Annotated in this window: 62 protein-coding genes (2 of these 62 running past the window's edge); 40 read left to right on the top strand and 22 right to left on the bottom strand. The window is 42.5% G+C overall.

Translation table 11 applies throughout. The features are described 5' to 3' along the window. Positions 1-129 carry the 5' portion of a sugar-binding transcriptional regulator gene (locus tag L4C54_RS13175; protein ID WP_428800566.1) on the bottom strand. Its footprint begins 846 nt before the window's first position, so 129 of the gene's 975 nt are visible here — the first part of the coding sequence; it begins with the start codon at positions 127-129; its stop codon lies beyond the left edge, outside the window. Between the two features lie 591 nt (positions 130-720). On the opposite strand from L4C54_RS13175, the gene rpiB reads away from it, so the two are divergent. The 14 genes from rpiB (at position 721) to L4C54_RS13105 (ending at position 14742) form a co-directional block, all read left to right on the top strand. Then, complete coding sequence (rpiB, locus tag L4C54_RS13170) at positions 721-1167, top strand: ribose 5-phosphate isomerase B (RefSeq protein WP_428800565.1); 447 nt, start codon at positions 721-723, stop codon at positions 1165-1167. 55 nt (positions 1168-1222) lie between these two features. Then, on the top strand, positions 1223-2206 hold the full coding sequence (locus tag L4C54_RS13165; RefSeq protein ID WP_428800564.1) for a TRAP transporter substrate-binding protein: 984 nt from the start codon (positions 1223-1225) through the stop codon (positions 2204-2206). Between the two features lie 66 nt (positions 2207-2272). Further along, complete coding sequence (locus L4C54_RS13160; RefSeq protein ID WP_428800563.1) at positions 2273-2848, top strand: TRAP transporter small permease; 576 nt, start codon at positions 2273-2275, stop codon at positions 2846-2848. Next, the gene (locus L4C54_RS13155; RefSeq protein ID WP_428800562.1) at positions 2845-4128 is read left to right on the top strand and encodes a TRAP transporter large permease; all 1284 of its coding nucleotides are present in this window, start codon (positions 2845-2847) and stop codon (positions 4126-4128) included. Before L4C54_RS13160 ends, L4C54_RS13155 begins: the two co-directional genes overlap by 4 nt. An 18-nt stretch (positions 4129-4146) precedes the next feature. Continuing rightward, positions 4147-5154 (top strand): 4-hydroxythreonine-4-phosphate dehydrogenase PdxA, encoded by a 1008-nt coding sequence (locus L4C54_RS13150; protein WP_428808555.1) that lies wholly within the window; start codon positions 4147-4149, stop codon positions 5152-5154. A 35-nt stretch (positions 5155-5189) separates the two neighbouring features. Next, on the top strand, positions 5190-6191 hold the full coding sequence (locus L4C54_RS13145; protein WP_428808554.1) for a dihydroxyacetone kinase subunit DhaK: 1002 nt from the start codon (positions 5190-5192) through the stop codon (positions 6189-6191). A gap of 2 nt (positions 6192-6193) precedes the next feature. Continuing rightward, positions 6194-6826 (top strand): dihydroxyacetone kinase subunit DhaL, encoded by a 633-nt coding sequence (gene dhaL, locus L4C54_RS13140; protein WP_428800559.1) that lies wholly within the window; start codon positions 6194-6196, stop codon positions 6824-6826. Then, positions 6823-7599, top strand: coding sequence for a triose-phosphate isomerase (locus L4C54_RS13135; protein WP_428808553.1), 777 nt, complete (start codon positions 6823-6825; stop codon positions 7597-7599). Before dhaL ends, L4C54_RS13135 begins: the two co-directional genes overlap by 4 nt. Before the next feature lie 131 nt (positions 7600-7730). Further along, positions 7731-8576, top strand: a complete 846-nt coding sequence (locus L4C54_RS13130) for a sugar phosphate isomerase/epimerase family protein (RefSeq protein ID WP_428808552.1) — start codon at positions 7731-7733, stop codon at positions 8574-8576. Positions 8577-8658: 82 nt separating this feature from the next. Next, positions 8659-9768, top strand: a complete 1110-nt coding sequence (gene ribBA / locus L4C54_RS13125) for a bifunctional 3,4-dihydroxy-2-butanone-4-phosphate synthase/GTP cyclohydrolase II (RefSeq protein ID WP_428808551.1) — start codon at positions 8659-8661, stop codon at positions 9766-9768. 242 nt (positions 9769-10010) lie between these two features. Beyond that, positions 10011-11240, top strand: coding sequence for a M20/M25/M40 family metallo-hydrolase (locus L4C54_RS13120; RefSeq protein ID WP_428808550.1), 1230 nt, complete (start codon positions 10011-10013; stop codon positions 11238-11240). Between the two features lie 457 nt (positions 11241-11697). Then, a complete protein-coding gene (locus L4C54_RS13115; RefSeq protein ID WP_428808549.1) occupies positions 11698-12960 on the top strand; it encodes a Rid family hydrolase in 1263 nt (420 codons plus the stop codon). A gap of 353 nt (positions 12961-13313) precedes the next feature. Next, positions 13314-13808, top strand: coding sequence for a hypothetical protein (locus L4C54_RS13110; protein ID WP_428808548.1), 495 nt, complete (start codon positions 13314-13316; stop codon positions 13806-13808). Positions 13809-14064: 256 nt separating this feature from the next. Beyond that, on the top strand, positions 14065-14742 hold the full coding sequence (locus L4C54_RS13105; RefSeq protein WP_428808547.1) for a hypothetical protein: 678 nt from the start codon (positions 14065-14067) through the stop codon (positions 14740-14742). A gap of 183 nt (positions 14743-14925) precedes the next feature. Here L4C54_RS13105 and L4C54_RS13100 read toward each other — a convergent pair whose 3' ends face one another. Further along, the gene (locus tag L4C54_RS13100) at positions 14926-16641 is read right to left on the bottom strand and encodes an RluA family pseudouridine synthase (protein WP_428808546.1); all 1716 of its coding nucleotides are present in this window, start codon (positions 16639-16641) and stop codon (positions 14926-14928) included. A 350-nt stretch (positions 16642-16991) separates the two neighbouring features. Further along, positions 16992-17486, bottom strand: coding sequence for a hypothetical protein (locus L4C54_RS13095; RefSeq protein ID WP_428808545.1), 495 nt, complete (start codon positions 17484-17486; stop codon positions 16992-16994). A 232-nt stretch (positions 17487-17718) separates the two neighbouring features. On the opposite strand from L4C54_RS13095, the gene L4C54_RS13090 reads away from it, so the two are divergent. Beyond that, positions 17719-20079, top strand: a complete 2361-nt coding sequence (locus L4C54_RS13090) for a Lon protease family protein (protein ID WP_428800549.1) — start codon at positions 17719-17721, stop codon at positions 20077-20079. A gap of 61 nt (positions 20080-20140) precedes the next feature. Here the strand turns inward: L4C54_RS13090 and L4C54_RS13085 are convergent, their stop codons facing one another. After that, complete coding sequence (locus L4C54_RS13085; RefSeq protein ID WP_428808544.1) at positions 20141-20668, bottom strand: L,D-transpeptidase family protein; 528 nt, start codon at positions 20666-20668, stop codon at positions 20141-20143. Positions 20669-20965: 297 nt separating this feature from the next. Between L4C54_RS13085 and L4C54_RS13080 the strand changes: the two genes are divergently transcribed. From L4C54_RS13080 to L4C54_RS13065, 4 genes are all read left to right on the top strand, one after another. Further along, the gene (locus L4C54_RS13080; protein WP_428808543.1) at positions 20966-23086 is read left to right on the top strand and encodes a diguanylate cyclase domain-containing protein; all 2121 of its coding nucleotides are present in this window, start codon (positions 20966-20968) and stop codon (positions 23084-23086) included. Positions 23087-23260: 174 nt separating this feature from the next. Then, positions 23261-23734, top strand: a complete 474-nt coding sequence (locus tag L4C54_RS13075) for a GNAT family N-acetyltransferase (RefSeq protein ID WP_428808542.1) — start codon at positions 23261-23263, stop codon at positions 23732-23734. Positions 23735-23776: 42 nt separating this feature from the next. Then, positions 23777-24328 carry a GNAT family N-acetyltransferase gene (locus tag L4C54_RS13070; RefSeq protein ID WP_428808541.1) on the top strand — a complete coding sequence of 184 codons (552 nt, stop codon included), beginning with the start codon at positions 23777-23779 and terminating at the stop codon, positions 24326-24328. 63 nt (positions 24329-24391) lie between these two features. Next, positions 24392-24760, top strand: coding sequence for a DUF3465 domain-containing protein (locus L4C54_RS13065; protein WP_428808584.1), 369 nt, complete (start codon positions 24392-24394; stop codon positions 24758-24760). 32 nt (positions 24761-24792) lie between these two features. On the opposite strand, the gene L4C54_RS13060 is transcribed toward L4C54_RS13065, so the two are convergent. From L4C54_RS13060 to L4C54_RS13035, 6 genes are read right to left on the bottom strand one after another with little or no spacing between them, the layout of a single operon-like run. Further along, on the bottom strand, positions 24793-26451 hold the full coding sequence (locus L4C54_RS13060; protein ID WP_428808540.1) for a BatD family protein: 1659 nt from the start codon (positions 26449-26451) through the stop codon (positions 24793-24795). Positions 26452-26453: 2 nt separating this feature from the next. Next, positions 26454-28295 (bottom strand): VWA domain-containing protein, encoded by a 1842-nt coding sequence (locus L4C54_RS13055; RefSeq protein ID WP_428808539.1) that lies wholly within the window; start codon positions 28293-28295, stop codon positions 26454-26456. Then, a complete protein-coding gene (locus L4C54_RS13050; protein ID WP_428808538.1) occupies positions 28288-29256 on the bottom strand; it encodes a vWA domain-containing protein in 969 nt (322 codons plus the stop codon). Before L4C54_RS13050 ends, L4C54_RS13055 begins: the two co-directional genes overlap by 8 nt. Beyond that, on the bottom strand, positions 29249-29728 hold the full coding sequence (locus L4C54_RS13045; protein ID WP_428800541.1) for a DUF4381 domain-containing protein: 480 nt from the start codon (positions 29726-29728) through the stop codon (positions 29249-29251). The genes L4C54_RS13050 and L4C54_RS13045 overlap by 8 nt, the downstream gene beginning before the upstream one ends. Then, positions 29729-30667, bottom strand: coding sequence for a DUF58 domain-containing protein (locus L4C54_RS13040; protein ID WP_428800540.1), 939 nt, complete (start codon positions 30665-30667; stop codon positions 29729-29731). 14 nt (positions 30668-30681) lie between these two features. Continuing rightward, positions 30682-31638 carry an AAA family ATPase gene (locus tag L4C54_RS13035; RefSeq protein ID WP_428808537.1) on the bottom strand — a complete coding sequence of 319 codons (957 nt, stop codon included), beginning with the start codon at positions 31636-31638 and terminating at the stop codon, positions 30682-30684. 367 nt (positions 31639-32005) lie between these two features. Here L4C54_RS13035 and L4C54_RS13030 point away from each other — a divergent pair, with 367 nt between their 5' ends. Next, positions 32006-32206, top strand: a complete 201-nt coding sequence (locus tag L4C54_RS13030; protein WP_428800538.1) for a restriction endonuclease subunit S — start codon at positions 32006-32008, stop codon at positions 32204-32206. Positions 32207-32316: 110 nt separating this feature from the next. On the opposite strand, the gene L4C54_RS13025 is transcribed toward L4C54_RS13030, so the two are convergent. From L4C54_RS13025 to L4C54_RS12995, 7 genes are all read right to left on the bottom strand, one after another. Beyond that, the gene (locus L4C54_RS13025; RefSeq protein ID WP_428808536.1) at positions 32317-33357 is read right to left on the bottom strand and encodes a phage integrase; all 1041 of its coding nucleotides are present in this window, start codon (positions 33355-33357) and stop codon (positions 32317-32319) included. A gap of 135 nt (positions 33358-33492) precedes the next feature. Further along, positions 33493-34185, bottom strand: coding sequence for a hypothetical protein (locus L4C54_RS13020; protein ID WP_428808535.1), 693 nt, complete (start codon positions 34183-34185; stop codon positions 33493-33495). 33 nt (positions 34186-34218) lie between these two features. Further along, on the bottom strand, positions 34219-35151 hold the full coding sequence (locus L4C54_RS13015; RefSeq protein ID WP_428808534.1) for a hypothetical protein: 933 nt from the start codon (positions 35149-35151) through the stop codon (positions 34219-34221). A 178-nt stretch (positions 35152-35329) separates the two neighbouring features. Then, positions 35330-36058, bottom strand: coding sequence for a hypothetical protein (locus tag L4C54_RS13010; protein ID WP_428808533.1), 729 nt, complete (start codon positions 36056-36058; stop codon positions 35330-35332). 137 nt (positions 36059-36195) lie between these two features. Beyond that, on the bottom strand, positions 36196-36885 hold the full coding sequence (locus L4C54_RS13005; protein WP_428808532.1) for a hypothetical protein: 690 nt from the start codon (positions 36883-36885) through the stop codon (positions 36196-36198). Further along, positions 36882-37637: a WYL domain-containing protein gene (locus L4C54_RS13000; RefSeq protein ID WP_428808531.1), complete on the bottom strand. Its 756-nt coding sequence runs from the start codon at positions 37635-37637 to the stop codon at positions 36882-36884. Before L4C54_RS13000 ends, L4C54_RS13005 begins: the two co-directional genes overlap by 4 nt. Positions 37638-37664: 27 nt before the next feature. After that, positions 37665-38330 carry a phage repressor protein CI gene (locus L4C54_RS12995; protein ID WP_428808530.1) on the bottom strand — a complete coding sequence of 222 codons (666 nt, stop codon included), beginning with the start codon at positions 38328-38330 and terminating at the stop codon, positions 37665-37667. A 146-nt stretch (positions 38331-38476) separates the two neighbouring features. Between L4C54_RS12995 and L4C54_RS12990 the strand changes: the two genes are divergently transcribed. Next, a complete protein-coding gene (locus L4C54_RS12990) occupies positions 38477-38689 on the top strand; it encodes a hypothetical protein (protein WP_428800531.1) in 213 nt (70 codons plus the stop codon). Positions 38690-38798: 109 nt separating this feature from the next. Further along, the gene (locus tag L4C54_RS12985; RefSeq protein ID WP_428808529.1) at positions 38799-39338 is read left to right on the top strand and encodes a phage regulatory CII family protein; all 540 of its coding nucleotides are present in this window, start codon (positions 38799-38801) and stop codon (positions 39336-39338) included. Positions 39339-39351: 13 nt separating this feature from the next. Here the strand turns inward: L4C54_RS12985 and L4C54_RS12980 are convergent, their stop codons facing one another. Next, positions 39352-39816, bottom strand: coding sequence for a hypothetical protein (locus L4C54_RS12980; protein ID WP_428808528.1), 465 nt, complete (start codon positions 39814-39816; stop codon positions 39352-39354). 204 nt (positions 39817-40020) lie between these two features. Here L4C54_RS12980 and L4C54_RS12975 point away from each other — a divergent pair, with 204 nt between their 5' ends. From L4C54_RS12975 to L4C54_RS12940, 8 genes are all read left to right on the top strand, one after another. Then, positions 40021-40296 carry a hypothetical protein gene (locus tag L4C54_RS12975; RefSeq protein ID WP_428808527.1) on the top strand — a complete coding sequence of 92 codons (276 nt, stop codon included), beginning with the start codon at positions 40021-40023 and terminating at the stop codon, positions 40294-40296. Positions 40297-40392: 96 nt separating this feature from the next. Further along, positions 40393-40782, top strand: a complete 390-nt coding sequence (locus L4C54_RS12970; protein ID WP_428808588.1) for a hypothetical protein — start codon at positions 40393-40395, stop codon at positions 40780-40782. Continuing rightward, the gene (locus L4C54_RS12965) at positions 40779-41003 is read left to right on the top strand and encodes a hypothetical protein (protein ID WP_428808526.1); all 225 of its coding nucleotides are present in this window, start codon (positions 40779-40781) and stop codon (positions 41001-41003) included. The genes L4C54_RS12970 and L4C54_RS12965 overlap by 4 nt, the downstream gene beginning before the upstream one ends. Further along, positions 41000-41185 carry a hypothetical protein gene (locus L4C54_RS12960; RefSeq protein WP_428808525.1) on the top strand — a complete coding sequence of 62 codons (186 nt, stop codon included), beginning with the start codon at positions 41000-41002 and terminating at the stop codon, positions 41183-41185. The genes L4C54_RS12965 and L4C54_RS12960 overlap by 4 nt, the downstream gene beginning before the upstream one ends. Beyond that, entirely contained in the window at positions 41185-43848 is a 2664-nt protein-coding gene (locus L4C54_RS12955) for a replication endonuclease (protein ID WP_428808524.1), read from the top strand. Before L4C54_RS12960 ends, L4C54_RS12955 begins: the two co-directional genes overlap by 1 nt. A 263-nt stretch (positions 43849-44111) precedes the next feature. Continuing rightward, a complete protein-coding gene (locus tag L4C54_RS12950) occupies positions 44112-44330 on the top strand; it encodes a hypothetical protein (protein ID WP_428808523.1) in 219 nt (72 codons plus the stop codon). Between the two features lie 36 nt (positions 44331-44366). Next, entirely contained in the window at positions 44367-44624 is a 258-nt protein-coding gene (locus tag L4C54_RS12945; protein WP_428808522.1) for a hypothetical protein, read from the top strand. A 44-nt stretch (positions 44625-44668) separates the two neighbouring features. Beyond that, entirely contained in the window at positions 44669-45583 is a 915-nt protein-coding gene (locus L4C54_RS12940; protein ID WP_428808521.1) for a hypothetical protein, read from the top strand. A 20-nt stretch (positions 45584-45603) separates the two neighbouring features. Here the strand turns inward: L4C54_RS12940 and L4C54_RS12935 are convergent, their stop codons facing one another. Then, positions 45604-45855 (bottom strand): Ogr/Delta-like zinc finger protein, encoded by a 252-nt coding sequence (locus L4C54_RS12935; protein WP_428808520.1) that lies wholly within the window; start codon positions 45853-45855, stop codon positions 45604-45606. Positions 45856-46074: 219 nt separating this feature from the next. On the opposite strand from L4C54_RS12935, the gene L4C54_RS12930 reads away from it, so the two are divergent. Continuing rightward, entirely contained in the window at positions 46075-46296 is a 222-nt protein-coding gene (locus L4C54_RS12930) for a hypothetical protein (RefSeq protein ID WP_428808519.1), read from the top strand. A gap of 69 nt (positions 46297-46365) precedes the next feature. Here the strand turns inward: L4C54_RS12930 and L4C54_RS12925 are convergent, their stop codons facing one another. From L4C54_RS12925 to L4C54_RS12915, 3 genes are all read right to left on the bottom strand, one after another. Beyond that, complete coding sequence (locus tag L4C54_RS12925; RefSeq protein WP_428808518.1) at positions 46366-48219, bottom strand: acyltransferase family protein; 1854 nt, start codon at positions 48217-48219, stop codon at positions 46366-46368. A gap of 84 nt (positions 48220-48303) precedes the next feature. After that, positions 48304-49338, bottom strand: a complete 1035-nt coding sequence (locus L4C54_RS12920; RefSeq protein ID WP_428808517.1) for a phage portal protein — start codon at positions 49336-49338, stop codon at positions 48304-48306. A gap of 37 nt (positions 49339-49375) precedes the next feature. Beyond that, positions 49376-51172, bottom strand: a complete 1797-nt coding sequence (locus L4C54_RS12915) for a terminase large subunit domain-containing protein (RefSeq protein ID WP_428800519.1) — start codon at positions 51170-51172, stop codon at positions 49376-49378. 192 nt (positions 51173-51364) lie between these two features. Between L4C54_RS12915 and L4C54_RS12910 the strand changes: the two genes are divergently transcribed. The 9 genes from L4C54_RS12910 to L4C54_RS12870 form a co-directional block, all read left to right on the top strand. Next, a complete protein-coding gene (locus tag L4C54_RS12910) occupies positions 51365-52243 on the top strand; it encodes a GPO family capsid scaffolding protein (protein WP_428800518.1) in 879 nt (292 codons plus the stop codon). After that, positions 52244-53248: a phage major capsid protein, P2 family gene (locus L4C54_RS12905; RefSeq protein ID WP_428800517.1), complete on the top strand. Its 1005-nt coding sequence runs from the start codon at positions 52244-52246 to the stop codon at positions 53246-53248. Positions 53249-53257: 9 nt separating this feature from the next. Then, positions 53258-53995, top strand: coding sequence for a phage terminase small subunit (gene gpM, locus L4C54_RS12900; protein ID WP_428800516.1), 738 nt, complete (start codon positions 53258-53260; stop codon positions 53993-53995). A 137-nt stretch (positions 53996-54132) separates the two neighbouring features. Then, positions 54133-54594 (top strand): head completion/stabilization protein, encoded by a 462-nt coding sequence (locus L4C54_RS12895; RefSeq protein WP_428800515.1) that lies wholly within the window; start codon positions 54133-54135, stop codon positions 54592-54594. After that, positions 54591-55124 carry a phage tail protein gene (locus tag L4C54_RS12890; RefSeq protein ID WP_428800514.1) on the top strand — a complete coding sequence of 178 codons (534 nt, stop codon included), beginning with the start codon at positions 54591-54593 and terminating at the stop codon, positions 55122-55124. Before L4C54_RS12895 ends, L4C54_RS12890 begins: the two co-directional genes overlap by 4 nt. Beyond that, positions 55111-55767, top strand: a complete 657-nt coding sequence (locus tag L4C54_RS12885; protein WP_428808516.1) for a phage virion morphogenesis protein — start codon at positions 55111-55113, stop codon at positions 55765-55767. The genes L4C54_RS12890 and L4C54_RS12885 overlap by 14 nt, the downstream gene beginning before the upstream one ends. Before the next feature lie 33 nt (positions 55768-55800). Continuing rightward, positions 55801-56913 carry a DUF2586 domain-containing protein gene (locus L4C54_RS12880; protein WP_428808515.1) on the top strand — a complete coding sequence of 371 codons (1113 nt, stop codon included), beginning with the start codon at positions 55801-55803 and terminating at the stop codon, positions 56911-56913. Beyond that, on the top strand, positions 56913-57371 hold the full coding sequence (locus L4C54_RS12875) for a phage protein (protein ID WP_428808514.1): 459 nt from the start codon (positions 56913-56915) through the stop codon (positions 57369-57371). The genes L4C54_RS12880 and L4C54_RS12875 overlap by 1 nt, the downstream gene beginning before the upstream one ends. A 39-nt stretch (positions 57372-57410) precedes the next feature. Then, positions 57411-57455, top strand: partial view of a TraR/DksA C4-type zinc finger protein gene (locus tag L4C54_RS12870; protein ID WP_428808513.1) — the beginning only. The gene runs 171 nt beyond the window's last position; 45 of the gene's 216 nt are visible here — the first part of the coding sequence; the start codon lies at positions 57411-57413; its stop codon lies off the right edge, out of view.

The following is a 57455-nucleotide window of genomic DNA, read 5'->3' as shown; positions in this document are numbered from 1 at the left end:
AATCTTTACGCGAGACAAACCAAACCTTTTAGATATCTCTTCTTGAGTTGCGCCATCTTGGTAGTAGGCCACTGATATCTCAGTCAATAGGTTGGTTTCTTCCGTTTGCTCTATGTTCGTTACTTCCATACATATCCTAAAGAGTCATTGGTCATAGGTATTGGTTTTAAATCGTTGAGTATATTAAGCGATAAAGACATTGATTTCATTCTCTCCGTAGATCGCCTTTCGCATTAATTACATTTATACCGAGTGATTGAGGATTTTCCCATAATTCTGCGCAAAAACTTAACCAACTGTTCTTATGTTCATTGATGAAAACATTTGAACGTAGTGTTTCTATATGAATCCTCTATCAGATTATGACAAGTCCATTTGATTATATGTTATTTCATAATCTAGACATACTAACAAAATACTTACCAATGAAAGATATGGCAAATATGTAACTAAGTGTTAATAGGGTTTTTGGTGAGTTATAACTTGTTGTTATATAGAGGTTTTATTGGGTATGTTTTCTTTGTGTTTGATTCCCCCCTTACTAGTTCGCTCTTCTTGATAACTTTATATATAAAGCAGATCTGATCACGTAAATGTTAATGTTTTGCTAAATTCAAGTGATCGAAATCTCATTTGTGTAATGAGAATATGTCATGTTCAAAAGAATAAGTGCAATATCATTTGTAACTTGTGGTGCTCAAATGAACGTTGGAAGAAGATATGATAGCGATTGGATGTGATGATGCAGCAGTAGATTTAAAAGAGTGCTTAAAAGAGCATTTAACTGCAAAAGGAATTGAGTACGTTGATTATGGCGTGAACCCAGAAAAAGCCGAGCTTTACCCTGACATCGCAAAAACAGTCAGTGTAGCGGTAGCAGAAGGGAAGCACGCTAGAGGCATTATTTTATGCGGCACTGGAATAGGTGTGTCGATTGTGGCCAATAAGGTACCAGGTATTCGCGCGGCGCTTTGTCACGATACCTTTTCAGCGGAACGAGCAAGAAAAAGTAATGATGCGCAAATCATTACGATGGGATCTCGCGTAATCGGTCAAGAGTTAGCTAAAACCATTCTTGATACGTGGTTAGATGCCGAGTTCACCGATGGACCATCAACCCCGAAGGTAAATAGAATCAAGGAGATAGAGAAAGAGTTTATTGCATAACGTGGATTATTACCCCCAATAACAAACTGATTAATGGAATAACGTGGATAAAACAATGAAAAATAAAACAATTACATATACAACAATCGCATTAACCTCGCTGATGTCGTCTGCTGTTTTAGCGAAAGATTTAAAAGTGGCGACTAGCGCACAACTTGGATCACTTCAATACAACACTACTCAGTACTTCACTGAATACGCAAACGAAGAGTTTAAGAAAGCTGGTATCGACTACAGCATGAAATTCTTTGGTGCTGCGCAACTAGGTAAAGATAAAGACGTTCAACAGAAACTGAAGTTAGGCACCGTTGATTTGGCGTTGTTAACATCGACATTGCCGACACACGTTTCAGAAATGGCGCTTTTTGAATTGCCGTTCTTAGTATCTGACCGTGAGCACGTAGCTAAAATCGAAGAGAAAGTATTTTGGCCATACATTGCTCCTGCGGCTGAAAAGAAAGGCTACCAAGTCATTGGTTTCTGGGAAAATGGTTTCCGTAACATCACAAATGCTAAACGCCCAATCAATACTCCTGAAGATCTACAAGGCCTGAAAATTCGTACGCCAAACAGTTCATGGCGCGTGAAAATGTTTAAAAACTGGGGTGCTAACCCAACGCCAATGAGCTTTAGTGAAGTCTTCATTGGTCTGCAAACCGGTGTTATCGACGGTCAAGAAAACCCGTACACCAACATCTATGCTGCGAAGCTTCATGAAGTACAAGGTTACGTCAGTGTAACAAACCACGTGTACACACCAGCGTACCTAACTGCCGGCTCTCGCCATTACGGAAAACTGCCACAAGAAGTTCGCACAATCATTGAAGATGCTTCAAAAAATGCTCAGCAATGGGGTTACAAAGAGGCGTCAAGACTGGAAGGCGAGCTTAGAGATAAGTTAGTTGCAGGTGGTATGGAACTGAACGTTGCTGACCGTAAAGCGTTCGTTGATGCAAGCCAACCTATCTACGATGACTTTGTAGAGAATGTAAATAATGGTCTAGCCATGCTAACCATCGCGATGGAAACCGCTGAGTAAACCATCGTCCTCACAGCTTGCTAGACAGAGCAAGCTGTGATTTTTTCTGTAATTTTGCGAGGGGTTATGATGTCTTTTCTTGCTGGCATAAATACCATTTCAAATATGTTAGAAAAAGTCCTTATCGCTATATCTATGACGATACTGCTTTCTCTTAGCGCCATCATTATTGTGGCGGTTTTTTCTCGTTTTAGCGGCGCTTCTTTGTATTGGTATGATGAAGTTTCTGCAATTCTATTGGCTTGGCTAACCTTCTACGGTTCGGCGCTGTGTGCGTTAAAGCGTGCACATATGGGCTTTGGCGGCTTAGTCGCAAAAATGACCCCAGTGGCTAGAAAATCTATTTTCATACTCAGCGAAGTCATCGTTATTGGTTTCTTTGTTGTGATTGCATGGGCTAGCTATTACATCCTTCAAATCTTTGGTGATGAAACCCTCACCAGTCTTGATTTTATTACTTTAGCATTCGCTCAATCTGCACTCCCGATTGGTGCTGTTTTATTTGTAATCGCGCAGTTGTGTTCGCTCCCTCAAGCTTGGGCTTTGGTCTGTAAAGGTTCGACTCGTGAAGAAGAAGAGATTGAAGAAGCGATACGTGATGCCAAGGAAGAGATGAAAGAAGTTATGGAGGCTGTGAAATGAGTGCATTAATCGTTTTAGCTTGTTTGATCGGATTGGTGATGATCAATGTACCAATCGGTGTTGCTATTGGTGCTGTCGCCGTTGTCGGAATGGTACTTACTTCAGACATGGATGCTATCTACAACGCGGCCTTAGCCATGTTTGAAGGCGGGTCTAAATTTACTCTATTGTCGATTCCACTGTTTGTTTTTGCGGGTGCATTAATGAATACGGGTGGTATTTCGCTTCGCCTTATCAATTTCGTAAACTCGATTGTTGGTTTCGTACGCGGTGGCCTGTCTATGGTTAACGTCGGCGTTTCAATGATCTTTGCTGAGATTTCAGGCTCGGCTGTGGCTGATGTTGCGGCGCTAGGCTCAATCTTGATTCCTGCGATGAAAAAACGTGGTTATTCAGGTAGCTTTTCTGCTGCGGTAACGTCGTCATCTGCATCCCTTGCCGTCATCATTCCTCCTTCTTTGCCTCTAATTATTTACGGTGCGATGGCCGATGTCTCTATTTCTCAACTATTTGTTGCAGGTATTTTGTCAGGACTGTTAGGCGCTGCAGGTATGTTTGGCGTGTGCTACTACTACGCGGTGAAATACGATCTACCTCGTGAAGAGTCGTTTAGTTTGCGCAAATTATGGTCTTCTTTTAAAGATGCTTTTTGGGCTCTGACACTTCCAGTTGCGATTCTTGGCGGCATTATGTCTGGCTTTATGACGGCAACAGAAGCAGCGGGTATTGCGGTTCTTCTAGCGCTGGTTATCAGTGTCTTCATTTACCGAGAAATGGATCTGAAGCTGTTCTACAAAGCAGCGCTTGAAGGCGTTACAGGTACATCGGTTGTCATGTTACTAGTTGCGACTTCTGCAGTGCTGGGTTTGTTCCTTACCGAGCAAGAAGTACCGCAGGCGATGGCAGCAGGTATCTTAAGTATTTCTGAAAACAAATACGTTGTACTGATGATGCTAAATATCATGCTACTTATTGTCGGTATCTTCCTACACGGCGCAGCAGCAATCATCTTAACGGTACCTATTGTTCTTCCACTTATTCATGAGCTAGGCATCGACCCAATTCACTTCGGCATCATGTTGGCGCTTAACATCTCTATTGGTCAACAAACACCGCCAGTAGCGAGCGTATTAATCACGGCATGTTCTATTGCGAAACGTGATATCTGGCAAGTAACCAAAGTCAATGTTCTCTTTATTGGTGTGTTGTTCGTAGTACTTCTACTAGCGACATATGTTCCAGCGCTGTCTGTTGGATTCGTAGATTATGTATACAACTAACGTACAAGGATTTTAATAATGACTAAACCAACTATTGCTCTCGTATTAGGCGACCCTTCAGGCATCGGCCCAGAGGTTGCAGCAAAAGTACTAAATCAACAGTCGAGTCGTGAACTTAGCAATATTCTGATCATTGCCGATGAGTACGAGCTACGAAAAGGGATGGACATCGCACAGGTATCGTTTGAATACGATGTGGTAGAGCGATTTGAAGACGCGAATTTTGAGTCAGGCAAGCCGGTACTGCTGAAGTTCACAAGCTCTCATGCGGCACCTATCGAATATGGCGTGGCAACAGAGCAGGGTGGAACGTACGTACTTGAAACTTTAAAGATCGCCGTCGACTTAACTCTAGCGCACAAAACACACGGTATTTGCTTTGCACCATTGAATAAGCAAGCGATGCATATAGCTGGGCTTCAACACCGTGACGAGCTTTCATGGTTTGCTGAACTCACAGGCTTTAAAGGGTTTGGCTGCGAAATTAACGTTGTTGATGACATTTGGGCTGGGCGTGTAACGTCTCATATCCCATTTAAAAACGTGGTCGATAATCTAACCGTTAATACGGTATTAGAAACCATTGAGCTGATGAACAATACATTGAAATCTGCTGGGTTTGAAGAGCCTAAAATTGCGGTTCAAGCACTTAACCCACATGGTGGTGAAGGCGGCTTGTTTGGTGACGAAGAGATCGTAACTATTTCTCCTGCAATTGAAAAAGCAAAGCAAAAAGGGATTCAAGCGTGTGGTCCATTCCCTGGTGACACGACTATGTGGGCGGTTGAAAAACAGAACTTAAACGCGATTGTTTCTATGTATCACGACCAAGGCGCCATTGCTTTAAAAATGATGGGCTTTGACCGCGGTGTAACGGTTCAAGGCGGTATTCCAATTCCTATAGCGACAGCGAACCATGGTTCAGCATTTGATATCTACGGAAAGAATATCGCTTCTATTCCGGCAATGGAAAATGCACTGAAACTGACCGTTAAGATGGCAACTAGCTATCAGAAGAACGCTTAACTAACTGAATAGACGAAATATTAATGGTGAACCCAATGAGAAAGCCTAAGAAGTTAATTAATGATCCAATGAATGTCGCGAAAGAGCAATTTGAAGGCATGCTAGCGGCAATGAGCGGAAAACTGGAAGGTCTACCGGGCATTACTGCTGCCATTCGTACTGATTACCCAAGTAACAAGGTAGCGATATTAACGGGCGGTGGCAGTGGTCACGAACCATTGTTCGCAGGTTATGTCGGTAAAGGTTTGGCTGATGCTGCAGCGTTAGGCGATATATTTGCTGCGCCGCCCCCGAACGTTATTTTACAAACGACTGAAGCGGTCAATAACGATAAAGGCGTTATCTATATCTACGGTAACTACGCTGGCGATAACATGAACTTCGACATTGCGGCTGAGCTTGCCGATGATGACGATATCAAAACGCACACCATTCGTGTTTGGGATGATGTTGCTTCTGCGCCTATCGAGAAGATTCAAGAGCGACGCGGTACAGCAGGCGACCTATATGTTCTTAAAATTGCGGGAGCTGCTTCAGAAAAATACGACGACTTCGACAAAATCGTCGAGGTGACAGAGCGAGCACGTGATTACACTCGCTCAATGGGTGTTGCCCTTTCTGCTGGGTCTGTACCTCAAACTAATACCTTCAACTTTGAGCTGCCTGATGACGAACTTGAAATCGGCATGGGTCTTCATGGCGAGCCGGGCGTATCCAGAGAGAAAATGCAATCGGCTGATGCAGTTGTAGAGAAGTTGGTGGAGCAATTGTGTCTAGATTTACCGTATCAAACGAACGATGAAGTGTGTTTGCTGGTGAATAACCTTGGCGCTTCAACGTATATGGAACTGCTAATAGCGACGCGTCAAGCTCACAAATTACTGGCTGAGAAAGGCATAAAAATTCACGACACTCTTGTCGGAAATTACTGCACCTCTCAAGAGATGTCTGGTTACTCATTAACGCTTCTCAAGCTTGATGACGAGCTAAAAGAATTGTACGACTTACCGTGTGAATCACTTGCATTAAGGAAATAGAAATGGACGCATTAACAGCAAAAAATATGATGACTCATGTAGCCCATAAAATGGTGGCAAGTGAGCCGGTATTAACCAAATTTGACCAAACAATTGGCGATGGCGATCACGGCATTGGCATGGAGCGTGGTTTCAAGGCCGTAGCCGAGTTATTGGAAAGTGATTATGAGCCGCAAGACGTAAGTAAATTATTGTTGAAAATAGGCTCAACCATGATGGCTACGATGGGCGGTGCTTCAGGCGCTATCTTCGGTACGCTGTTTCGTTCTGGTGCAAAGGCGATTAAAGGCGCTACGGTTCTAGACACACCTACATTGGCGACTTTCTTAGCAGCAGGTCTGCACGCTGTTTATGAGCGTGGTGGTGCCAAACCGGGTGACAAGACCATGATTGATGCACTTGTTGCAGCGGTTAAAGAGTCTGAGAAGCACACTGGTGATCTTAGCGATACATTGCCTGCCATCGTTAAAGCCGCGCACCAAGGCGTTGAAGCAACTAAGGATATGATTGCAACGACAGGTAAAGCGAAAACATTGGGTGAGCGTTCATTAGGTCACCCAGATCCAGGTGCGGTATCCATGGCGTTTATCCTTGAATTTATGTGTGAATTTGCGACTGAGCAGGTAGCCGCATGAAAAAACTCTGGGTAGGCACCAGTTGGAAGATGAATAAAGACAGTGAATCTGCGCAGGCTTGGGCAAGCGCAGTTTTACCGAGAGTAAACAAGCTTCATCCCCAACTTCAACCATTTGTTATTCCACCATTCCCGTATATCTCTGCGGTGAGTAGTGCTTTAGATGCCAGTGTCATGAAAGTGGGGGCACAGAACATGTGCTGGCAAGATGAGGGGGCTTTCACCGGAGAAATATCACCACTCATGCTCAAAGATTGTGGGGCGAGTATTGTTGAGATTGGTCACTCAGAACGTAGAGCCCAATTCGGCGAAACCGATGAAACTGTCAATCTAAAGGTTCATTCTGCATTAAGGCACAGTTTAACGCCTTTAGTGTGTGTGGGTGACAGTGGAAAAGAGAAGCGTTGGGGCGTCTCTCGTGAAGCGGTGTTAAAGCAGGTTAAGATAGCGCTATACGAAGTGCCTGACCATCAAGTGCCTCAAGTCATCATCGCTTATGAGCCGATCTGGGCGATTGGAGAAAATGGCATTCCAGCCACCTCCCAAGAAGCCGAATCGATGCATTTTGCGATTCGACGTGAACTCAGAGAATTGTATGGTGCTGATTTGGCAGATGCTATCACGCTTTTGTATGGCGGAAGCGTGAACTTAGATAATGCATCTAACCTGCTAGACCAACCCAACATTGATGGTGTGTTCGTCGGTCGAACCGCTTGGAACGCATCGGGTTATGTGCAGTTACTTGAAATAGCGAATAGTAAATTTAACAGTTAGTCCTGTCGCCAATCACACGACCTGTGAAAACAGAGTGTGATTGGCTTTTTTTATTCGATACCAATTTGTATTTCAATTGTTTACATATCAGAGTATTTCGAGATAGATACCGCTTATTAAGGATTTTAGCGATGAGTATTTTAGATAGATTGGCGATCAATACCGCTATATTTGACGGTCACGAATTAAAAACGTCTCTAAAAATTATTAAATCATTGGGTGTTAACAAGGTCGAGTTTGCATTCAATCAGGGCTACGTCGGCCAGCTTGACAGTGATATGTTTTCAGCCAATCACGCGCAATATCTCTACGCACTGATGGAAAAAGAAGGCTTACACTCAGACGCCCTTGGTTGCACGATGAACCTGGCTTCACCAGACGCACTTGAAGAGTTCAAAATGCGTATTCGTTTTGCGCAAAAGTTGGGGGTGAAGTATCTAAACACGTGTACAGGCCCAATTGCTGAGCGCCAAACAATCGTGAACAATTTGAAGGTGCTAGCGCCTTATGCAGAAGTCCATGGTTGCGTTATCTGTATTGAAAATGGTGGAGACCATAATTTCAACGCATTTGCGAGTGCTGATGATGGTATCCGTATTTTGTCTGAAGTCGCACACCCAGCCTTGGCACTCAATTTTGATCCGGGTAATTCCGTGTCGCTCGTTCCCAATTTAAGCCCAAGTGAAGAAGCGAAAATCGCGATGCCATTTTGTCAGCACTTTCATGTGAAAGATGTGCAAGTTCATGATGATAAGTTTACTTTTCCAGCGCTGGGAGAGGGCATTGTTAACTTCAACGGGATAGTTTCGTCACTTAATCAACGAGACATTTCTTTTAGTATAGAGAAGCCACTTCGCATGTATCGCCGTAAAGATTCATTTCCGATCCGTGGTCGTTCACCAGAAAGCATTCAAGACATTTCAGCGGTTCTCACTCAAAGTATCGCATTCATCGAACAACTGGCTGAAGGCTCTTAATCGCCCGTTTAAAGAGTACTAATCACGGTTCAATAAGACGGTGTGTGGGCTTTAGCCACCGAAAAGAATAGGTAAAAGAATCATGGCAATTAGCAATATTAAAGAAGTTATTGAAGATTACCGACAAGGTAAGATGGTTATCTTGATGGACGATGAAGATCGTGAAAATGAAGGCGATATCATGATGGCAGCGGAACATGTCACTGCGCAAGATATCAACTTTATGGCAACACACGGTCGCGGACTGATTTGTTTGACCATGACCAAGCAACGTTGTAACGATCTGCAACTTTTTCCTATGGTACAAAACCCAACAGAACCCTGGGCAACAGCGTTTACGGTTTCAATTGAAGCCGCAGAAGGTGTCACTACTGGTATATCAGCGGAAGATCGCGCCGTGACAGTTCAAGCAGCCGTCGCAAAGCAAGCGACGCCATTAGATTTGGTGCAGCCGGGACATATATTTCCATTAGCAGCAAAAGATGGCGGGGTGTTAGTACGCGCAGGACATACGGAAGCGGGTTGTGATTTGGCCCGCCTTGCAGGGTTTGAACCGGCTTCGGTCATCGTAGAGATTCTAAATGAAGATGGCACAATGGCGCGTCGTCCACAATTGGAAGTCTTTGCTGAAAAGCATGGAATTAAACTGGGTACGATTGCTGATCTTATCGAGTATAGAAACAATACTGAAACAACGATTGAACGTATTGCGCAGTGTAAGCTACCGACTGAATTTGGTGAGTTTAACATGGTGACCTATCGCGATACGGTGGATAACCAAATACACTATGCTCTGCAAAAAGGTGATGTTTCAACAGGTCCAACGAATGTCCGTGTTCACTTGCAAGATACTTTCACTGATATTTTGCATTCTCAACGTGAGCAATCGCCCTCATGGTCACTTCAATCTGCGATGGAAAAAATCGCCAGTGATAACGGAGTGCTAGTGATTCTAGGTCATGAAGAGAAGAGCGATTCGATCATCAATCGTGTGAAATATTTTGAAGCGCTAGATAACGGCCAAAGCACTTCACCGAAGAAGAAGCTGCACACTTCTCGTCAAGTTGGAGTTGGTTCTCAGATCTTAGCTGACTTGGGAGTAAGGAAGATGAACCTACTTTCATCGGCTAGCAAAAAGTACCACGCTCTTTCTGGATTTGGTTTGGAAGTGGTCGATTATATTGAAAACTAGTAACTAATACATGACGTTTAAACTCAAAAAGAGCTGCATTATGCGGCTCTTTTTATTTTGGTTGGTTCTAATCTAATAGGATCAATTCAACGCTTATTACGCCACAATAAATTCACACGATGATTGAATTAACGGTTTCATATCAAATTGTTGTAACACAAATTACCCTATGATAACGGGCTGAAGTTATTGGGCGCAGTCATTAGCTCAGTAGAAGTTGAAAATGGATAGTAGAGTAGCCAATGAGCACAGAAAGCAGTAGTAGCCAGCTAGATCAGGTTTGGAATTCACCAATGCCTCAAGAACAATTTGAGTTTATGTCAACGGTATTGGCATCGCCTTCACCAATCGGATTTGAAGCGGCGATGAGCTACGGAGTCATAAAGCCTGAGTTCGAATCTTTCATGCCAAAAAGCTGGGGTATCCACCAGTTTAAAGCCAACGCAAGTCTAGTATTTGATTCTCACCCGGGTCGTGACGATCTTACCAGCGTAATGATTGTTGGACATGCGGATAAAATTCGCATGCAAGTACGTAAAATCGATAGCGATGGAAAAGTGTGGATCAACACGGACTCTTTTTTACCAACCACTTTGATTGGGCATGAAGTTAAAGTCTTTTGCCAAGACCCAAATAAAGTCGGATCGTATAAGGTCATTGATGGCTGTACGGTTGAAGCGTTAGGTGCCATTCATTTCTCCAGTCCTGCACAGCGAACGGGTAAAGAGGGCATCAAACCTGAATCTATTTATCTAGAACTACACATGCATGGTGATGACCGTAAAGCCCAAGTTGAAGCTCTTGGCTTACGTCCGGGTGATCCTATTTTACTTGACCGCCCAATTAAGCGTGGCGTAGCGGCAGATACGTTTTATGGTGCCTATCTTGATAATGGTTTAGGTTGTTTCTCTGTGACTGAAATTGCTCGCACCTTAGCCAATGAAAATTTAGAAAATGTTCGTGTATTGTATACCATTGCAACCCATGAAGAGATTGGCCGTTTTGGTTCAACACAGTTGGTCGGTGAGCTAAAGCCTGATGTTCTGATTGCAACTGACGTTAATCACGATTATGAAGCGGCCCCTGGAATTGGAAGCCGTAACATGAACCCTTTGAAGATGGGTAACGGCTTTACGATTGGTCGCGGTTCAGTTGCTTCTGAGTTTTTAGTTCAAACGCTAGAAAACGTATGCCGAGAGAAGGATATCCCTTATCAACTCGATTTTTCTGGTCGTGATATGGGAACCGATGGGATGGCAGCAGCCCTTGCTGGGGTTGATAGTGCAGCTATTACTATTGGTTACCCTATTCGTAATATGCATACTTCATCTGAATCGGCGCATACCGGTGATCTATTAGCGTCAATCGAAGGTATTACGGAATTGTTGCGCCATTTCAACGAACTAAACAATGGCACTGGCATGACTCAGGATGATCTTAAAAATAGTCATATCCGACTAGATAACCTGTAATCTAGCTTACAAACAACAGTTACACACCAAGAGTGCCCTTCATAGGCACTCTTTTCTTATCTATATAAATAATTTATGCACTCAAATCAGCATAAATAGCGAGTCAATATCGCTGCATAGAGACTTTACGCTAGAATATTGTGAAGCGAGTATCAATATAGAGATAAATTAGTCTATGTATCAATATTATTCGTTGGGATTATATTCACTATAAAAGAATTAATTGTAAATTAAGTACCAAATTAAGCTTTGATTTACCGAAAAGGTTGGATAATTAATCTCAATATGACTATTTATCCTGATCTTTGGGTTTCTTTAGTGAAATGATATTACGATGCGCATCACACTTGATAGAAAATAATTAACTTATCATGACGATGATTTAATCATTCTTTAAAATATAATATGCTCTTTAATTAGTTCGTATTTCTATACAATATAAAAGGATAGTGTCGATATGAGTAGCGTTATAATTAAGAACTCAAGAAATACAGAGAATGCGCCAATATGCTTGCTCTCTACACAGTCAGTTGCATTTTCTCATTATAATAATATTTCGGCCCAACTTCCTATAGACCCGAAAAGTGGCCAAATCGTTGTTGGTGGGGTAAAAAAGCAGATAGATCAGTGCTTAACCAATATTAAAGCAATTGTCGAAAGTGTCGATCATGTTATGGACGATGTGGTCAAAATCAATGTCTTCCTTAAGAGTCTCTCAGACATAGATACGGTTGAGGAAGTATACGCATCATTCTTCCAAAATCACTTACCTACGCGAACAATCGTGGCGGTCGCTGCATTGCCTATGAGCGACGCATTAGTCCAAATTGATGCATTGATTTCGAATGGCGAAGGCACGGCACCACAAGCGCCTTGTGACTTAATTAAACTATCAAAAAATACAGAAAATGCACCGTTGAATGCAATGTCAACACACTCAGTTGCCTTCTCTCACTATAACAATATTTCTGCTCAACTGCCTATCGACCCAAAAACCAATGCGATTGTAGAAGGTGGAATCGAGAAGCAAACGAAACAGTGCTTAACAAATACCAAAGCAATTTTGGAAAGTATTGACGTTCCGTTTGATGATATCGTTAAACTTAATGTTTACGTTAAAGATCTTACTGATATTGAAGCTGTAAACAAAGCTTATACTACATTCTTCCCTGATTCAGCTATTGCTAGAACAGTAGGCTATATGCCTGCTCGAACCACGGCTGTCGTGTCAGATCTTCCGATGAATGCGTTAGTGCAAATTGACGCTGTTGTTTCACATGGTGATGGGACACCACCTCAAGAGGTTGAAGATAGACACGGTATTGTTATCCGAGCGAATAATACAGATAACGCCCCAATTAATCCTTTACACACACAAACTGTCGCTTTTTCCCATTACAATCACATCGCCGCTCAGTTGCCGGTAAAACCAGCCACTAATGAACTTGTCGAAGGTGGAATAAATGAACAAACTAGACAATGTTTAGAAAATATTAAAGCGATTGTGGAAAGTGTTGGTCATGTTATGGATGACACAGTAAAAATAAATATTCAGCTTAGAGATATCACAGATATTGGTGCTGTAAATGATACTTACACGACGTATTTTAATAATGAACTACCAGCGAGAACAGTTATCGGTGTGTCTGATATACCGATGAATGCGATGTTACAAATCGATGCTATTATTTCCAATGCTGAAGGTACGCCACCGAAGTAAAAATGATAACAAGTTAATAACTACGACACTGTTACGTTAGTGTAATTTAATGTTTATGTTATAAGATGTAAATAATGTTAATTTATTAATAATAAAGAGCCGCTTTGTTGCGGTTCTTTTTATTTCATCATTAAATTATTCTACTAGATATTTTTCGATTAATGAGTGTAGGATTGAACATTAGACTTAAGTCACCATTGAACCTTGACGTTAGGTATCTGTACGATCTGAGAGAAACTAATTATTTATCTGATTTTGACATTAAAATGTTAACTTCAACTATAAATGTTCCACATTGTAGTTTTCTATACAATACCAACGCTATCTTATTCATAATCTAGTCGGATGCTTCTATGAGTCACTTTCTTCTTATTCCTATATTTTTGCTTTTTACTTATCTAGGTCTACATATACCAAAGTTAAGTTTAGAATGGATAGGCATATCAAGCCATCGATCAATTATCACACACAGTATGCTTATTCCTACAATGCTATTGCTCATCAAGTTAAATGTGACTAAGCCCATCGTGGCAGGGTTGTGTATCGGAGTAAGCATATACTTAGCAATGGATATGGCATCAGCCATTCACGGGCATGCTTTAATACGTGTCCCGTTCTTTACTCAATTTTCTTTTAGTGGGTGGATTTCTTTAGCTTGGTTAGGCCTGAACTCTGCGCTTGGTCTATATATGGCGGTTCGGTTAACGACATTCCATAAACGGATTGTTCCGAGTGTGTTTGCATGCACATCGGTAGCGTATGCGTTCTATTTCCATTACAGCTTGGTCGTATTAATTCCCTGTCTTCTAATTATGGTTGTTTGCTATCGAAGACCGTTACTAAGTTAATTGCGGTTGTGTGGAGCTAAAAAAATGATCTATTGCGAAAGGCGGATGAAAGAAATTTTGGCCTATAAACTAGTTTGTAAGGAGTAGACGCGATACCTCGACCTAAGTAGTGATATGTAATTCGGTCACCAAACCCTCATAACTTGCTTACTTCGCTTGATTTCCTGATTTCTAGCTTCCACGATGTGACTAACTAATAGACGGAAATGTGCTACAAAGTGCTAGTTTCTTTTTTAGATACGTTTAGGAGCAACAAGTGAAACTTCAAAAATTAGGCGGAATAGCCGCGTTAATCGAAGCATTGGCCTACATTGTAGGTTTTGCTGTGCTAATAACCTTCTTGTCTCCGGAAGACGCGGCGACGATGTCACGCATTGAGAGATTAACTTTTGAGGTGGAAAATCTTTTAATACTGCAATTGTGGTACTTGTTTATATATGTGGTTTTTGGAATTGTCCTCGTGGTTCTCGCAACTGCGTTACATGAGCAGTTGAAATCGCATTCACCTTCTACGGTTAATATTGCCTCTGTGCTAGCATTTATCTGGTCAGGCATGGTTATTTCTAGTGGGATGATCGCGAGCATTGGCCTAGGTAATGTAGCTCAAATACTTGAAGTTGACCCTAAGCAAGCTCTCTATATATGGGAAGTGTTAGGAATATTACAAGATGCGATTGGTGGTGGTGTAGAAGTTGTTGGAGGTATTTGGGTTTTACTAATTAGTTGGGTTGCGATGAGGCATTCAGCATTAACTAAAGCAGTGAATTACGTTGGTTTAGTCGTTGGTTGTGCGGGTCTATTAACTATCATTCCCGCCTTCACTGACTTAGGTGCAATATTTGGGTTAGGACAAATTGCATGGTTTGTTTTGCTTGGTATTTATATGCTGCGTGATGTAAATAACTCCGCGACAGAGAGTTTTACCCCGCAATAGAAGTGTATGCGATTCGCTGGTAATGAGTTGATGGTATTTCAACATTGCTTGTCCTAGAAGAAGACAAGTAACGAACAAAGTAATCAGAAGAAGTCTCATTAAGTATGATGAAACTTCTTCTCACAACGCCACTCTTGGCACTTATACACGTTGATTTGCTCAGATTTATAGCCATATAGCTAATCAAAACTCAGCAGGCACTTCAAACTCTAATTCTTGATTGGTCACTGGGTGGAGGAGTTTCAAATAGCCAGCGTGTAAATGCAATCGATCGTCTTTAAAACCATACAAATCATCGCCAACAATTGGCGTGTTTAAACCTGCTTGATGAGCACAGTGAACCCTTAGCTGATGGGTTCGGCCTGTTTTAGGGTATAAATGCACTCTGGTGCGGCTATTTTCTGTTGAGATCACCTGATAGCGAGTTTCTGCTGAGCGCCCGTTTTTATGGTGGACCATTTGCCTTGGTCTATCTTCCATATCCCCTTGTAGAGGGAGTTTTATCACTCCTACCTCATGTTCAACATTCCCTTCAAGCAAGGCGGTGTAACGCTTCTCAACAGTGCGTTCAATAAACTGTCGTTGGACATGTTTATTCGTCTCAGCGGTCAAGGTGAAAACAAGTAGGCCAGATGTCGACATGTCTAGACGATGTACCAGCAAAGGACCTGTCGCGTTTGGATAACGCTTTTGAATGCGTGCAAGAACAGAATCACTGATGTATTTACCTGAGACCGATAGGAATTCAGCGGGCTTATTCACGACAACAAGAACATCGTCTTCATATACAAACTCTAATTCTTTATCTAATGAAGGGGTTTCCTCAAGCGGACTTTTATCTGTATCTATTCCTTGTAGCATGTACTCAATGATCTCAAAGCACTTACTTTGGCAAACAGGGTAGAGGTTTTTATGCTGACGGATTTGATCGTATGGTGATGCGCCCCACCAAAATTCGCCGAGCGCTAAAGGTGTATAACCAAATTGAAACGCTGATTGTAATAGCTTAGGTAAGTTCTCTTCGCTCGACTGCGCTATAGGTGTTTGTGCTTTATCAGAGTCTTGTGAATTAAATAGGTTATGTAAGCTTTTTGACTGACCGAGCTGATTTAAGAATCGACAAGACTTCTGTTTATGGGTTTCTAGAGATTTAGATAAAAGGTCACAAGCAAACTTCTGAGCACTGATCACTGCTAAATGTGTATCGACTTGGTCTGAGATGTCGCTAACTGTTTGCTTCCATTTCTGTTTTAGTGACTTAAAGGCTCTTTTTTCATGACTAGATTGATTACCAAGATCTTTAATTCGCTGATTTAGTTCCTGGCGTTCAATTTCTGAAATTAAATTAGAGGCTAGCTTTGATTCTGCTTGATTCCGTAGCTGTTTTCGATTTTCTTTGTCTTGTGTTATTTGGGCTTGAAAACGACTAATTTCAACATCGGCCTGCTTATTGGATGTTAGTAGTCTTAACTTTAACTCTTTGAATTCTTTCTTGTTTTCTAAGGTTTTGATGTGGCATTTTTTATCTTTTATCTCGGCTTCTTTGAGTGATATCTCAGAGTTTAAATTCGTCTGATGACAAATGTTATTAACAAAAGAATCTGGAGTACTTGCGGCGGTTTTGGCATTAGATAAATAACCAGCAAATGATGATAAATAGCCAAGCTCGCCTTGTTCTGTTTGTACGACTAGAACTGCAAACATTTTCCCTTCGCATGAGAAATCATGTTGCCAGTCATTTTGTGTTTCTAAGTACTGTTGAAGCTCCTCAATTGCTGCCAAAGCAAGCGGGTGAGGTGAATAATAATATGGAAAGGTAAAGCGTGTAGGCAGTTCTAAGTGATCTACATCTGTAGAGAAAGGAGTTAGCTTTGAGGGCTTATTCATTGATTGCGTCATCTTAGAGTTGAGTCATTTATAGATAAATAATGGACAGCTATTTCATAGAGTTGCATTTTAACTGCGGAAACTAGGAGTGTACAGATTTCTAACGCTCCGTGGCATTTCTCTATAACCGAAATACAAGTCTCGTAATTAGACATCAGAGCACAGGAACACAGCAGTTTACATTGTAAATAGATCGAAAAAAGATCTTTTGGATCATGCTGGGTGAGGGGGCAGTTAAGTGGTTTGTAATAGCAGCGATTAAAGAAAAAAACGCCGCATCCTTGCGGCGTTTTTACTCCGGCGGCCAAACCGAAAATCGGTAACACTTTCTAAGTGTAGGAGTATATGTTCAATCTTGCATATTAATTAATAGACTGACTAATGGTCTGTTTGCCTGAAGCCATTTTAATCTGACTAAAATAGTGATGCGATCTTTGTAATGTATCGAGTTCTATCATCCACTTTGCATTACGTTGCGATGCACAAAATTGACTGATGTGCGATACCAAGTCCTCACCATATTTATTAATAATGCTGAGTGTTTTAATGACCAAAGGGCACTCCTCAATAGAAATGAACTGCAACTGGCAATAGCATTGGTTGAGAACATGAAATGCACATTGCTGTCGGCCCATCTTCGTTAAGACTTTAGATTGCGCAATGGCAGAATCTCGAAGAGTAGAAATAAGAGCGACAAATTGACATGGTTCCATATTATCTTGATAAATAGAGGCATTAATGTGGGACGGCATGTAGTGAAGTACGTTTTCAAACAAATGATACGCTTCTGGCCAATGTCCTTGGGCTAATAGCAATTCCGCTTTTTGATAGGCTCGCCAGCAGTGTTGAATGTCCATCCCGTTCCCTTTTTAATTGCTCTTGATTTAGTGTAAATGATATTCATTACCAATTGCAAGGGGGTTAAGGTGGAAATTTCCGCTCCAACTTTTCTTTATTGATGACCTAATTGCCTGAGATTGATGGATATTTGTTCAGTTGAACCTGATTTGGGCGTAAGTCACTAAAAATTCAATTAAATGCATCTAAACTGAATTTGATAGCAGAATAATAACAACCAAGGAGGTAGTGATGGCGATTCAAAGATTGAACTCTGAGCAACTCTATAACACGGCTTTATTAGAGCAGTTGCCTTGTAAATCGACCAAAGAACTGGCTCCCATTGATGAGATCGTTGGTCAAAAGAGAGCACAAAAAGCGGTAGAGTTTGCCATGTCCATAAAGGAGAAAGGTTATAACATCTACGCAATTGGGCAAAATGGGCTAGGTAAACGCACAATGATTCTGCGTTATCTAAATCGTCATAAGCACGATGCAGATGCCATGTTTGATTGGTGTTACGTTGCTAACTTTGAAGATATTCGTACGCCAAAGGTACTTAAGTTGCCATCTGGTGTTGGCGCTAAGCTAAAGCAAGATATTGAAAAGCTAATGACCAAACTGGTCAATGCAATGCCTCTTGCCTTTGACAATGAAATGTACATTTCAAGAGCTGAAAAATTAAAGAATCAACTGGCTGATAAGCAGCAGATAGAACTTGATAAAATAGGCGCTAGGGCGAAAGAAAAAGGGATTAGCCTTACGCTGACCACTCAAGGTGATTATCAGTTTGTTGCAATGGATGGCGAAGAGCTTCACAGCGAAGAGTCATTCGAAGAGTTGAGCCAGAAAGAACAGGATGACTTTGGAGATGCGATTGATGAACTTGAAATTGAGTTACGCTCGATGGTTCGTCAGTTAACGGAATGGGAAGAATCGTACAGCGAAAAGATTAAGAAGCTGAACGATGACGTAACATTAGATGTCATTACCCACTTCATTAAACAGCTAAAACACGATTACAGCAGTTATTCGATGATCAAATCGTATTTAACTGAGTTACAAAAAGATATCGTTGAGAATGCAGACATATTCTTAGATGAAGCGATGGAACAGGGTGAAATTGCAACTGCATCTTTGGATAAAAAGCTCCCTAGACGATACAAAGTAAACGTTCTTGTTAGTCGCAATGATGATGACTTTCCAATCGTTGTTGAAGAGAATCCTAATTACCACTCGTTGTTTGGTTATATTGAAACCGCGACATTTAAAGGCACAGTGTTTACCGACTTTTCATTGATCAGACCGGGAAGTTTGCACAAAGCCAATGGCGGCGTGCTACTAATGGATGCGCAAAAGGTTCTAGAGCAATCTTATGTGTGGGATGGCCTTAAACGTGCGCTACGCGCCAGACAGTTGAGCTTAACGTCGCTGGAAAAAGAGGTCACCCTCACTGGTGCTGTCTCTCTTGATCCTGAACCTATTCCATTGGATGTTAAAATCATTCTGTTTGGTGATCATCGAACCTACCAACTGCTGCAGCATTACGATCCGGAGTTTAGCGAACTGTTTCGGGTGACAGCAGATTTTGAAGACGAAATGACAAGAACGGAAGATGCAGAGCTTCATTACGCTCGGTTTATTTCAAGTATCATTCATGACAACAACTTACTCCACTGTGATCGAAAAGCGATTGCAAGAATCATAGAACACAGTTCAAGATTGGCGGGTGATCAAACTAAGTTGTCTCTTCACTCTGCGAGTATTGCCAATCTTATTCGAGAGTCTAACTATGTTTCGCGTCAAGCGAATTCAAATATGATTCGTGCAAGCCATGTAGAAGAAGCGCTAAGTAACCAAGTCATGCGGGTTAGTCGTCTTCAAGATGGCGTCATGGAAAGCTTCATTAACGGGACAACGTTGATTCGTACTGATGGTGTAGCTGTAGGGCAGGTCAATGCGTTATCTGTACTGAGCACCAGTGATCATATGTTTGGCGCGCCAAATCGAATCACAGCAACGACCGCGTATGGCGAAGGGGAAGTCATTGATATTGAAAGAAGTGTCGATCTTGGTGGCAGCATTCACTCTAAGGGTGTGATGATATTAACCGCTTATCTATCTTCTGTTTTTGGTAAAACGGCCAAAGTCCCCTTAACGACCAACATTACGTTTGAACAATCGTATGGTGGTGTTGATGGAGACAGTGCGAGTATGGCTGAGTTTTGTGCCGTCGTTTCAGCGTTTTCAAAGCAACCTAACCGACAAGATATCGCAATCACAGGCTCGATGAACCAGTTTGGTGAATCTCAGCCTATCGGCGGCGTTAACGAGAAAATCGAAGGGTTCTTTGATGTCTGTAAAATTAAAGGGCGAACGAATGAACAAGGGGTCATTATTCCACGTTCAAATATGCATAACTTGATGCTAAGGCCTGACATCGTGAAAGCGGTCGATAAAGGTGAATTCCATATCTGGGCCATCGATCATGTCACCGAAGCGATTGAGATATTTACAGGCAAAGTCGCTGGTACGGCGAGTGATGAAGGGAGTTACCCGATTGACACCGTTTATGGTATTGCTCAGGCAAAGCTCAACGCTTTACGTAAATAACAGTTAATCATTGTTCTATTTAGACCACGTAGAATGGCTGCCACTCTAGGCAGCCTTTCTTTCACCACTCAATTAGTATTGGTGTGCCTGCTTTGACTATGCTTAGCAATATATCCATTTCGTCATTAGTAATAGCAATGCAGCCATTGGTCCAATCAAAGCTTTGAATGTACTCTGGCTTACGTTGATCACCATTTTTCAATCCATGGATTTTAATATCACCACCAGGATCTATACCCTTATGCTGAGCCCAGTCCATGTCCGATTGGTTTGGGTAATCTATGTGGATAGAGCGATAAAAAGCCGACTCATCAATAACAAAATCGAGTAGGTAAGTTCCTTCAGGTGTTCTTTGGTCGCCTTCCCAAAGTTTGTGTCCTTTTGGCCTTGCACCCAGTGCAATACGAAATTCATGCACAATAACGTCATGCTTTATTAGATACATACGTCTCTTAGATTTATCGACTTTAACTAAATCAATGCTGTTCTCAACGTTAAGCTCGCTTATTGGATTCGCAAAACACAAAGACGCTGTGCTTAGAAGTAATAAGCTAATGAATAGTGAAACCCTAGAAAGATAGAGAGGCATTATGACCATCGATGATTAACATTGTGCTGAGATTATAACCAAAAACACCTTCTTAAACTGGCTCATTTCTAGGCTTTTCTATTCGCTGATTTTATTTAGTTCTCAAAATAATTGGAAATGCAAATAGGGCTGATGAAAACATTGGAAACAGGATCATATAAATGTCGTTTGTCTCATGAATGTATAAGTTGATTTTGATGTTTTGCGGCTGACTTAACATTGAAGGTTATGCTGGATTGATTGCATAGTTGTACATCGAGAAAATAGGAGCATAAATAAAAAAATAAGGCTTAGATTATGTTCCAGAGAGCGCAGTTAAAACAGATTTCGTCGGCGAGAAACCACCGTTATCTGGCACATATTCTATTCACATATTTAGATGATATTCTTCAGCCCCAAGCAATGACCATCGTTAACGAACCCGTACCAGGGAAACAGGCAGAAGCGTTGCATTCACACAATCAAGGCCTTGATTTTTCGCAATACCCAAGCAGTTTCTGGGCTTGGGCAGCACAGTTTGATACCTCCGATAGTTTCCTACCTTTAGCCATCAATACATGCAACTGGGACCCTGTCACGCTGATGGGCGGTGAATCTTATATCTTTATGTTGGATAGTCATCCCTCGACACGCACCTATATTGTGGTAGAGGGTGTCGATAGTTCAGTATTTACAGGTCTTGATCATCAAAGTCAGTTTGATTGTCTCGTAATACTTGCGTCTCGTTGGCAATGTCTTCGTGCAGAGCGTGACGCTTCACAAGAGTTTAAACTGCGCGATATTAAAGAAGCCAAATACATTGATGAACTTAAACAACGTGAAACTTTCATCGACAACATGAAACTGGTTCAGAAAGTCGCAATGAACATGTCGACGCCAGAAACCTTAGACGAACTTTACAAATTTTCCGTTGAAGCCGTCAGAAATGATCTGGGTTTTGACCGTGCTGTATTTATGCTTCTTGATATGAAGAAGCGTTGTTTTAGTGGTACTTACGGTACTAATGAAATCGGTGAAACCGTCAGTGAGCACCATACTCAATATGATCTTCATCAGCTAGAAGATGAGTATATTGAAGTTCTTTTTGATGAGGATCGTACGGTTGTGTTGGTTCAAGATGCGCCATTATACACCGCAGGGAAAGTAGTAGGGCAGGGTTGGAATGGCATGCTTGTACTACGTGATGGGACAGAGACGATTGGTTGGATTGCCATCGATAATTATATTAATCGCATGCCCATCACCACTTATCAAAAACAGGCTCTAGAGGCGTTTGGTTCGCACCTATCTCAAATCTATATTCGTAAACGCCAAGAACAAAACGTTCGTATGCTTCACGCCAGCATGGTCGAACTATCACGTTGTATGAAGACCAGTGAAGTGTGTAAATCTGCAGTCATGTTTGCCATTAATCGATTGGGTATTGATAGGTTAGCGGTGTTTCTAACCGATGCCAATTGCAGTTATATGCAAGGAACGTGGGGAACTGATATACAAGGAAACATCGTAGATGAGTCTTACTATCGCTCAGAGACTCAAGACCGCTCCATCGTCAATCTAGCTCAAGCAAGCCCTAACGAAGTGGTCTTTGAAGAATCGGTTCCTATCTATCATGACTTTAATATTGTCGGCTTTGGTTGGACTGCGATGACCATGCTGACAAGCAATAGTGGCGAACCAATCGCCTTCATAGCAGCAGATAACTTACTAAAACGTACGCCATTAACCTCACAGCTTCGTGAAGTGGTCAAAATGTTTGCTTCAAACCTCACAGAGGTATTACTTAGAACTCGCGCTCAGCAAGCAATACATGAGCTTAATGATAGCCTTGAACAGCAAGTCAAAAGCCGTACAAAACAGCTAGAAGAGGCCAATGAAAAACTAGATCTTCTTTCAAAAATGGACCCTTTAACACGGTTGGGTAACCGTCGAATGTTAGAGCATTTGTTAGAGAGTAAATGCATCTCGGAAAAAAGGGCAAAGACTCTTTATGGATTGATCTTGCTCGATATTGATCACTTCGGTCTTTTCAACAATCACTACGGTCACCTTGAAGGTGATATCGCTCTAATGAGGGTCGGCAATATATTAAAACGTCATACTCAATTGGAAGATGAGGTTTTCTGTCGAATTGGGGGAGAGGAGTTTGTTCTGTTGGTTTCGAATAAAAGTGAGAAAAACGTATGCGATTTGGCAGAGAAAATTCGAGCAGATATTGAAGCTGAAAGCATTGGTCATATACCCAGCCCAACTCAAGAAATGTTAACGGTTTCGATTGGTTATACCGTGAAGGAGTTTGATTCTGATAGGTTCAATTTTGACATTCTCTATGGCGAGTCAGACAAAGCATTATATCAAGCCAAGGAAAAGGGTCGAAACTGCGTCGTAGGGACGATGGATCAGCAAACACCAGCGTAGATTAACGTGATTTAGATACCGCTATGCCAATCAATGTATTTGATTGGCATTTTTTATGGACGAAGAAGAGCGATCGAAAATGAGGCTATATTATTCAATGAATTGGATAAAGATGCTGAAAATTACTAGTGGGCCATGTAGGATAAAAAAACACGTTTTCAAGAGTACAGATGAATGATTATTAGGAATCAGCTAAAGCCAACGGACCTAGGCCGAATAATACTGATGCACAGTGAATTCTATTCAGCTCGAGATGGCTATGATCATACTTTTGAAGCGTATGTTGCAGAGCCTCTTGCTCAATTTAGCTTAAGAGATAGCTCTCGAGAGAAGATTTGGATCGTGGAAGACGAGCAAGGTATTGTCGGAATAATATGCATTTGCGAGCTTACTCAAGAGCGAGCACAGCTGCGGTGGTTTATGGTACAACCAAGAGCGCAAGGAAAAGGACTTGGCCGTGAATTGATAGGCTTAGCGCTGCAGTTTTGTCGAGAGAGTGAATACACTAAAATCGTGCTGTGGACAGCAAAGGGGCTAGATTCCGCTAGGCATCTATATTTGAATCATGGATTTGAACTGACCCAAGAGCGTACGCACTTATTATGGGGCGTAGATCTTACAGAGCAGTGTTATGAGCTAAATTTGTAGCTTGCTAGTAAGGCATAATTTGACCGGTAATTAGGGAGTGATATGGAAACTGAACGATTGATTCTTCGTCAGTGGCACGAAGAGGACTTTCAACATTATGCACAATTAAATGCGGATTCACGTGTCATGAAGTACTTCCCATCAACACTTTCCAAGCAGGAGAGTGATGATCAAGCTGATCGGATACGAGGTTTAATTACTGAAAGAGGCTGGGGTTTTTGGGCAGTTGAATTGAAGTCTTCAGGTGAATTTATTGGGTTTGTCGGCTTACATAGTCAAGATGAAAACAGCGGAATACCAAACGCACCCTTTGTTGAGATTGGTTGGCGATTATCGTCGGAGCATTGGGGTAAAGGTTATGCCCCAGAGGCGGCACGGCGAGCATTGGAGTATGCATTTGAAATGTTAAATGAAGCTTCAGTGTATGCTTTTACAACGCTTACTAATGAACCATCACAACGGGTTATGTCTAAAGTTGGAATGACAAACGTGAATTCTGACTTTAACCACCCCAAGCTACCTGACGGGCATGAACTTGAGCGCCATTGTTTGTATAGAATGACTAGAGCGGAGTGGCTAGAACTCTGTAAGTAGCGTGAGTGCTTCAAAACCAGATTGGTAAGGACAAGTATGAAAAGGATATTCGTAGCGTTATCTATGATTCTTTTGCTTATTACATTTCCAACGAAAGGAGATGATGCACTATTAGCGAAAGCTTACGAGACAAATCAAAGTGATTTACAGGTTCAGGGTAGTGGTGATGTCATTCGATTATTGCCAGATGATAACGAAGGGTCACGACACCAAAAATTCATTTTGAAATTGAATAGCGGGCAAACGATTTTGGTTGCCCATAATATCGATCTAGCGCCGAAAATAAAAAATCTAAGGCGCGGTGATACGGTTAAGTTCTTTGGCGAGTATGAATGGAATAACAAAGGTGGTGTCATCCATTGGACTCACCGAGACCCGAACGGCCGCCATGCTCACGGTTGGTTAAAGCATAACGGCCGAACATACCAATAAATCACTATTTGAATAAGGTTTGTGGCTGAAGATTACAGCTTGTTTAGAATGTCATCAGTTGATGGCTTTCTTTTTTCTACGTTTTTCATCAATTTTAAAAGCTCCTTATCATCGGTTTTTGAAGGAGTAGCCCCGCTGGTTGTATTGTATTTCGATCCAAGCTTCTCATTGTATTGCTGAATTAGCTTCTCTTCTTGTTCCGAAAGAGGGGCGTGTTCGGTTTGCCACTTTGAAAGGTAGAGCTGACTCTTAATAACATCTTGCTGTTTGAGTGCTGCTTTAAGCTTTGTGAGAGTAGAGCTGTCCTCTTTGTGCTCGGTGCTATTATCATGCACTCTATTTTTCAAAGCGTGCCTAGAGCGTACAATGTACACCGTCGATATTAACCATAGCGCTGCAAATAGGGCTGTTAAGTACGGCCAAATACCTCGGTCATAGACGACACTGACGGGTTGCGTAGGCGTCGCGATAGGAGAAATGATTTGAGTGTTGTTCAATCCAGTTGCTTCATCAATAACGACATCTAGCCCTTTCAATAACGAAGTTTGCTGTTGTTTATTACGGCTATCCCACCAGTTAATACTCACTTCAGAAAGTGTCTGTTCACCGACTTGCTGAGGTATCAGAACTTGCTTCAATGTCATGATGGTGTCGCCATTATTGCTTTGAGAAAATTGCGGCTTCTCATCATAGACTCTAAACGCGCTAGGGTAGTTAATGGCAAGGTTTGGGAATTGATTTGGATTTAAACCTTCGATCTGCAACGTAACAATGCGAGTGAGTGCATCGCCCACTTGCATGTTATGTGAATTTGCATCGCTGATAGGCTGACCGTCTTGATTTAACCACTGCTGATTGAAGGCCAAGTTCTTGGTTGGAAGCCAAGTACCGGAGTAGTTTGCAGGTTTAGGATGAACCGTAAGTTTAAACTGCTCAGCCGCTGTGTCTGCGGTGATCATACTTGTTGTTCCATATCGATTGTCACCATAAATAACAGTGCCAGTAAACGCAGGAGCGGTGAGTGTGAATTCTCCACTTTGCAGAGCATCGATACGATACTTTTGATCAACGATAGTCACTTCAACACCATCTTTAATCGTTTGATATTGGTTAGGTTCTCCTTCGAGATCAATGCTCATCCCTTCGATGATCGGTTGGACAATTTGGGCGTTCTGCAAGCGTCTTGGATCTGCTTTGATGATAAGACGAAAATCCAATATAGCGCTCTCTTTTGGATAGAGCGATGTTGTTGATAACCGAGATCGTAACTCAACCAAATCTGAAGCTTTGGGTTGGTTTTCATCCATACGGACATTAATGCTGATGGGTTGCGTTTTTACACCTGCCACAGTGAAACTGGGAATTGTAAGGGTTCCTAATTTTTGAGCCGCTAATGATACGTTCCATTCGCTACGATTATTGCGATCACCATTGATGATGTTAATCGATGTACCAAAACTAGGGCGGCTCATGAAAAAGTCTTTCTCAAGGACGCTTAGGTCAATGTCATCTTGTGATACTTTTTGATTAACAACGATCCTAAGTTGGAAGACTTCACTTTTAGCGACTCTGTTTTTACTGACACTGGCAGAAGCACCTGCTGGATTGTTTGCAGCAAAGCTGTATGAGCTAACGAAAAGCAGTAAGAGCACTGCCAGTATTGATGAGTAACGAGATAGGATAGATTGCATCTTCACCACTTTTTACCAGAATTTTGAGGAGGTTGCTTTTGCTTAGCTTGTAATATCATTTGCGCTTGAAGCAGTCGGCTTGGAGCGCGCGCACTTTCAACCTGTTCTAACTTACGAATGTCAGGGTCAACTTGTTGTTGATTGTCTTGTTGAGCAGCCATTGCTTCAGAGGGATTAGCCTTTTGTTCATTCAGGTCGTTATTATCCTTAGATGTCTCAGGGCTGTTAGCTTGAGAAGATTGATCGTTCTGTTCGTTGTCATCACTCGCTTTTGAATTGTTCTGCTCTGGTGTGTCTTGACCGTCACTGTTGTTTTCGCCATCACTACTGTCTGAGTCATTACCTTTAGAATCGTTGTTTTGCTGATTGTCGGACTGCTCACCGCTATTCTCAGGATCCGTGTTGGGCTGTGAAGGTTGGCTTGAATCAGACCCATCGTTTGAGCTTGAGTCGCTCTTGTCTGATTGGCTATCTTCATCCGAATTTGATTGGTCCTGCTGGTCTTGTTTTTGTTGCTGTTGAGCCTGTTTGACTACTTCGATATTTTCACGAGCTTCGTCGACGAATTTACCATTCTCGATGAGTTGATTATAGTTATCAATCGCTTGTTCAAAGTCGCCATTTTGAGCTTGAGCATTGGCCAAATTGTATAGAGCTTGGTCGCCTTCTAGCTTTTTAAAGCTGTTAATCGCTCCTTCAAAATCACCTGCTTTATACTGTGCAACGCCTTTCCATTCTCCTTCGGAAAAGGTTTCGGCCGCCTGTTGGTACTCTTTGGCTTCATAGAGATCTATTGCTTGTTGGTCTGATGTTTTCCATGGGCTTGCATGAACAACATTTGGCTGAACCACAGAGAGCCCCAATACTGCGATACTAAAGATGACGCCACGCTTAAATAGCAGACTTATAGGTACAATAAGTAACGGAAGTAACCAGTAACCGCTATTTACACGCTCTTCAAGCTGCTGATTTTGTAGTGAAGAGCTTGCCTCCACGCGGCTTGTGAACGTGTTAATTGCATCTATATCGCGGCTGTCTGCATGAATAGAAGTAAATACCCCATCGACACTGCGTATCAGTGCTTTCATATTTGAGAAGTTGGATTGAGCGATAACAGTCGTACCATTGCTATCTCTTAATAGAGCACCATCATTTAGACGTATAGGTGATCCTGAGGGCGTTGCGACGGCTAAGATGCTCAGCTTCCATTGAGTGTCTCTAAGCATCTTGCTTATCGCTTGTTTTTCATCGTTATCAATATCATCGGCAACGAGAATGATGTCGCCCTGATCTAACCCTGCGTTCTGCATCATTTCAATTGCTAACGCGACTCCAGCGGCGGCATCGGCCCCAGGGTAGGGCATAATATCAGGAGATAGATTGGGTAATAGATTAAGCAGTGTTTGGCTATCGGTTGTCATTGGACTCACCGTATATGCATCGCCTGCATAAGCGACTAAGCCTGTGCTGCCTTCATTCCATAAATTCAGTAAATCCGTCACTTTGTAACGAGCTTGAGTTAGACGATTGGGCTTAATATCGGTGGCGTACATCGACAAAGACATGTCCATTACCACAATTCGACCACCGGAATTACTGTAAACCGGTCTTTCTGAAGAGTAAAAACTTGGGCCAGCTAAAGCAATGAACGCGCAAAATAGGCCAATGCCAATGAAGTAGATAACACTGCGCTTACGAGGCTTTGCATCAAGGCCAATTGCTTTGGCCAAATGCGGAGCGATAAGCGAAGCTTGGTGAGTACTTTTTTTAAGCCATATAATCAACCCGATGGTCGGTATTATTGCTATCAGCCAAAGTGGATATAGGAATGTAAAATCAGACAAAACCTCTCCTTAGCATGATCATTATGCTGGAAAGTAATAGGGCTATCGCGAGTGGTAAATCAAACCATTCCGTTTGAGGTCGCCACGTTTGAACTGCTTCACTAATTGGCTCTAGTTCATTAATCATATCGTAAATTGCCGCTAGGTCATGGCTGTCTCGCGCTCGGAAATATTCGCCACCGGTAAGGTTGGCAATGTTTTGCAATGTTGCTTCGTCAAGATCATGAGCCGTGTTCACTTTACGTGTCATAAAAAACTCTTTAACGACCATTTCTCCAGCGCCAACCCCCACGGTATAGATAGTGGTATCGAACTTCTTTGCAATCTCAGCGGCTTCCATAGGGTCAAGCACACCTGCATTATTTCCGCCATCACTGAGCAATATCATGACACGTTGAGGTGCATCACTATCAACAAAGGTCTTGGTTGCCACAGCAATGCCATCACCAATCGCCGTTTGAGAGCCAATGAGCCCGAGAACAGTTTGATTAAGTTGCTCGGATACCGTGTGCCTGTCGAGTGTTAACGGAGTCTGTAGATAAGCGTGGTCTGCGTAAACAACCAATCCAACGCGGTCTCCCGCTCGTTTTTCAATAAATTCAGTCAGTACGTTTTTTACCGCTGTTAAACGGTCAATATATTCATCGCCTTGTTTCATGTCTTTCTGTGTCATGGATCCAGAAAGATCGACCACCAGCATTAAATCACGATGCTCCGGTTGGTGGGTGATAGGATCCCCGTACCAAACTGGACGAGTTAGCGCGATGACAAGTAATACCCAAGTTATTATGGCGAGTATACGCAGCAGTGTTTTCTTTGGTGCGTTTTGCCCTTGTGAATTGGGTAAAAAAGGCAAGTGTATCGGCGCTGCCACCTTTACGGGTGGAAGCAGTCGATAAATGATCAAAGGAAGTGGTAATAGGAATACTGCCCACCACCACACAAACTCGATATTAGCCAAGCTTGCGTCCTCGTTTTGGAGGCAACGCTTCATCTACCCATTGATAGCATTGTTCGACCAATAGATGAGGCTCTTCCACTGCATCTTTTTGGTAGAGTGCTTTTTGCCACTGTTTAGAGTGATGTAAGAACATCGGATTATCTAACTGAGAGTCTAAGAACACGTACCAATCACGCCCAGTGAGGTGGGCGATATGCTCACGAGGGAAGTAACAAAGTGCCGCTTGACGGACAAGCTCAATAGCCGCAGAAGGCGTCTCAACTGTTTGCCCTTGCTTTAGTAATTTCAAGGCGGTTTGTTTAGGCGCTAAGCGTCTTTTATTCCACTTGAAAAGTGCAACGATCAGAACCAATGTAAAAATAACAGCGAGAGCCGACGCCCACCATCCCCACGCCAATGGAAACCATGAAGGTAGTGATGGCAGTTTTAAATCGTTAAGAGCCAGTAGGGCTGAGCTAGATGAATCCTTCATTTAGTGTTGTCCAGATAGTTGTTGTAATAATGGTTGATTACTAGAGATAGAAGTAAATGAAATCCCTAGAGACTGGCAGCTTTGTTTTATTGCGTTCAGGTGGTGATTGTATTCTCGTTCAATGCTTGCGCGTGTTTTACGAGAGGAGAAGTCAACCCACTGCGATTTGTGTTGACTTGAAACTTGTTCAGTTCCACGGAAATTTGTGTCCCCATATTCTAATGGGTCAGAAAAGTGAACCATCCGAACTAAGTTGTGCTGACGTAAACGTTTAATCAATGGATCACTTGGGTCTTCTAAACGAACGAAATCACTTAATAGAATTATTTCACTCCCTTTGGGGCACAAGCGATGTAGAGCTTGAAACCCTTTTTGCATAGAGTGATTCGTTTCCTTAGGTGTGGTTGTCGCCTCGTTGAGCGCGGTATTGTGACGCTGAATGATCTGCTGAAGCAACATGAGCGGACCACGGTCACGTGCTGTTGGCTTAATATCGATAAGCTCTGTGCCGGTATCGATTATGGCGCCGATACGATCATTATTGGCAATACAAAGCCAACTAAGAAGGCTCGCCATGTGCGCCATTTGTACCGATTTTAGCTGTAGTGTCGAGCCAAAAAACATACTAGAACTAAGATCAATGTAAAGCACGACTGGCTTTTCACACTCTTCTGTAAAGAGTTTGGTGTGTGCTTTGCCTGTCCGTGCAGTTACGCGCCAATCGATACTGCGAATATCATCACCGGCTTGATATTGACGCACTTCGGCAAAATCCATCCCTCGGCCTAATTTACGGCTTTGATGCTGCCCAGATATTTGAGTCCATAAGCTTTTCGCTGGTGGTAACCAGTGAATACTGTGCTGCTTGTAATAAAGCAGTTCATCAAGCGACAGTGTGACCCCATTACAATGAGGTGGTAATGATGAGAGAGTGTCCATAATCACCTAACCGTTTAAGCGCTGCCGACCAAAGAAAGGAGGTGGTTGACGACTTGATTAGGATGAACGCCCTCTGCCTGTGCTTGGTAAGAAAGAAGTAAACGGTGACGAAGTACTGGAAAGGCCATTGCTTGGACATCTTCAGGCGATACAAAGTCACGACCTGCTAGCCAAGCGTGTGCTCTAGCGCATCGATCTAGTGCGATGGTTGCTCGTGGGCTAACCCCTAACTCAATCCATTGTGCGAGCTTTTGATCGTATTCTCTTGCTTTACGTGTCGCCATGATAAGACGAATGATGTATTGCTCAATACTGTCAGCCATGTGGATATTAAGCACCTCTTGTCGAGCGGCAAATATATCTGACTGAGACAAGGTTGGTGGTGTAATTGGTTGCTCGCCTTTCGCTTCACCACGGTTGAGTCTTAATATCTCTAATTCGCTTTCAGCATCAGGGTAGCTAACATCTAGGTGAAGTAAAAAGCGATCGAGTTGAGCTTCAGGTAGAGGGTATGTACCCTCTTGTTCTATAGGGTTTTGTGTCGCCATCACCAAAAACAGCTCTGGTAATTTATATGTGTTCTTACCGGCCGTGATTTGTTTCTCTGCCATTGCCTCAAGCATCGCTGCTTGGACTTTAGCGGGGGCACGGTTAATCTCATCCGCCAATAATAACGAATTGAAAATAGGGCCAGGTTGGAAGCTAAACTCTCCGGTTTCCTGCCTAAAGATATCGGTGCCCGTTAAATCAGCGGGTAGTAGATCAGGAGTGAACTGGATACGATGAAAGTCGCCTTCGATACAATCAGCCAGTGATTTAACTGCACGGGTTTTAGCAAGACCAGGAGGGCCTTCAACTAATATGTGTCCATCGGCAAGGAGCGCAACTAACAACTGTTTTACTAGGTTAGATTGACCAATAACTTGGCTCTCAAGGTAGGTTTGAAGTTGTTGTACGGCTAATATAGTCATCGGTATATTTCTCCTAATTTTTCAATTAGTGAGCCAAAAATAGAATTAGTTCCATTAACATTGCTCTGATCAGCCATATTTGACGTAAAAATAACCGATGAGAAGTTGTTAACAATCAGATGATTACATTATGGGGGTGATTGAGCGTGTTCCAAGAGCTTGTGCAACGAAAAATCGGCTCCATATTCCAAAAATGATGATTGATGAATAATATTGATGAGAAAATAGTCAGTTTGAGCACGAGTTATTGTTGAGGCTAGAAAAAAATGAGTGAAATCGTTACACTCCTCAACAGAGATTCTAATTTTGGTTTAAACCGTATTTTTGGTATGAACCGTTTTGTAAGAAAATTTGGTAGGTAGAGATAATGAGTGATTTTGAAAAAGAGCTGGAGCAAATGTCTCAGCAATCGGCAGACGAGCCTGAAGTAACGTTACCTTCACTTGATGAGCAAAAAGCAGTGGTTGCTGAGCTTAAAAAACTAGAAGAAGAAGGTAAGCTAACGCCAGAGATCCTTGAAGCTCATTTTGGCCAGTTTTACGCGAAGAGTGATGCGCCAGTTCACTAAAGCATTGCTTGTTAACTTAAGTTGCTGTTATTAAATGCATTAAGGTTGGTTATTCCAACCTTTTTTATTGCCTGTAGAATGCGAATGGCGACAAAGTGGCGGCACTTGCGTTACTTTTTTAAAGTGGCGATAGGGTTTTTCGAAAGTGCTTCAGTCAGGTGCTCTGGTGTGAAGTGGGCATAACGCATTGTCATCTTGATATCGGCATGGCCTAAAATGTCACGTAGAACCAGAATATTGCCGCCATTCATCATAAAGTGGCTAGCGAAGGTATGGCGAAGCACGTGCGAGGCTTGCCCCTTTGGAACTTCAATTGGCGAACGTTGCTTAATTTGGCGCATAAACGCTCTATAGCAAGGCTTAAACAGTGGGCCAGAGGTAGGCTTGTAGATTTCTTCATAAAGCGCCTCAGTGATTGGAACAGAACGGTTCTTGCCTGTTTTCGTATTCACGAACGTCACTTTAAACTTAGACAAGTTTGCACCGCGAAGGCCTTCAGCTTCACCCCAACGAGCGCCAGTAGACAAACACAACCGCACAATTTTTAGCATGTCTGGGTTTTTGTTTGCTGCCACATCGAATAGCAATTGTTCCATTTGTTCGCTGGTCAGGAAACCCATTTCACTTTCGCCTGTTTTTAGCGGCTTAACAGATTCAAGCGGGTTAGGGTGGGGCCATTCACCAAACTCCTTAAGTTTGTTAAATACACCCTTTAATCGAGAAAGCTCAGAATTAACCGTAGCATGCCCCACTTTTTCACGAATAGTGTTCATTCCAGATTTGTATTTGATTTCACCTGAAAGACGCTTGGCGCGATAAGCAGAATAGTCTTTAGCGGTTAAGTTGACGGCTAGCGGGTTGCCGAGTGAATCAACAATATGTGAAAAGCGGCTAAGCATTTCTCCGCCCCTAACAAGTGAATTGCCATACAGTGTGAACCACAAATTAATCAGTTCGCTTAACCTACGGTGATCAGATTTTTCACCTAGCCAAGGTTTGTCGTCTAATTCCTTAAACAGAAACTTCTCGTAGGTGGTCGCTTCCCCCTTGGTGGCGAAGCGTTTACGAACGCGCTTACCACCGCGGCCTTGTGGGTAGCACTCACAAAGCCATGGCTTTTTGGTTCCGTCTTTAAGGTTGCGAATCGACATAAATACTCAATTTGTACTGGTTATAAAAACAGTATAAATTGAGTAAAAACTACGAGCAATGTTTGAACTTGTGTTTTGGACACAAAGGTACCTAAGAAATGCGGGAAACATTAAGTTTGGTGTTCACGTTCTAATTTATTTACAAATAAGCACGGTTAAAATTTCGATTGTAGCGTTGAATGTTAGTGTTAAAGCTATGGCTGAAAGGGCTGTTGGAATGCCGATCTCTAATATGTGAAAACGAAGGTTCTGTTGTATGGAGTAGCCTTTAATATGTTTTTCAAAACGGTCAATTCGTTCCATATCTTGCTTTATACCAGATGAACTATACACCTTTTCGACAAATATTTTGGCTAATGCATCCGCATCTAACTCTTGGTAAGAAGTATCTTTAGGGTTGTCTGCAAACTTAACTTGCTGCGTAAGCAATTGTTCAAGCCTTTTCTCATAGGTCGGTTCTAAAGGGCAAAAGGTGAATTGCCCTATGTCGTAAACTGATCTAATCCAAGTGCTGTCATCATTAGCTCCTTGCCCTTTTGGTTCTCCATTATCTGTAAGTTTCAAGCGCCACACCCACCATTCATCATAAGCTCGCCAAAGAAAATGAATGAGCTGATAGATGATGATGAAAAACATCATCAATTTTACGTGTTCAATCGTAATATTGGTTAGTGGAATTCCAAGGAAATTAATAGGTTTTGAGTTATCTATGCCGACATTGAAAGTAATGATGGCAATGGCCATGCAGCTAGTAATTAGAATGTTTCTTCTGTATCTAATCGTTTGTTCGGATAATTCTATAAAAGGTCTATCTTTAAACGAGCCCATAAATGGTATTCCTTACAAAGTTCTATAAAGGTATTAGCCGTATTCTTTTACCTTAATCTTTTTACTATTGTCTTTTTTGACTAAATATCTGGAATAATTGAGCTTATGATAAAATCCATAACTGAAAGTTCCAGGTGCTTTATCTATTACAAACCAAGCTTCTTCTGGGCCATATACCGCCAATTGTAAAATTCGCGTGTAGTGACCTGGTTTATTCCAAGCCTTGCATGAATTGGAAAGAAATATGTGAGTGAATAGTTTGGGGTACGACTCCACTAAAGCACATAATCTGGAATCGCCATCAGTACGTGATTCTTTAGCGAGAGTAGTGATTTGATCACCAAGCACTTTTATATGTGGGATATCTAAGCGAGCAGATGTAAGTAAAGCCATAAGTGAATAAATATATTTGGGTTCAGTGCACCATTGATAACCATAACTTGCTTGTCTTGTCTTCTCGAAGTAACTTACTCGTGGGGCTACGTATTTTAACCAGCTTGCAGAGAAAATATACGAATAAGCTTCAAAGGTATTGTTGTAACTTTTAAGGTCTTTTTTCTCTCTAACTTCTTTGGGAACATCCATGAAATGCTCTAATTGTAGGTCGTGATAAATTAGTTTCAAATGGGTTCGTAATTCTTCAAATTTATGAATGGCAAAGTGCTTATGTTCTTCAGTGGATATATATTTTTGGGTGGCATACAAACTTTCATATGCAGATAAGATGAAAAACCACATTTTGTCAGACGTTAGATTATCTTTTGATAATTTCTCTATCGTAGAGTCTACTTTATCAACGTATGACTCAAGAGCCATGTTAGATTGACGAACTATTGTACTGACATGTCGATCCCAAAGACTAAAACCCAAGGTGGCTATAGCTACCAAGCCAATAAAAATGTTTGCGAAATCAGCAATTGAGACTGCATTTTTTAAAATATTAGGGTAATGATGCAGAGTTGCCATGGTCAGCACCCAGAAAACTACGCTTACCTGGAGTAGAGTTTTTATAGTGTTTACTATTGTTTCTTCAGTAGGCATCTTCATCTACAAATTCACTATTAGGTTTTTAATCACTACTTCGTTTAAGTGATCGAGGGCTAGGTAAGCATGTCGCATGTTTTTTGTTCCACCGTTAAGGTTTTTAACTGAAATAGGCAAGACTTAATGATTTTAAGATCGGCATAACAGTGTAAGTTAACAAACCAATGTTTAAGAAAAGGGGCACTAAAAAGTCGAAGGTTCCTGGGTTCTTAACCACTAAGGTCAATGTAGAATAAAGCGTGAGTAATTTTAGTTTGGTTTGCATTAAACTAGTAGGGGGAGTGCTAGTTCGGAAGCTTTCATAGTGCTCGTCTACACCATCATTGTAGAAAATGCCCCAACTGAAATTTAAACCTTCATCCTTACGAGCTTCAAACCCACCGCCTAAAGCTAGATGCTGTTCAATTTCTATCTGATTAACATTACTTGAATTTGAATATATTAATGTAAAAAAATCGGTTGGTGCGCTATCTGGCTCGTCAAAAAGTTGAATGCGAAAACCTACTACATTTTCGCCCCTATTAGTCATGTCTGCATCTGTTACATTGAAGAACGTATTATTTCCAACAATATGCTTCCTCACAAACCACTTACCGATGGCTGTTTGTGTAAAGCTGTGCTTGAGGGCACTGCTGTTTATCTCTCTTCGAGTAGGTTGAGAGTGTAGGTAGTACCTAAAAACAGCATACGCAATTAGGGCTTGATATAAGTAAAATAGCTTTTCTGGATGAAGAAACTCAATTTTTGGAAGCCATGGTATCGTTATGCTTGAATCGGTAAATTCAACACCAATAACGCTCTGAATGACACCAATACAAAAAAGGGTCATTAGCCCTTTGCTAGAACTAGTGAATGACGGCTCGGTTATAGTGTCGATTGGATTGATGTTAGCCAATTTAAGGCCCTCATTTGGTGTGTATTAGTCTATTTCTTGCTGTTTTGTCTTAGATTTCGAAATGAGTTAACTCAGCTTTTGTACTTCTCTAACTCTCTACAAAAATCACTAAATTCGATAAATGACTGAGATTGAGTACTCATTGAATCAGCGTTTATATTGAAGCTTAAATGATGCTTAGCTTGATTGACAAAAACACATTTCTCCAGTGAATGAAATATTCTAACTAATTCGGGATCTAGAAACACAAATAGCTTATGTAATTTAGCTATTTCGACCCCAAAATATTCACCCAAAGTAAGCAGGTATGATCTTCTATCGTGAAATTGTCTATTACCTGGGGCAAAAAACAATTGCCCTTCAAAACCTGAGTTAGGATCAATCGTTTTGAAACTGTCAATTATTTCTAAGGGGCTAAGTATCTCTGTAAGTCGCTCACTATTCCCTTTTCCAGTCATGATTTGTGGTAACAGGCAATAGTACTCAGCTAACAGCCTATCAATATGTGGCTGTATTATGTTTTTAACATGCTGTTGTTCTTTATAATCCTTACGATGCACGACAATTACGTAGAAGATATAACTAACGACATATCCAACACATAAGTTATAGAATGTATTTAGTAACCGTGAACCACCTGAGAATAATTCGGGTAAGTGGGAAAAATATAAGTCAATTGACAGTATTAATATTACAGTTATACATAATAAAATATTTACTACTTTATTTATCGAGAGCAGCATTTCTTTCATTTCTTTCAAGCCCCACCCAACAAAACACTCTCGACCCAATCATCAAAGTGCTTTTTCTTGTGGCCTTCGGTGGCGAGCATGGTATCTATGTTCTGAACAAAGAAGGTCTTAGTTACACCATTTTCTTTTCTTGCGATTAAGTTCTTGTACGTACCGTTAAGCTCTAAACGAATGGGGTATACAGTAAGGCGATCTCGACCATCATAGCGGTAGGTGAATGTAGTTGCTGCACATTCACCCTCCCAAAGAGTGGCCGATATGTTTGATTTTGCTCTATTGGGAAGAATACCGAATAGGTTCACTGAAAGTACCGACTGACACCAGTCCGGAAATGAATATGGAGCATCATAGAAGGTGACATTTTCCATATTGCCAACGTTGAAGTGGCGATCTTCCTGTCGTTCGTAGCAAAACCCTCTAACGTAAAACATGTTTTCGTCATTGATCAGGATTTCACTTACAGAAACCTTTCGTTGGCTTTTGTCGCCAGAAGAGTCTGTGTAATCGAAGGTGAGTTCGTTTTCTTCTCCTGCCCAAACAGATGTTAGCTTCGCTGCCCAGCTAGAGATCGCACCGCTTTTTTTGAAGTGATCGAGTTTGTATTTTTTACAAAGAGCTTCTTGTTTATCTTTAGATAAATTGTTTTTTCTAACTAACTCACGCCAATGCTTCGGGTCGACAAGGCGTTCGCGGAACTTCTTCTGCTGAATCTTATACAAAATGTACAGCGCTAGAATAGCAATTAATCCAAACAGCTCCATCTCACTCTCCCTAGTGAATTAGGTTTACTAACCTTTCCTTGAAGTCACGGCCACGCGGCCAATAACCTTGATATCGTGCTCTGCTACTTCTAGTGTGCTGTCGCCAAATGCTACGGCCAGTTTTCTGCCTGGTAACCGCTGAATTTGGTTAATGGAAAGCCTGCCATCTACATCAATCAAATAGTCGCCACTCACTGCGTCGGTGGTGCTTTTATCTAATAGGTAAACCGCTTCGTTGGTTTCTACTTCTATTGTGTGCTCAACCTTTAAATTGAAGCTGTTCATACGTCGAAGTGCGTAGGGCACTTTACCTGTATCAATCAACTTGCCATTGGTTAAACAGAAACTGTTCAGAATCACCGTTTGGTGCTGCGGGTTCTCATCCGTTAGGTCCGACAAAAACTCATTAACCGCAACATCAGCCGCTTGGGGCGTAGGTGTATTGGGTAGGTTTTTACGCTCTTCTTCACTCAAAGCCAGTTCAGCAATGGGAATGCCTAAACGCAGATGCAGGCGCACCATCAACTCGTGTGACGTTCTATCGTGGGTGTTCCAAGTACTGAATGTGGTCTTTGGGACGTCAAGTAACTTTCCGAGATCGAGAAAATCATCGCTTCCAGTTACAACCTTTAATTTCTTAGTAAAATCAGACCCTTTAAGGTAGTCGTATGACTTTATGACCTTATTTTTCATATATAAAAACCACGCAAAGTTCACATAAATAGTTAATTGACTATTTACGAAAGTCAAATAACGATCTATTATCTGGTTATCAAGTAAACGAAGTGCGAACGATGCCGACCAAAGCCAGTACGCACAACATATGAAAGGATACCACTATGTTAATTCATTCCCAACCGTCAGAAGCGCCTTTTGTTACGTACGACAAGTACATGGAGCTAACAGGCATTAAATACACAACCCTTCGTGATCAGGTCGATTCCGGCAAAGTCATCATCAAAAAGAAAGACAAACCTCGTGAAAAGCCAATGATCAACATGGTGGCAATGAACGAAATTGCAGCCCGTGAAGCGCTAGAAGTTCTAGGTTAATCATGCGCTTGTCTTCTTTTATTCCAACCAAAACGTACTGCCCACTTTGGCTACATTTGTTTGCCTTAGTTGTCATTGTCGTTCCTCCATTGCTATAGGAGTATCAAACATGGGTGATCAAATCGCCATGTGCGAACTACGTGAACGCAAACAGCAATCTTTCAACGCTGTATGTTGCGATTTCGCAATCAACCACAACATGGAAGCGTTAGCAAAAGAGGTAGGAATAAAAAGCGGGACGATGCTGCGTAACAAGCTCAACCCAGAGCAGCCACACATTTTAAGTGCCTTAGACATGGCGCTGCTGTGCAAGGCCGCAAACGACTACACCATTTTAAATACTCTCGTTGGCGATGCAGGCGTAGTGATCGCGCAAATACCAACGGGCGATTGCAACAAAACCACTATAGAGCGCGTTCTAGAGAACAACATTCTCGCAGGCAAGATGAGCGAAAAAGCCTTAGAGCTGAGTAAACAACCACGCACCCCACGCAGCAAAAAGCGCAGAACCATCGCCTTGGCTCAATTGGCGATCGGCAACCTAGTGCTTTTAGTTTCTGAACTCGAAAACCGCAACACCGCACTGCAGCCATTAATGCAAATGGGCACCGACGTGTTGGGCAGCGGTATGTCACTACCCGGTTTATAAGGAAGGAATGATGTCAGGCTTTGTATTTAGGAGTGTCACCAATGAACAGTCCAGCGATGCGATTAATGAAGGTGTAACTATGGTTAGGTTTCAATCCCATTCGGATAGCTGCTCGGTTAAAGGCAAGTGGCTTCAACATCCCAAGTTCGTCGCTATTGGTATCTCGAACAGAGGTGATCGCTTCGATCAACTCATCATCAGAAAACTTATGTTTTTGGTTAATGATATCTCTGAATTTTCCGCTTTGAGTATCAGCACAAATAGCTTTCTTCAAAGGTTGAACGACGACATTGATAGCAGCGAGAAAAGCAACCAAAAAGCCCACAACTATATCGACACCAAGGGTAGCAACGATAGAGGTTCCCAACATGATCAGCACGATGTTTATGCAAACGTCTATACGTCGCCAGAACACGTTCAACATCTCTTCAGTGCAGCTGCTGTATTCAGCCGTAAATTCTTGATCTTGTCTGTCCATTTTCTGAGTCCTTTAGTTTATCACCCACCATCTTTTGGTGGGGTAGGTTTAGGAGGGTTATGGTCTTTAAATTTCTCTGAGTTATCCATGTGAATTCCTACTTAGTTATTGAGTCGCAATAAGATTCTACCGTGTATTGGGTCGCACTGCTACACGAACCAGTTCCTGATCTGGTTTATCAAAATCAGCTTAACGGAGGTTTATATGTCAGTTGAATTATTAGAAAAAGCAATCCACCGACCTTGCCCTGATATGAGTTGTTACTCGCTCAATTCTGAGCAAAAGAGTAAAGGTTTAGTGCGCTTAGCCAGAGTGAAAGCGAATTTGAAAGAGTCTCAGCTGAAAAATTTACGTACTGAGCGCCAAACGCTTTCTAACAAAATCAAGATTACCCAAACACCACGTGAAGCCGTATTGCTTCAAAAACAGATAGACGACATCGACGCAAAAGCCATTCGCATCAGCGAGCGTTGGTCGTAGCCCCATCCCTTAGCCAGCGATACTTTGCCCCTGCCGTATTCCTAATCGAATAGGGGCTTTTTTTCGCTCACTCTTCCAACAGTAGGAGAACTAAATATGGAAGTTTTAACCACTACTACCAATAACCATCAAACGTTACCTGCGGCAGCCCTTGCCCAAAAACAGCAGTTACTCAGCGGTGTTACCCCAAGCGGTGAAGTGTTCGCAATAGTGAATGAGATAAATGTACTGGCGATGGCGAATGCCGATGTCATTCATATACACACTAGATTCAGTGCGCACGTAAATAGCTTCAATGTGAATGTTCAGTCAGCAAGCCAGTGTTATGACTATGAAACTGAGCATGAGTATTTAATGGAAGCACAATGTACCTACCTAGATGAAGAAGGAGCCCTTGAACAACTCCTTTCTATTGAATCGCAACTCACCGAACTGATCATCGAAGCCCGTGAAGCAGCTGAAACTGATTTGGAGGCAAGTGCATGAGATTCATAGCAGCGTATCTAAACAGTGGCGGTGGCGTAGTGAAAAACGACAACGGCGAAGTGATGAACCTAGAACTTGGCGAACACGAGACTCAGCAGCTCGCCATAGACAATGCTTGTGAACAATTGAACTGCCAACACTCCATCAACGGAGTGATTTTAAAAGGCAACAACACAGGCGGTTTCATGGTGGTTGATGCACAGGAGTTTGCCCAGTTATGAGTGAAGCAATTAAAGTGGCGGCTGCGGCCCCGAGCTATATTGAAACCTTGCTCACTGAAATGTTCGAAGGTGACTACCCAGACAACGAAGTTCTATTGGGCGTGTTACTAGCAGGCCAGTCGCAAATTCAAGTTCAGCTGAAAATTACACGCAACCCAGAAGACTTCATGGATGAGTGTTAATGACCGCTCTGACCGAACCTCGTGAAATAGAGCTCTACGATTTACCGTTAATAGACCCATGGGGCAATCACGCAAAACCTATTAAAGGTGACGTTGCGTGTATTGCTCATGGTTACCAACCCAATTCACGTGACCCAGAAGAGATTAACTTCTTAGAACGTGACCTCTTTGATGCAAACCCACGTGATCACGAATGGCGAAAGAAGTTCTTTGCCAACTTGCCAATCTATCTTGGTAAGTACTTCGCTAAGCGATACATCACCATTGGCGAAAAGCAGGGTTACGCCAAAGCGAATATCTACCTTCGTGAAAAAATGCAGCCTGCTGCTAAACGAGTAAGGAAAGTACTCGAACGTTACAGCAAGCTTCCAACGACTCAAAAAGTCGCTTTGTTGTCTAAAGAGCATGGAGGTGAAGATGATGGTTTTCACCCCGTGTACTTTAAAGAACATGGCACTCCAGAAGATTTCAAAAGAAAACAGTTCAAATTCGATTTCGACCAAATTGATCGAGATAGAAAGCCAGTAGCCAATCGTTTACTTGCAGAACTAGAGCAAGATGAACTCAAACTCATGGCATCTAAAATCGCTGATTTGGTCAATGAATACCGTTTGAAAGTGTGCGGAATGAAGTACCAAGCAGAGACAGACGATGAAATAGACGAGAGCATGTTGCTTACCTATGAAGATATTGCCGTATTCATAACGTCCACCTTTGGCATGAAAACCCCACGTAAATATAAGAAACAAACGCCACTTTCTGCTACGCAGGATGTATCTCGAATGATTGATGAAAAGTGGTGGCTTGGCCGTTTGGTTCGCTGCCGAAAAATCATGCGTGAACATTTAGCCATTGCTGTTGGGCAAGTCAGTTCAAAAGCGTCTGCTTATGCCAGTTGGGATTGCATCCGTGAACACAAAGAGCAGCAAAAGCGAAACTGGGAAGCGATTCAAAACATGTTGCTGACCGAGAAAGAGACGGGCGAAGAAGCAGAACTGCAAGACATGGTATTAAAAAGCGTGTCGAACCCAGCCATTCGCCGCCATGAATTAATGGTTCGCTGTCGTGGCTGCGAAGACATCGGCAACGAGCTGGGCTTGCAAGGTTTGTTTCTCACTCTCACCACGCCAGCGGCTTATCACAACAGCTATAAAAAGGGCGGCTTCATTAATCACTGGAATGGCTCTAGCCCTAGAGAAGCGCAGGCTTACCTCAATGATGTATGGAAAAGGATTCGTTCTAAATTAGGCCGTGATGGCATTCGTTGGTTTGGCGTTCGCGTTGCCGAGCCACATCACGATGGTACACCGCACTGGCATCTACTGATTTGGGTAAAGCCTGAAGAGGTAAATGCAGTACGTGAAATCTTTATCTCATACGCCACAAAAGAAGACAGAGCCGAACTGCACCCAGAGTTTGAGAAAGAGAAGCAGAAACCATTTCGTAAAGCCCCTTATGTTGGCCCGTTAGATTACCGCGCCCGTTGTGACTTTGGTTACATCGACAAAGAGAAAGGGACAGCGACAGGGTACATCGCAAAATACATCTCAAAGAACATTGATGGGTACGCGATGGACGGTGAAGTGTCGGACGAAACAGGTAAACCCGTGAGCGAGATGGCCAAGAACGTTAGCGCATGGAAGTCACGATGGGCCATTCGCCAGTTTCAGTTCTTTGGTGGCGCACCGGTTACAACTTACCGTGAACTACGCAGGTTCGCCAACCAGAATAAGAAAGCGTTTATGGAATACGTGTTCATGCAAACACGTGCTGATCTCATCTGCCTTTACGACATAATTCATTGCCAGTTGATTGGCCCCGTAAAACCCGCTAAGAACCTAACTAACCTAGAGCTGATGGAAGTGATCGGTAATAACTACCAAGCTCGTTTTAAATCAGACGATGGCAGCATCACCGACACACTAAAAGCAGCCGACCACGGAGATTGGCAAGGCTACATAATGGGGCAGGGTGGCCCATTTGTAGCGCGTGAAGAACTGCTGATTAGAAACAGCTATGAAGTACTGCCGTTTGCCTCTCCTCATGGTGAAGATGTTCGCAAGTTAGAGGGCTTTGACGCGTCTGGCGTACTAGTGAAGACAAGAACTAAAACGTGGACGATTGGTAAGAAGAAGCCTCAAAAAGACAATACTGAAAAGCAGGTGACTTACGAGTTCGATAAGCCAGGCATTTGCCCTTCAACATGGAAATTCAAGAAGAGAGTGACAACCTTTGTACCGCGTACCGAAGTCGAAGGGAGCGCTCTTGATCTTCATGGCATCTCTGATGCCTCTCGGAGTTCTGTCAATAACTGTACGGAGCCTGAAAAAACCGTACCAGGTCGGGAGTTAAGCCCGCTCATTGAAAATGAGATAAGTCGGTTAATTGATGAGTACGAATTAGACGATAGCTTTAGAAAAGATCTCTTCAAAGGCCATTGGATTTCACTCTCCAAAGAGAAAAGTATCAAGCTGCGGCAAGGTGAAACCGACAGAACGCCAGATAACCTCGTTTATCACACCAAACACAAACCCGATTTAAGTTGGTTGGGCGAAGCTGTGCCTATTCCAATGGTGGGGAGTCATTACCAGTCGCTCACACAAGACAATTACCAACAACCTGAGCTTTCGGTGTTTGGGTTGGAAATTCGAGGGATACATTGATAGAAATAAATATAGGGACGTCTCATAGCTGTGGTTATTTCTCAGAGTTATACGCATTAAGTTGTGTGAATGTATTTCGCCTCACTTATGCTACGTAGTTATCATTAGTGAGGTGTTAAGTTGCATAACGGTATTGACTGTCGCAGGATAGATAATTACCAAAAAACGGAGTAGAACAGTCAATCAGAATCATATGAAATTCGTATTTCCCGAAGAGGGAACCTGTTTTACTCATTGATCAAAAGAACTACGGAAAACTTACTATGAAAAACAACGAGCTAACAAAACTCATTGAATCTATAAGAATGGAAGCTAATGATGATGCACAGCGAAATCTAAATAAAACTGTTTATAAGTTACCTTCGGAAGCATTAGTTGAACGCGTTTCAGAAGCTATTATAAGCAATTTTATAGAGAAGTATCATTTTGAAACGGCGACTATTGAGAACGGAATGTTGACTTTAACGCACCCAGAAGCGTAGCCAAATATATTAAAAATTCACTTGGACTTTATCATTATGGTTGAAATTATAGATGCTACTTTTACAACTCGTGGAGCGTTTACGACCTCTACAAGTAATACAGGGAAAGGTATGAGAGAAAAGCAGCATGAAACATTGAAAAATCTTGCTTCAGTTTTGGGGCATACCAAGATATACAAAAGACTAAGTGCAAGATCTAGTTACTTTTATAGCTTGCGTGAAAATGGAATATATCAATCGGCATCGAACTTAATTATGGATTTGTCTAAAGAAATCGCCCAAAAGTATAAGTAATTTGAAAAATAGAAACATTTTTTATCCTCTCTGGTGGGTGTTATATGACTGTATTTAGACTACATACAAGGCCGAAAGGTGGTCTTGCAAATGCAAAAGTCTCTTTTGATTATTGTCTTAGAGCAGGAGTTTTAGGATTGGGGTGGCAAACTGAATCTCAAGATAATACCGCGACTTGGGGAGAGTTCACGAAAGAAGCATTTGAGGCTTATGGAGAAAAAGAACTCTCGAGAGTTAAGTATCTAAAGAACAATGTTGTGAAAGATGATCTGATTTGGACTCGGGATACGGAAGGTCATTATTATTTAGGAAAAGTAAACTCTGGCTGGGAGTACTTTTCAAATGACGAAGCCAAAGATGCCGATATAGTTAATGTTGTTCGTTGTGACATAAATAAAGTAACTACAGTAGATGATGTTCCAGGAAAGGTTATTGCTTGCTTTAGGCCATCTCGTACAATTCAGGCTATCCGAGACAAAACTGCTGATGACTATTCTAAATACTTATGGAATAAAATTTCGAATACTGAGTATTATGATCTACCTAAAGAGTCATTCAAAAATGTTTTCTCATTTTTAGACTCGGAAGAGACTGAAGATGTGATTTTTGTGTACTTACAAACGCAAGGTTGGATCATTATTCCCAACTCAAGAAAAGCAGATACGATGAGTTATGAGTTTTATCTGATAAATAGAATATCTAAAGAAAAGGCTATTGTGCAAGTGAAAACAGGGTACACATCACTTACACCAAGAGAATGGGAAGATAGAAAAGAGAAGGTGTTTTTGTTTCAAGCGAATAATCAATACAAAGGCCAAACTGAAAGTGAACATGTAGTATCAATCGATCCTTCAGTAATTGAGAAGTTTATGTATAACAATAAAGATCTACTTCCTTCTAATATCGTTCATTGGTTAGAGTTGGCTGATTCAGAGAAGAAAATGCAACCCCTACTTTAAGTAGAGGCTAGAACAATCCCTCAAACCATAGAAAGTTGCTGCTGCAGTTCTGCCCTTTGTTCTGGCGGCAACGCTTTCACTAATAACAACGCCATTTGTGAGGTGGTTTTGGCCGACGGGCTTAACGTGTGGCTATAACTGATGTTCATAACAAACGTATGGCCACATTCTGGGTCGGTGCATGAGCAATAAGAATCGGAATGAGAAGGAGAGATACGGTTCGTCTTTTGAATACGGGCTTTTGCCCCGCATTCGTTGCAAATTATGCGCATAATTATAAACCTAGCTGTAAACGACTGACCCTTCAAGAATACAAAATAACTGTATATTTGTACAGTTATCGAACTGGCCTTGCATCCAACATGGCACGCTTCATTAGCAATCTCACAAGTTAGTGAGTTACCTCTCAGCGTTCATTACCCAGTAAAATACCTGTGGATCACTGTGTGTATATACAGTAATCTTGTGGGGTTATTTGGTTTGGGGGTGTTATGTTGTTGAAAAATGAGAATGAATTACAGCAAGCGTTAGGGATTATTATCGATGGAATGGCCCAAAGCGAAGCTACCGCTAGGCAAAAAGCCATAGGTTTGAAGCTAATGAATATGGTGATCGCGAATTACGAAGGTGAAATCAACCCCTCACAGCGGCAGGCTATTCATTCCATCATCGAAATGGCCGCAGAAGCCGAACCTACCACGTTTATGTACTGATCAAACATTGCACCAATAAACAGCCCCGTAGGTCAGAACCTACGGGGCTTTGATTGTTCTATCTAAATATTATAGTTCATGAAGTCGGAAATAGGTTGTGAGCCTTTCCGCAAGAAATATATTCCCAACTTTAGTCGAATGAACTTTATCATAAAAAATAGGTTTACCATTTGATAAATAGGAACAAGTCTTTTCAATGTCGGAGCAAATAATGTTTCTAAAGTTAATGTACTGATAGTTATCATCAATTCCAATTAAGTACTGTTCTAATTTATCCATTTCATCTAATCGTGAAGTAGCCGTGATGTATAGATTCTTTTCATTTGTTAAAGAGTTCGTTCTGTGAGTATCATAAATAAACTTAGGTATATCAACCCCCAACCCTTTAGAACTGATAATTATTATTCTTGCATTGTCATTAAGTTGCCTTAAATTTCGTATTGAAGCTTTTATTAATTTATCAGAGTACACCCTCCAGTTCATGGATAATATAATAATATCGGAATTTATGACTTTTTCGTTATTATGCACTGAACTCCAAGCTTGCGTACAGTGTTCCTTTTTAAGCTTGCCACTTTTTAATTCTGGGGATATTTTCTCCCATGCTTTAATATCATCACCTACAAGGTACGGGGCACTGCATTTGGCCGGAACTTGGAGTGAAGTTAAGTTGAAACGTTCATCTACTTCCAATTCAAATAGCATGTTGATAAAGTCTCCAGCTTGTGAATCTCCTATAATTAGCATGTTTGATTGAACGTCACTAAGAGTGTTTTCTTGCAGAGAACGATGATGCCTCCAAGTGTATTTTCCATATTCGTCCCCATTTACATTAATATCCAATAGATCAAATACATGTATTGGCATTTGATTTACGAAGCCATTCTTAGAGTATACCTCTATAGAAAATCCTATATTAATAATGGCAAGTAAAAAAATATGCTTAAATTTTAGTTTTTCTATGAATGTATAACTCAAAAACCCTACTGCCAATGAAAGAAAAATACCAACCAAAATCCATTTATTTAAATCGTAATAATTAATGTAAACCGCAATAGGCCAGTGCCACAAATATATGGAATAAGACCATTTACCTAGGTGTTGGAGTATACTGTTGCTAGTAATAATACTAGATTTTCTGTTGGCGATAATTACAAAGTATGTGCCTAAAACAGGGATTAAAGCAAAATGCCCAGGCCAAGGCGTAGCGCTAGACACAAATACGTATGATATGATGATTAAGCTTAACCCAAGATGTTCTAGATGTTTCTTTTTTTGACTAGACACCTTCCACGGGTAAATATATGCAAGCCCACCAAGCATCATTTCCCAAGCTCTAACAGAAAGAATGTAGTAAGAAGCTGTAGGCCACTTAAGAGTGGCATAAATACAAAAAAGAAGGCTTAGAGCCGTACCAAAGGTAATTAGCCTCTTAATATTCATTATTGACATAAAGCGATTGGAAACAAGAAGTACTAGTGGATAGATAACATAGAACTGCCATTCAATGGATAATGACCAAGTGTGCAATAGCCATTTCTCATGAGATGCAACGTCAAAGTATCCAGATTCTGTCCAGTATATGAGATTTGAGAAGAATCCCATGCTACCCAGCACGTGTTTACTTAGTGCTTTATATCCTAAAGGTGTTAAGTAGAACCAGCCGAATGCGAGTAATACTAAGCAGAGAGCGGTTAATGCTGGAATAATTCTATTAGCTCTGTCTGAATAAAATTTAAACAGTCTAAAATTTTTACTTTCTAATCCATCTAATATAATCCTAGTCATTAGAAACCCAGAGATTACAAAAAAAACATCTACCCCAGCAAAGCCTCCAGGAATCCATGTAGGATTGAAATGGAATAATACGACTGCAATGACAGCAATGGCTCTTAAGCCATTAATATCCGGTCTGAAATTCATAAAAACATAATGTCAAATTCAAAAAAAGTGCAATCATTGTAGCTATCAATTATCTCAACACAAGTATATATACCTTGATAGTCGTCACTCGTCATACCCAACAACCGTATCAAACTCCAAATGCAGGTGTTTGGGTATTTCAGGGTCATTGTTCACCGCTCGCATAAACACCTCACACACGGGTACAACTTCATATTTATCGTAAACAGTGCTGACCTTAATAGGGTCGGGCATGTTCGCACCCACTTGTGGCATCATGCCGCCCATTCCTGCTGGAAAACGATGCCCTGCAAACACGTCTTGTGTGGTGATGTTCTTCACCCGTTCAAAATCATCTTTAGTGGCAATGTCCCCCACGGGAATAATCTGAACACCTTTCTCTTTACCACCAGGGATATTGATGTACATCGAACGGAAATTGCCGGGGCCTTTGGCCCCTTTCAGCGCCTCTTGCATACGTTCGTCATCTTCATCACTCAAGTTCGGGTCAGTGGTGTAGAAGATGTAACCCATATGAGCGCCATTTTTGTAATAAGCGCGACGAAACAAGGTGGCATCTTGATTGAGCAAAGCACTTTGTAAACTGCCCAAATAATCAGGCAAACCATAAATTTGCTGTTGCGGGTCATACTGGCCTGCAAAAATCACATCATTCGCTTTAAACACCTTTTGCTCGTTATCACGAAGCAGCTGCACAAAGTCACCGTTCTTACGCTTTCGCATGTGCATCATTGGCAAGGGCGCTAAACCAATCACCGTACCGAGCCGGTTGCGAATTTTAAGAAAACCAAAATGACCAAAGCCGAAATAATCCCAACTGGCGCGGTTAACCTGATCAGGTGACATGCCGCCACCTTGAACAAACCGACCAGACACATAATTAGAACGCGCTTTTAACAGCGAACCATGGTGCCCATTCGTGTTGGAAATATCAGCAAGTCCCTTTAACGAAATAGGGGGTTCCCAGTAATCATCCATATCGTTATAAAACAGTTCACAATAATTCGTCAGCCAAGACGACGAATCAATCACCTGTGGGTTATCAAACGAAAAGCACGTCGATTTGCTTTCGCTGCTTTCCGTCTGTTTGTGCTCATCTGTTGTCGTTAATTCAGTCATCTTGCTGTCCATTGTTATTGCGCTTATTCGCACTCAATTAGTGAGAGCCAAAAACGTATTTTGATTTCGTCGGGTTTGCGTGATCTAAAGGTTCATTCAAAAGTGCATGAGACAACGCCCAAAACGCATCAGCATGACCCACCAATTCACTGCGGTCTGCTTTGAATGTCATGCTGTTGCCTGAATTTGTCGCTACTCGCTTAATGGCCATAAACGCCATGGCCATATCGTTGTGTTCGGCATCAAACTGCAAACGGCCATCGTCGATCACATCAATCATCTTCATAACCAGGCGGTTTTTATTTTCCAGAGAATAATGAATATCAACCGCTTCACGTGGGTGCTGCTTCTTCAATAAATCAAACACACCTTTACCAATGCCCGTGACATCAACGCCTAAGTAACTCACGTTGTAACGCTTGAACACTTCACCAATTTGCTTGGCTTGATACTGAAAGTTCAGCCCCTTCCAATAATGCTTTTCAAGCACACGGAATTTTTCACCGGGTAAAGCGGGTGGAGCAACCACAACCAAACACGCATTATCACGGGTTCGTGATGGGTCATAGCCCAGCCACACTTCACGGTTGCCAAAAGGACGTTTCGATTTCGGTTTGAAATCTTGCCAATGTGCCGATTCCACCATGCACTTGGTGACCTTGTTAAAGGCGAAGATAGAATTTGCGCCATCAACAAAGATGCACATAAACAAGTTTTTGAAATCTGCTTCGCTGTACTCATCGCGAAGATCTTCAATATTCGCTAAATCAAACCCAAGTTTGACCGCATCTTCCATCGTGACGACGTAACGCCATTGCTTATCAGGGCAAACTCTGCCGCCATCTCGAAATTCATCGAAGGTTGGAAACTCAATATTCTTACGAGTCTCTTTACCGTTCTTCCACTCGTCGCCCGTCCAAAACGTGTAAGCCGGGTGGGTTTTACTCGATGGGGTGGAAAAGTACGTTCTGCGCCATTTGCTGTGCGTGGCAATAGCAGAAGAGACTTTCTTAACTTCTGCAAAATTGCCTATCCAGAAATATTCATCAGTATAAAGGTGGCCAGAATACGATTGGGCCGTTTTGCCATTGGTAGAAAGGAAGCGAAGGTGAGCGCCATTTGAAAGAACGATTGGGTTACCTGTTAATTCAATGTCCCAAAACTCTTTGGCGATCTTAATAATGTAAGTGCGGAAAACCTCAGCTTGAGCGCGAGAAGCCGAAAGAAACAGCTGATCGTCACCAGTTAGGATCGCGTTCTCTAATGCTTCACCTGAAAAATAGTAAGTCGCACCAATTTGGCGAGACTTTAAAATATTACGAATACGCTGATGAAGGTTTTCGCGCATTACCTTTTGGAAGGCATAAAGCGAATTGTGCCAATCAGCAAAGCTCTCCTCCGTGAGCTCGTTGATGTTGTTCTTTATCTTCTTATTACTTTTGCGCTTATTGCCAGAACGGTTACGGCCTTTATTGCCTTCACGGCTATTGTTTTGACTGCTTGGCTCATCAAAATCGCGTTGGGCAGTTCGTTCAACCTTGGCTTTGGCTTCAGCATTGGCTTTAAGCAAACGAACATGGTGATCAACAAGCCTGTCGAGTTCCTTTAACTGCTGATCGGTTTTCTCATCCTTATCAATCAACACCGCCAATCGACGGTTAACCATCTGTTCAATCGAAAGCTCATCAAGCAACAGCGCCCACCCGTGCTTTTTCGCCCAAGTGTAAATAATGCGCTCGCTGTTTATCTCAAGCTGCTGTGCAATTTCTTTAGGAGGAACACCGCGAACATAAAGCTGTTTCGCGCCCTCTATAGTGAGTTCTGAATATGCCATAAACGCACTATACGCTCTGATAACACACTCATTCACAAGGAAAAGTTCTGACCAATTCGGTTTTGACTTATATCCGAATTGACCCGAACAAAACCCAGTGAAACGCACCATTTATAAGCGTATGTTTGCTTTACACGAACGATTTGAATAGCAATTTAGCTTTAATGCGAAAGGTAAAGGATAGGTATCCCAATGCCAAAAATCAGTGATTGGAAGATTATTGCTACCGAAGGGCCAACGATTGATGGGCGAAAGATTGAAGGTGAGTGGCTAGAGCAGGCAGCGGGAAACTATTCCGAAAAGGAACGAATCGCAATGATTTGGCCTGAACACCGACGTTTCGGTGGTTTCGGAGATAACTGGGGGCGAGTCGTTGAGCTAAAAGCTGAAGATATAGATGGCAAAAAGCGCTTGCTCGCTAAGCTACAGCCAAACCAATTTTTACTGGATGCAAATAAACTCGGTCAGAAGTTATTCACTTCTGTTGAACTCATTCTCGACTATCGGGGCGAGGGGCGATGTTACTTGAAGGGCCTAGCTGTGACTGACTCCCCAGCTTCTTCTGGTACTTCAATCCTCGAATTTTCAAGCCAAGAAGGCAACACCACAAAACTCGAATGCAGTCATTTAGAAGAATTAGACCTAGATGAATGCTTTACCCGTAAAGACCGTTTTTTCGCGGCCTTCAACGACTTTTTCTCTTCTGGCGATGAAGAGCCAGAAACTCCATCAATAGCAGAGGACACCGATGTGACCGAAGAGCAACTCAAGGCAGCCTTGCAAGCGCAGTTTAGCGTTTTCAAAGGCGAGCTAAAACAAGAGCTGACGGACGAACTTAAACAAGAGTTCTCTCAGCAAGAACGTGGTGAATCGACATCGCCAGAAGTGAAACCAGAAGGCGCAACGGTTGAACAGTTCTCTGCTGAACTAACCGAGCAGTTAACGTCTGTAACCGAAAAACTGGCAGAGCTTGAAACTAAATTCAATGCCCTCGCGAACGGTGAAGCACCAGACCAACGCCCAGACGCATCGGGCAATAGCGAAACATTCTCAAGCAAAGGGGTATTTTAAATGTTAAATGCAATTTCTACCAAATACCTTCAAGAGTTTTGCACGGCAACTGTAGAAGCAGCAGGTGCAACGGCTGGCGCTAAAGCCTTCAATATTACGCCACCAATGGAAACCAAGCTGCGCCAAGCAATCATGCATTCGCATGCGTTCCTTGGCATGGTCTCGTTGCTGCCTGTTCTGCAAATCAAAGGTCAAGTGGTCGATGTGGGTGACGATGCGCTTTCCACTGGTCGAGCGGCAACGGGGCGCTTCAGTACCGAAATGGGACAAAGTGGAAATACTTACGAACTCACCAAAACAGATTCGGGTGCGCACATCTTATGGGAAACCATGACCCAGTGGGCGAACTCAGGTGGCAAAGGCGAATGGCTAAAAATGATGCAAAATGCCATTTCTCGTCGGTTTGCTCTCGATATGCTGCGAGTTGGTTTTAACGGTACATCAATCGCCGCAACCACAAACCCCATTGCTAATCCATTAGGGCAAGACGTTAACAAGGGATGGTTAACCATTGTTAAAGAGAAAGCAGCAGCTCAAGTATTAGCATCTGCAGATCTCGATCCTTCGGGTGTGACAGCTAACTCATACAAGAACTTAGACTCGTTAGTTCAAGACTTGATTAACACCACCATCGCTCCTGAACACGTCAATGACTCTGACCTTGTTGTGCTTGTCGGCCATGATCTTGTGTCTGCTGAGCAGCATCGCTTGCTTGAATCTGCAGACAAACCAACCGAGCACAAAGCGGCTCAGTCTTTGGCTAAAACCATTGCAGGCCGTAAAGCGTATACGCCACCGTTTTTCAAAGGCACGCAATTGTGGGTAACTACCTTAAAGAACCTGCAAATTCTGACCCAGCAAGGTACTCAGCAACGTCGCCAAAAAAATGATGATGACGAACTTCGTTTTGTTCAAAACCACATTCGTATGGAAGGCTATGCGGTGGGGAACTTGAAGAAGTTCGCAGCCATTGAAACGGTCACCGTCATTGAGCCAACACCTTAGGAGTAAGTCATGGGAAGCCCACTGAAACGACAACGTGATGCCATCTTACTTCGAGTGGCTCGCAATGAACCCACGGCTGACCAATCAGATGCTGCAAGCCCTGTGCTTGCGGCTTCTGCCGACAGCTTACACATAGCACTAGTGGAGTTTGAACAAGACAAACTGGCACTCAAAGAGTTTGATTCTAGAGCTCAGAAAATAGAACACAAACGCTCGGTACTTATTCCCAAGTATCAGCCAATGGTTGAAGCCTATTTGGAAGCCGACGAAACGTATCAAAACCCAATGTTCAGTGATCTGATTGTTTGGTTGTTTGATGTAGAAGAACTTGGACTTGCCATTGATTGGTGTGTAACCGCCATCGAAAAAGGCATACCAACCCCAGACAACTTCAAACGCAAGTGGCCAGAAGTGTGTGCTGATGCCGTTTTGGAATGGGCAGAGCAAACCCAATCGTCAGGCAACAGCGTTGAACCGTATTTCTCTGATGTGCTTGAGAAGATTGAAAGCACATGGGTAGTGAATGAAAAGCTGCACGCCAAATGGCTAAAGTTCGCAGGCTACGCACTGATCACCAATGAAGAGGGTGATGTGAAAGCCAGTCATGTGGGTGAAGTAGAAACACTTCAAAAAGCACAAGCCCTGCTGATTAAAGCTGAAAACAAAAACCCGAAAGCGGGTGTTGGCACCAAATTAAAAGATATCAAAGCCCGTATTCGCGCTTTGGAAGAGGGGACAAACCTCTAAGAGTTTTACTGACTCCTACGCCGTCGGCCTCGGCTGGCGAGGGTGCAACCGCTTTTTAACTTTTCTAAGAGAAAGCAAGTTGTTAACCCATCGACCCAGTGGCTAGAGGCTTTTTATTCAAGCATAAGGAAACGGCAATGTTCACAGGTGGAACCAAAGACTATCAAGACACCGTCATTACCAATGATGGGTTTTGGCCTGATATGAACGCGGGTGATTTCGAACGCAGACGCGGCACACCGCCTGCCCAAGACCAAGAACGCATTGCCATTGCCCTAGCGAACGCCATTTCATCGTGCAACATCGATTTAGAAGACCTCAAACAAAAATACATCGACCTTGGGCATGATAAAGCCGCAGACATACCGGCTTATCCAATGATCGATTTGAAAAACCAAGTCGTCATTCAATACGAAGCCGCTGTATTCGCCAGAGCCAAAGCCGACTTACTGCCAGATTTCTCAACCGTCACCACACGCAAAGAGGGTGACAACCTAGCCGAACGTGCCCCAGAAACCAAAGAAGAACTGCTTTCTGAATGTACTCGTATTATTCGCAACATGTACGGCAAAGGCCGTTCAAGCGTGGCGCTTATATGAGCCAGCAAGATGAAATCACCCAATACGAAGAAGGCTACAAGTTGCGTGACCTAACTGAATTTTTGAAAGCGCGATTAGGTGAGCGGATTTCTAAGCGGCTGACGGCAGAAATGACCAACGTGCAGTTGATACTCACGCCCAAAAACATGGGCAACCAATGCATGCAGTTGATGATTCAGCGCTACACCGCAGAACTTTACATAGAACGCTTGCCCTTTCAGCAATACAGCCCTGCAATTTTGTTCGCCAATGTAGCCGCTTGGTTAATGGATAACGACCAAGACCGCGATGAGCAGCTAAGCGACCTGGGTGATCCTGAAACCGATGTGAATATCAGTGATAGCGACAGCGCAGAAGTGTTGATTGAAATCGTCTTTGAAGAACCCGTTAAAGTGATTGAAGACCCACAAGGGCCAATTCACTGGCGTGGCAAACAGTACCGAATTGAAGAATACGACATATGGACAGCAACCAAACTGCGTGACGTTGTGATCTTAAAAGACAAAGTGATTGGCCATGCTCCAAGTTAACGCTGACGAACGCAGCTTTCTAAGAGCCAAAGAGCAAATTGATTTGCTGATGCTCGACAAGAAAACCCGTTTTCGCCTGCTGAAGAAATTAGGCGCTGCCATCAGCAAGCAGACCAAAAAGAACATTCGAGCGCAAAAGAACCCAGACGGAACAGCTTGGAAAAAACGAAAAAAAGGTCGTAAGAAAATACTTCTAGGGTTCACCAGAAAGGTCAAACATTTTCAACGAAACAGCAACCGTGATTTGTTCGTTGGTTGGCCAAGCGCAAGGGGCATTGTTGCTGCTCAGCATCACAGAGGCATTGCCGAAAAAAGTGGTTTGAGTAAGCGAAAGCGTCAAGCCAAACGAGACAAAGAGCCAAGTAAAGATGACAAAGCGACCCGTGACCAAGCCAAACAGCTGCGTGATCTTGGGTTTAGGTTAGAGCCAGAAGGGCGACAGAAACGAGGCAGAAAGCCAACACTCAAATGGGTAACCGAACATATGACCCTTGGCGAAGCGGCAAAAAGGATTCAAGCGCTGGAAAACAAAAGCCCAGCACGTGATTGGCAAGTAGGAAGACCAGAACGACAGCTGATCGGCATTAGCCCCAAACGAGTGGCAATGATGATTAAGCGCGAACTGAAACGAAATAAGAAATAAGTAAATAAGCAAACCCAAACAGGAGTAGTAACCATGGCATGGCCAACCGTTACCATAAAAATTGAAGACCTTATGAATGGGCCGCTTCCTACGATAGACAATCGCTTCCTGTTTGTCGGTTACGGAACGGTCACAGGTGAAAACCGCCCGCTTTACCTAGTCGATTCAACCACCAAGCTTGATGAAGTACTCGATAAAGCTGCCCCGGAATACCTAGCTGTGTGTGAAGCAGCCCAATTGAACGCCAAACAGAACTGGACGGCAGGCGTACTCATTTTAGACCAAGGCGACAATTGGCAAGACGCGGTGAAAAAAGCCAACGAGGTAGCAAGCTTTGAAGGCATGGTGATCAACAACGATGCCACTGATAAAACCATGTTAGAAGATGCTATTGCGCTGCGCCATGAGTTGAAGAACGTACTTGGCCGCGAAACCTTCGTGATGATGGCCGTACCGAAAATCAACAACGACCCGTCAGCAGGGCAAACGTGGGACGAATATGTGGCGGCCTGTGTTGCCATTGTTACTGACATTGCCAGTGAATACATCACCGTGGTGCCTAACGTTCATGAAGAACTCGATACTCTTGGCAAATACGCAGGCCGCCTTGCCAATGGTGAAGTGAGCATTGCTGATTCCCCTGCACGAGTAAAATCAGGCAGTGTGCTTGGAAGAAGCGCATTCATGACTGACAAAGCAGGCAATACGCTACAACTATCCCAATTAAAAGCCCTTGAAGCCTCACGATTCTCATGCCCTATGGATTACCCAGATTATCCGGGGCAGTACTGGACAACAGGTAACACATTGTCAGTTCCGGGGAGTGACTATCACGATGTTCGCCATATTCGCGTGGCCATGAAAGCCGCTCGCTTTGTTCGTGTTCGCGGTATCGCCCGAATTGGTGATCGCACCTTCAATTCCACGCCTGCATCAACCGAGGCTGCCAAAAGTTTCTTTTCGCAAGACCTTCGACGCATGGCCCTAACAGGCACACCAGGTGAAATCTATCCTCCAGATGAAGATTCCATTTCCATTAAGTGGGTGACCAGTGAAGAAGTCGAAATTTACATGAGCGTTCAGCCTTATGAATGCCCAGTGAAGATCACGATTGCCATCAGCCTTAAACAAGGGGAGTACGCATAATGAGCACTCGAAGAATTTCAGGCCGCAGCTTTGATACCAATTTACTCGGTGCCTTCGTACACGTTGGAACGCTGACGGCAAACATCACTAACAGCAGTGAAGTTGCAACGTCAGGTGGTGTGCCCGATGGATACACGCAAGGTTCAATGAGCTGTGAAGTGGAAGCGGAAATTGATGTAAAAACGTTTAACCGCGTGGTTCACGATGCCGCCAAAAAAGCAGGCAGTTACAGCGATTTACCACTGGATGATCTGATGTGTTACGCCAACACGGGTGACGAAGAGCAGAAGTGTGAATTTTATGGGGTGAAGTGGCTGGTTGAAGACTTGCTCAACATCGACCCATCAAGCACTGATAAATCCATGGTGAAACTCAAAGGCCTAGTGACAAGCCCACTGTTTGTGAAAATCAACGGCGTGCCAGTACTTAGCGCAACCGACACACGCCATCTGCTTTAAGCGTTAACCAAAGCAGATAGGCAAAGACAAGGAAAGACGATGCCAGATTTACTCGACCACGCAAGCGGCTTGGAATCCCAGTTC

Source organism: Vibrio lamellibrachiae, from assembly GCF_050337265.1.
Taxonomy (GTDB): Bacteria; Pseudomonadota; Gammaproteobacteria; order Enterobacterales; family Vibrionaceae; genus Vibrio; species Vibrio kyushuensis.
This window is presented reverse-complemented; position numbering and strand designations above follow the sequence as displayed.

What these genes read in the sequence shown, in the direction of transcription:
- L4C54_RS13035 (WP_428808537.1), bottom strand. Translation starts at nt 31,638, where the DNA reads ATGACTATATTAGCCGTACAACAACTTCAAACCTACCTTGAGAGCCAA.
- L4C54_RS12920 (WP_428808517.1), bottom strand. Translation starts at nt 49,338, where the DNA reads ATGACTGAATTAACGACAACAGATGAGCACAAACAGACGGAAAGCAGC.
- L4C54_RS13130 (WP_428808552.1), top strand. Translation starts at nt 7,731, where the DNA reads ATGAGTATTTTAGATAGATTGGCGATCAATACCGCTATATTTGACGGT.
- L4C54_RS13080 (WP_428808543.1), top strand. Translation starts at nt 20,966, where the DNA reads ATGTTCCAGAGAGCGCAGTTAAAACAGATTTCGTCGGCGAGAAACCAC.
- L4C54_RS13065 (WP_428808584.1), top strand. Translation starts at nt 24,392, where the DNA reads ATGATTCTTTTGCTTATTACATTTCCAACGAAAGGAGATGATGCACTA.
- L4C54_RS13120 (WP_428808550.1), top strand. Translation starts at nt 10,011, where the DNA reads ATGAGCACAGAAAGCAGTAGTAGCCAGCTAGATCAGGTTTGGAATTCA.
- L4C54_RS13160 (WP_428800563.1), top strand. Translation starts at nt 2,273, where the DNA reads ATGATGTCTTTTCTTGCTGGCATAAATACCATTTCAAATATGTTAGAA.
- L4C54_RS12995 (WP_428808530.1), bottom strand. Translation starts at nt 38,330, where the DNA reads ATGAAAAATAAGGTCATAAAGTCATACGACTACCTTAAAGGGTCTGAT.
- L4C54_RS13030 (WP_428800538.1), top strand. Translation starts at nt 32,006, where the DNA reads ATGAGTGATTTTGAAAAAGAGCTGGAGCAAATGTCTCAGCAATCGGCA.
- L4C54_RS12980 (WP_428808528.1), bottom strand. Translation starts at nt 39,816, where the DNA reads ATGGACAGACAAGATCAAGAATTTACGGCTGAATACAGCAGCTGCACT.
- ribBA (WP_428808551.1), top strand. Translation starts at nt 8,659, where the DNA reads ATGGCAATTAGCAATATTAAAGAAGTTATTGAAGATTACCGACAAGGT.
- L4C54_RS13040 (WP_428800540.1), bottom strand. Translation starts at nt 30,667, where the DNA reads ATGGACACTCTCTCATCATTACCACCTCATTGTAATGGGGTCACACTG.
- L4C54_RS12950 (WP_428808523.1), top strand. Translation starts at nt 44,112, where the DNA reads ATGAAAAACAACGAGCTAACAAAACTCATTGAATCTATAAGAATGGAA.
- L4C54_RS12895 (WP_428800515.1), top strand. Translation starts at nt 54,133, where the DNA reads ATGTTCACAGGTGGAACCAAAGACTATCAAGACACCGTCATTACCAAT.
- L4C54_RS13095 (WP_428808545.1), bottom strand. Translation starts at nt 17,486, where the DNA reads ATGGACATTCAACACTGCTGGCGAGCCTATCAAAAAGCGGAATTGCTA.
- L4C54_RS12875 (WP_428808514.1), top strand. Translation starts at nt 56,913, where the DNA reads ATGAGCACTCGAAGAATTTCAGGCCGCAGCTTTGATACCAATTTACTC.
- L4C54_RS12905 (WP_428800517.1), top strand. Translation starts at nt 52,244, where the DNA reads ATGTTAAATGCAATTTCTACCAAATACCTTCAAGAGTTTTGCACGGCA.
- L4C54_RS12975 (WP_428808527.1), top strand. Translation starts at nt 40,021, where the DNA reads ATGTCAGTTGAATTATTAGAAAAAGCAATCCACCGACCTTGCCCTGAT.
- L4C54_RS13090 (WP_428800549.1), top strand. Translation starts at nt 17,719, where the DNA reads ATGGCGATTCAAAGATTGAACTCTGAGCAACTCTATAACACGGCTTTA.
- L4C54_RS12935 (WP_428808520.1), bottom strand. Translation starts at nt 45,855, where the DNA reads ATGCGCATAATTTGCAACGAATGCGGGGCAAAAGCCCGTATTCAAAAG.
- L4C54_RS12890 (WP_428800514.1), top strand. Translation starts at nt 54,591, where the DNA reads ATGAGCCAGCAAGATGAAATCACCCAATACGAAGAAGGCTACAAGTTG.
- dhaL (WP_428800559.1), top strand. Translation starts at nt 6,194, where the DNA reads ATGGACGCATTAACAGCAAAAAATATGATGACTCATGTAGCCCATAAA.
- L4C54_RS13155 (WP_428800562.1), top strand. Translation starts at nt 2,845, where the DNA reads ATGAGTGCATTAATCGTTTTAGCTTGTTTGATCGGATTGGTGATGATC.
- L4C54_RS13070 (WP_428808541.1), top strand. Translation starts at nt 23,777, where the DNA reads ATGGAAACTGAACGATTGATTCTTCGTCAGTGGCACGAAGAGGACTTT.
- L4C54_RS13045 (WP_428800541.1), bottom strand. Translation starts at nt 29,728, where the DNA reads ATGAAGGATTCATCTAGCTCAGCCCTACTGGCTCTTAACGATTTAAAA.
- L4C54_RS12930 (WP_428808519.1), top strand. Translation starts at nt 46,075, where the DNA reads ATGTTGTTGAAAAATGAGAATGAATTACAGCAAGCGTTAGGGATTATT.
- L4C54_RS13000 (WP_428808531.1), bottom strand. Translation starts at nt 37,637, where the DNA reads ATGGAGCTGTTTGGATTAATTGCTATTCTAGCGCTGTACATTTTGTAT.
- L4C54_RS13060 (WP_428808540.1), bottom strand. Translation starts at nt 26,451, where the DNA reads ATGCAATCTATCCTATCTCGTTACTCATCAATACTGGCAGTGCTCTTA.
- L4C54_RS12985 (WP_428808529.1), top strand. Translation starts at nt 38,799, where the DNA reads ATGGGTGATCAAATCGCCATGTGCGAACTACGTGAACGCAAACAGCAA.
- L4C54_RS13135 (WP_428808553.1), top strand. Translation starts at nt 6,823, where the DNA reads ATGAAAAAACTCTGGGTAGGCACCAGTTGGAAGATGAATAAAGACAGT.
- L4C54_RS12885 (WP_428808516.1), top strand. Translation starts at nt 55,111, where the DNA reads ATGCTCCAAGTTAACGCTGACGAACGCAGCTTTCTAAGAGCCAAAGAG.
- L4C54_RS12925 (WP_428808518.1), bottom strand. Translation starts at nt 48,219, where the DNA reads ATGAATTTCAGACCGGATATTAATGGCTTAAGAGCCATTGCTGTCATT.
- L4C54_RS12990 (WP_428800531.1), top strand. Translation starts at nt 38,477, where the DNA reads ATGTTAATTCATTCCCAACCGTCAGAAGCGCCTTTTGTTACGTACGAC.
- L4C54_RS13115 (WP_428808549.1), top strand. Translation starts at nt 11,698, where the DNA reads ATGAGTAGCGTTATAATTAAGAACTCAAGAAATACAGAGAATGCGCCA.
- L4C54_RS12955 (WP_428808524.1), top strand. Translation starts at nt 41,185, where the DNA reads ATGACCGCTCTGACCGAACCTCGTGAAATAGAGCTCTACGATTTACCG.
- L4C54_RS13100 (WP_428808546.1), bottom strand. Translation starts at nt 16,641, where the DNA reads ATGACGCAATCAATGAATAAGCCCTCAAAGCTAACTCCTTTCTCTACA.
- L4C54_RS12970 (WP_428808588.1), top strand. Translation starts at nt 40,393, where the DNA reads ATGGAAGTTTTAACCACTACTACCAATAACCATCAAACGTTACCTGCG.
- L4C54_RS13145 (WP_428808554.1), top strand. Translation starts at nt 5,190, where the DNA reads ATGAGAAAGCCTAAGAAGTTAATTAATGATCCAATGAATGTCGCGAAA.
- gpM (WP_428800516.1), top strand. Translation starts at nt 53,258, where the DNA reads ATGGGAAGCCCACTGAAACGACAACGTGATGCCATCTTACTTCGAGTG.
- L4C54_RS13020 (WP_428808535.1), bottom strand. Translation starts at nt 34,185, where the DNA reads ATGGGCTCGTTTAAAGATAGACCTTTTATAGAATTATCCGAACAAACG.
- L4C54_RS12965 (WP_428808526.1), top strand. Translation starts at nt 40,779, where the DNA reads ATGAGATTCATAGCAGCGTATCTAAACAGTGGCGGTGGCGTAGTGAAA.
- L4C54_RS12960 (WP_428808525.1), top strand. Translation starts at nt 41,000, where the DNA reads ATGAGTGAAGCAATTAAAGTGGCGGCTGCGGCCCCGAGCTATATTGAA.
- L4C54_RS12945 (WP_428808522.1), top strand. Translation starts at nt 44,367, where the DNA reads ATGGTTGAAATTATAGATGCTACTTTTACAACTCGTGGAGCGTTTACG.
- L4C54_RS13150 (WP_428808555.1), top strand. Translation starts at nt 4,147, where the DNA reads ATGACTAAACCAACTATTGCTCTCGTATTAGGCGACCCTTCAGGCATC.
- L4C54_RS13015 (WP_428808534.1), bottom strand. Translation starts at nt 35,151, where the DNA reads ATGGCAACTCTGCATCATTACCCTAATATTTTAAAAAATGCAGTCTCA.
- rpiB (WP_428800565.1), top strand. Translation starts at nt 721, where the DNA reads ATGATAGCGATTGGATGTGATGATGCAGCAGTAGATTTAAAAGAGTGC.
- L4C54_RS13010 (WP_428808533.1), bottom strand. Translation starts at nt 36,058, where the DNA reads ATGACCCTTTTTTGTATTGGTGTCATTCAGAGCGTTATTGGTGTTGAA.
- L4C54_RS12940 (WP_428808521.1), top strand. Translation starts at nt 44,669, where the DNA reads ATGACTGTATTTAGACTACATACAAGGCCGAAAGGTGGTCTTGCAAAT.
- L4C54_RS13075 (WP_428808542.1), top strand. Translation starts at nt 23,261, where the DNA reads ATGATTATTAGGAATCAGCTAAAGCCAACGGACCTAGGCCGAATAATA.
- L4C54_RS12880 (WP_428808515.1), top strand. Translation starts at nt 55,801, where the DNA reads ATGGCATGGCCAACCGTTACCATAAAAATTGAAGACCTTATGAATGGG.
- L4C54_RS13110 (WP_428808548.1), top strand. Translation starts at nt 13,314, where the DNA reads ATGAGTCACTTTCTTCTTATTCCTATATTTTTGCTTTTTACTTATCTA.
- L4C54_RS13165 (WP_428800564.1), top strand. Translation starts at nt 1,223, where the DNA reads ATGAAAAATAAAACAATTACATATACAACAATCGCATTAACCTCGCTG.
- L4C54_RS12915 (WP_428800519.1), bottom strand. Translation starts at nt 51,172, where the DNA reads ATGGCATATTCAGAACTCACTATAGAGGGCGCGAAACAGCTTTATGTT.
- L4C54_RS12910 (WP_428800518.1), top strand. Translation starts at nt 51,365, where the DNA reads ATGCCAAAAATCAGTGATTGGAAGATTATTGCTACCGAAGGGCCAACG.
- L4C54_RS13025 (WP_428808536.1), bottom strand. Translation starts at nt 33,357, where the DNA reads ATGTCGATTCGCAACCTTAAAGACGGAACCAAAAAGCCATGGCTTTGT.
- L4C54_RS13085 (WP_428808544.1), bottom strand. Translation starts at nt 20,668, where the DNA reads ATGCCTCTCTATCTTTCTAGGGTTTCACTATTCATTAGCTTATTACTT.